The organism is Mycobacterium sp. E2479, assembly GCF_001667925.1.
Classification (GTDB): domain Bacteria; phylum Actinomycetota; class Actinomycetes; order Mycobacteriales; family Mycobacteriaceae; genus Mycobacterium.
Window position 1 is genome coordinate 1 of record NZ_LZJR01000084.1, and the last position, 55,311, is coordinate 55,311.

The window sequence follows — 55,311 nt, forward strand, 5'->3', positions numbered from 1 at the left end:
ACATTCCGACATCGACATCGAGCTGGCGGAGCGCCCGAGCCATGAGACCGTCGCGGCTGTCACCGAGGGGCGCGCGGAGCTTGGAATAATCGCCGACACGGTGGACTCGGGTCGACTGGAGTGCTCGACGCTGCGTCCGGACCGGCTCGTCGTAATCGTGCCGGCCGGCCATCCACTCGCCGACCGCGACCAAGTCGCGTTCAGCGCCTGTCTGGATTACCCCTTCCTGGGATTCACCCAGGGAAATCCGCTGCAGGAACACCTGAGTGGCCAAACCCAGCCTCTCGGCCTTCGCCCCCGCTACCGCGCGCATCTGCCCAATACTGACGCAATCTGTGCCGCGGTGGCAGCCGGAGTCGGCATCGCCGTGGTTCCAGCTTTGGCCGCAGCACAGCGGCAGATTCGAGACCTTCGCACCATCGACCTGACAAACGCGTGGGCGCACCGCAATCTTCTGCTGTGCTATCGCGATCGATCGCAATTATCCAGTGCTGCTGCAGAATTCAGCGCGCATCTGTTCGCAGTCGAATGAGCGACCGCGGCAACGCTTGTCGCAGATCTGCCCGCTAGCATCCGGTTTCAGGTGCGGCAGCGATGCCGCCGGCCCGAACGTTCAGGCGGATGGTGCGTCTTCGCGCATCCGACGCATCAGTCCCTGTTCGCCCCGCGCTTCGGGTAGCGGAATCAATTCGGCGTGTATGGTGCGACCGAATTTGGACCGCATAAGCCGATGTGCCGACGGCACCAATACGCCATGCAAAAAGGGATACTTCTGCCGCAGCAGACGACTGGCTTTCAGATATTCATCCCCCTCCAACAGGCGCACGCTACCCGATTGCGTTGATCCCGTCGGTTTGCCCGACGCTGTGGCTGGGCCGAATTCGACCGTGGGGTTGCGCCGCATTCGGCGCACTTTGACCGCCCGCTCAAAACTCCGAAAGTAGGCCCGGTCTCCGTTTACCACGATGCTGACCGGGCTAGAACCTGGCGTTCCGTCCTTCCGAAAGGTCGTGAGGCTGATGGTCTTTTGCCGCACGAACGGCGCCAACGCCGAATTGGTTGCCGTGCCAACCGCGCCCACAACATAGCCGAGTTGGCGTAACCGCAGCACCAGGGCCAGTGCCAGCGCAACTGACATCGCTCCGAGAACCCAGGCTTGCGAGGCCGAACCACCCTCGTCGAGGTCCACAACGTGGTTCACCGTGTGCACAGTGTTGGCCACAATGAAGCCGGCCAACGCGGTGGCCAACGCATCGGCCCAGATCAGCGCCAGCAGCAGGATGACGCCCAGACCTAGCTGGAACGCGCCGACGTCATGCAAGAAGTGCCGGTGTTCGCCAAATCCGACCGCATCGGCGAATGAAGGCGGGTCGATCAGGCACCAGACCCCGATCCCAGCGGTGGCTACCCCCACACCCGATGTCACCGCGACCACGTACAGCCGCGCTAGCCTATTCCATCGATACATCATGCCGCCCTTCCCACGGAGCCCTGTTTTTTCCTTAGTCGCTTGACGGAATGCGTTGCCGATATGTGACGTCAGCCCCGCAGCCAGTGCGTCCTTGACAGAACTTGCCGGAGACGCAACATACGCTTGGCTGGCGTGCACGGATACGCTCAGCCGTGCAGGGTGGGCCGGTAGATGAGCTCTTGGATATCGCCGTCCAGCGTCCGGCTTTCCATCAGCTCGAGGTCGAAGTCGGCCGCACCCCGAAAGATCGGAGCATCTCCGGTCTGACCGGTGATCACGGGAAAGATCGTCACCTGGACCCGGTCGACCAGGCCGACGGCCATCAGCGCTCGGTTCATCGACAGGCTGCCGTGCGAGCGCAATGGCACCTCGGACTCCGACTTGAGTCGGGCGACGGCATCGACGGCGTCGCCGCTCACGACGGTCGCGTCAGGCCAGTCCAGAGGTCCATCCAGGGTGGTGGACACCACCGTCGCCGGCAGGTGCCGCATCCGCGTGACCCACGGGTCGCGCACGTCGGAATCCTCGGAGCTCTCGGACAGCATTTCTGCGAATAGCCGATATGTGTTGGCGCCGAGAACCATTCGCTGCTTCCCGCCATACACGCCGAGGCGGTGGTCGAGCAGTTCGGGGCCTTGCTTGCCCCAATAACCGCCCCAATCGCCGCCGCTGACGCCGGCGAAGCCGTCGAGGCTGGAAAAGACGTCGAAGGTATAGGTGGCAGTCATTGATGGTCTCCTCGAGTGCGGTGATGGCGTGTTGGGGATACAGACTGGACGCCCTGGGGAAACTAATCGCGTCAATTCAGGTGGTCTCGGTCCGCTGTCGCCAGGCAGGCCCTGGTTTAGGCGGAATGGCGTGTGGGCAATCGCAGGCATGAGTTCGCTACGATCCATCTGGTTTCTCGCTACTGCGGCGGTAACGGCCGGCGCGGGGCTGACCTGCGCCCACGCGCCGAAGACGACCGCCGAGCCGTGTCCCAACGTCGAAGTGGTGTTTGCCCGCGGTACCGCCGAGCCGCCTGGGGTCGGCGGTACCGGGCAGGCGTTCGTCGATGCGCTCAGGTCACGGGTCGGCGGCAAGTCCGTGGGCGTCTATCCGGTTAATTACGAGGCGAGTAGCGACTTCAACGGCGGCCTTGCTTTCGCCCGAACCGTTGTGGACGGCATCAGGGACGCCGGCGCACATATCGAGTCCACGGCGTCGAACTGCCCGAACACCAAAGTGGTGCTTGGCGGATATTCCCAAGGCGCCGCCGTGGCCGGCTTCGTCACTTCGGCTTCCGTGCCCAAGGAAGTGCCGCAGGAGTTCGCGTCCTATGTACCTCAACCGCTGCCGCGAGCGGTCGCGGATCACGTTGCCGCCGTGGTGCTTTTCGGGACGCCTTCCAATGAGTTCCTCCGCGGTGGCGGCGCGCCGCCCATTGTGATCGGCCCCCTGTACGCGAGCAAGACCGATCGGCTGTGCGCCGCCGATGACAACATCTGTGACGGCGCACCTCCGGGGCCGCCTGGGATCGCTCACACTTTGTACGCGGCGAACGGCATGGTCGACCAGGGCGCGGATTTCGCTGCGCAGCGCCTTTAGTGGGCCACACGGCGTGCCGGTCATCGTAGGCTTTGCGCATGCGTTCGGATCGTTATGCCGTCGGGGTGATCACCTGCGTCGTCGCGGCGGGCGTTGCCGCGACCGCATGCAGCAAAAGCACCACCGGACACGCGACTCATGCCACTAGCGGTGCGGGCACCTTCCAAATCACTACGGCAGGGCCGTCGGGGCCGACGTCAGTGGCGCCGACCGGTCAGCCAGTCGGCACGGCGGTAATGAAGGTCAGTGGCGGCGGCGGCCCGGTGACGATCAGTTACCGGATCAACGGAGGCCCTGAGCAGACTGAGGCAAACGTTCCGCTGCCCTGGGAAAAGCATTACTCTGTCTACAACGAACTGGAGTCGCAGGTCACGGCCGACGGCGGGGACGTCCCGCTCATTTGCACGATCATCATGGATGGCGACAAGGTCGTTGCGTTGAAAAGTGAACCGCGGCCCACATGTAACTTCGCCTACTGGGGCTAGTTGCCAACGCGCACGGCGCAGCGACGCCGTCAATGGGTCGATCGTAGGCCGTTGCAGGCGGCGGGAATCGGCGGTGGGCGGACCGCGATATATGTCGAGATACGGTGCGGCGTAGACGTTTCCGCACGGGCTGCACGACGGCGTGGCGCCTGCACACTAAGTCAGTGTGAGGGCGCCGCAGGTCACGCTGGAAAAACCCAGAAGCGAATGTCTTTGTCGTGTGAGGTCATCCGCTAGGACCGACATAGCTGCCCCGAATGCGATGTTGGGATCGGTAGCCAGGTGAAAACGCGAAATTGCGCATGCTTTCGGCGTTAAATACGAGAGCGGAAAGGACAATGCTGTGGATACGACCCGAACGCTGAAGAGAGTAGTCGCCGCGGCGGTGTTGTCGGGCGGCTTCGCCGTGCCCGGAATGTGGTTCGCCGTAGGTAGCGCCGAAGCCCAGCCCGGCCCGACGCCTTGGACGCATGGCTTTGCACCAGAAGACGGGCCGGTACCCCCCGGCGCAAGCGGGCCATACACCTGTTGCCCGGAGGATCAAAAGAGCGGGCTTCACCCCCAGACCGGTCGCGGATGTCCGGGGACGGACGTCAACTGGGACGCGAGTCAGTGCCACACCTGGTACGGCGTCTACTGGGGGCATGGGAACGTGGCCCCCGGAATCTGGGAGGGTGGCCCGCCGCCGCCGGAGGCATTGCAGAAGCCGTGGTGCGGGTTTCCGTTCATGTGTTCAGGAACCCCATAACCTAACGGCCGGGCGGCGAAAGGCCTTCATCCCAACGGAATTGGTGGAACGCGCCACACGCTGAAAGGGTCTCCCCCGCACCGAGAGCCGTATTTGTATCAGCCTGCGGGCGGACGACATTCGTTTGCGCCAGGATCCCACCACCAACCGTTGTCGCAAGCGAGGGGCTGCGGCCCGACACCGAGGGGTCGGCACACATTGGCCGTCGGATCCCACCATTGGCCCGGGTCGCATGCCAACGGTTGCGGACCGACCCCGAGCGGTCGGCAGACCTTGCCGGACGGGTCCCACCACTGCCCCGGATCGCAGTCGGCCTTACTCACGGCCGGCGTCGTGATCGCCACGGTCGCCATCGACGCGAACGCCATCATGACGATGACGACAAGGTGGCGAATGAATGCCCTCATTAGAGCCTCCCGTCGTGACTGTTCATTAATCGAACCGAGCCGGGCCATAGGGGTCAACAGCAAATCGGGGTTCGGGCAATGACCACCATGCCGATTAGTTTCGAGCGGTCGAGCAGTCAGACCTTCCAAACGGACCAATCGAGAGCAAAGGTGGAATCATGTCCTCCCAAATCACGGCCTTGCCACCGGTCGTCGATCAGCAATCCTGGCGGGCCGCGCTAGACGATCTGCGCAAACGCGAGAAGGCCGCCACCCGCGAATTGGATGCGATCGCCGCCCAGCGGCGGCGATTGCCGATGGTCGAATTGGGCGATTACACCCTGGTCGGGCCCGACGGTCCGATTCGTCTGCCCGACGTCTTCGACGGCCGATCGCAACTGATCGTCTACCACCACATGTGGTCCGACGGCGCGGAGTGGCAGTGCGGCGGTTGCACCGGATTCACATCGCAATTCACTCGACTGGAATTCCTCGACAACTACGATGTCCGGTTCGTCATCGTCACCAACGGACCGATCGAGGAAGCCCTCGCCTACAAACATAAGGTCGGCAATCGGATGGACTGGTATTCGTCATCGCAGAGCACGTTCGCCACCGACATGGACGCGCCGCCGGGCGGTGGTTTCGGGGTCAACGTATTCCTGCGCGACGGCGAGACGGTGTACCGCACCTGGCATACGAACGGGCGGGGCACCGAGCAACTCAGTCACTCGTTTGGGCTGATCGACATCCTGCCGTGGGGCCGCCAAGAGGAGTGGCTCGATTCGCCAGAAGGCTGGCCCTCGCGGTCCACCTACTCGGGGTGGCTCGACTCCCCCGGTATCGCCGCGGCTTACGGACCAACGACGAGTGAGGTCAACCCATGAGCGCCAACGCCGAACGCTACGTCGTCACCCGCACCATCGCCGCCACCCCGGCCGAGATTTTCGCCGTCCTCGCCGACCCATCCCGCCACCGGAACATCGAGCCAACCGATTGGGTCCGCGACTCGGTGGAGGCCGCTCCGATCACCGGCGCGGGCCAGACCTTCGCGATGAACATGTACCTGACTCAAGCGGGCGGCGACTACATCACGCACAACCTGGTTTATGTGTTCGAGCAGGATCGCACCATCGGCTGGATGCCGGGAGTGCTCGACGACGCGGGCAACCACTCCGCGGGCGGCTGGTTCTGGCGCTACGACCTGGCCCCGAAAGGTGATCGCACCGACGTCACCCTCACGTACGACTGGAGCGGCACGCCGCAGACGTTTCGGGACCGCGTCGGCGAGATGCCTATCTTCGGCGAGGATTACCTCGTCGCGTCGCTGGCCGAGCTGCAGCGCTCGCTCGCGAGCTGACCAGTCATTCCGAACCAGCCACCAACCCATCAAATCCTTTGCGGCTCACAGATATAAGTGACGGCCGCAGTCCTTGACCCAAGGTGAACTGGCCGCTCGCCTTTCGGCATTTCGGATTCTTCACCTTCGACACGGGCGCGGACAAAGCGCACAATTGCCGAATGGAGGTATGTCTTTTCATCGCCGTGGCTCAATCCGCTCGCCGGCATCGCGCCCCGAGAGCACCGCGGCCGAACTGATGGGTACCGAGCCGCGGCGCGCACTGAGCGGCCTCTCAGACATACGCGCGTTCTTTCACACCAACAAGGTGCCGCTCTTTTTCATCTCGCCGACCCCGTTCAACCTGCTCGGGGTCGATCGATGGATACGAAACTTCTTCTACCTGACCTACTTTGACTCTTTCGAGGGCACCCATTCGCGCGTGTTCGTTCCCCGGCGCCGCGACCGCCGTGATTTTGAGTCCATGGACGAAGTGTGCAGCCACCTCCTGTCCGATCCCGAGACGCTCGAGTTCATCGCGGGTAAAGGTCCAGGTGGCAAGTGCTGCTTTGTGATGCTGAACGAGGAAATTCAGGCCCTCGCGCGGTCGGCAGGGCTCAAGGTCATGCATCCGCCGATCGAGCTGCGCCAGCGCCTGGGCTCCAAAATCGTGATGACGCGCCTGGCCAACGAGGCGGGTATACCGAGCGTGCCACACGCGATCGGGCGGGCCGGTTCTTATGAAGAACTGCTGACGCTCGCAGAAAGCGCCGGATTGGGAGACGACCTGGTCATCTCGGTCGCCTATGGCAACGCCGGCAGCGGGACGTTCTTTGTGCACGGTCAGCGCGACTGGGACGAGTATGCCGGTGACCTGACCTCGCAGCAAGAAGTCAAAGTGATGAAGCGCATCCGCAACGTGGAAGTGTGCCTCGAGGGTGCCGTGACCCGCCACGGCACCGTGGTCGGCCCCGCGATGACGAGTCTGGTCGGTTATTCGGAGCTGACGCCGAGCCGGGGCAGCTGGTGTGGCAATGACATCTGGCGCGAGGTGCTGCCGCCCGCCCAGACCCACGCCGCGCGAGAAATGGTGGGAAAGTTGGGCGACGTCATGCGCCGCGAGGGTTACCTCGGCTACTTCGAGGTGGACCTTCTGCATGACCTCGACTCCAACGAGCTCTACCTGGGCGAGGTGAACCCGCGGCTGAGCGGCGCCAGCCCGATGACGAACCTGACCACCGAGGCCTACGCCGACATGCCGCTGTTCCTTTTTCACCTGCTCGAGTACATGGACGTGGAGTACGAGCTCGACATCGACGAGATCAACTCGCGCTGGGAGTGCGGCTACGGCGAGGACGAGGTCTGGGGCCAAGTGATCATCACGGAGACCTCGCCGGACGTCGAGCTGTTCACCGCGACGCCACGCACCGGGGTATGGCGTATCGACGACGACGGCCGGGTGTCCTTTTCGCGGACCGCCAACGACTGGGCCACGCTGCTCGACGGCTCCGAGGCCTTTTACATGCGTGTCGCGGCGCCTGGGGACTTACGTTCCGAGGGTGCGCAACTCGGCGTGCTGGTTACTCGCTCACACCTGCAAACCGACGATTATCAGCTCAGCGAGCGCTGCCAGCGCTGGGTCAAGGGCATGAAGGCGAAGTTCACCTCAACGCCCCTGACGCCGGCCGCGCCGATCGTCTCACGGCTCGTCGCGCGCGCGTGAGCGCCCCGGCAGGTCTGTCCCTGGACAACTGGCTCTCGACGCCCTACGCGCACTGGTCATTCCAGCACGTCGACGACGTGGTGCCGACGGTCGTGATCTCGCGCGGGACCGGGCCGGTTGCGGCGTTGCCTCCAGCCACTTCTCCCCTGGCCGAGATACCTCTGGTCAACTCCGGCGAGATCGCTACCACCGTTCGCGAGGTGATGGTTACCACCGCCACCGACGGTTGGGCCATCGCCCACCGGGGGTCGATGGTGGCCGAGGAGTACCTCGGCGGTTTTGGGCCCCGAACCCGCCATCTGCTGTTTTCGGTGAGCAAGTCGCTGGTGGCGACCGTCGTCGGGGCGTTGCATGGGGTCGGCGCGATCGCGCTCGATGCGCCGGTGACGGATTACGTTCCCGCACTGGCGAACTGCGGCTACGCAGGTGCGACGGTGCGCCATCTGCTGGATATGAGATCTGGCATTGACTTTTCGGAAAATTATGAAGATCCGGCCGCGGAGATACATCTTCTCGATCAGGCGATGGGGTGGGCGCCCAGGAGCAGTCCGGGCGCTCCCGCCACGCTGCAAGAGTTCCTGTTGAACTTACGGCAGAAGTCCGCTCACGGTGGCCCGTTCGAATATCGCTCGTGTGAAACCGATGTGCTGGGCTGGATCTGCGAGGTCGCCGGCGGCCGACGGATGCCCGAGTTGATGTCACAACTGTTGTGGAGCCGCATCGGGGCCCGATGCGACGCCACGATCGGTGTAGACGCTTGCGGCACGGGGTTTTTCAACGGCGGCGTCAGTGCTTGTCTCACCGACATGCTCCGATTCGGCTCCCTGTTATTGCGCGACGGTGTCTCATTGACCGGCCAACAAGTGGTGCCGGCGGCGTGGATCGCGGACACCCTCGGCGGCGGGCCCGACTCACGTCAGGCGTTCGCCGCCAGCCCCGATGACAACGAAATGCCCGGCGGGATGTATCGCAACCAGATGTGGTTCCCTTATCCCGGCGATGACGTCGTGCTGTGCCAGGGCATGTGCGGTCAGATGATCTACGTCAATCGCAGCGTGGAGCTGGTCGCCGCCAAATTATCCACCCAAATGAACTCCCACGAGCCGCACATGCTTGACACGTTGCGCGCTTTCGATGCGGTGGCACGCGAATTGGCTTAGATCACTTGATAGCTCGCCGGCACACGCTGAGCATTTCGACGGGCCGCTCTTATGAACACTGGCTATCGTGATGCTGCCTTGCTTTGTTTGGAAGGGAATCAAATGTCCTCACCCCGACCGCTGGCCACCATCACTGCCCCGATAATGGTTGCCGCCGCAGTTGCGAGCGGCCGCGGCATTGCGGCTGCGACCCCCCAAGATGACGCGTACCTCGCGCAATTGCACGCTGTCGGCCTAACATGGCCACCAAAGACGGAAGAGGCGCTGATCGCGGAGGCGCACGACGTGTGCTACGACCTCACCTGGGGTTGGACGCCGCAACAATCGCCGACGACCTGCACGCCCGTTTGGACACGAAGGGCGTGACATTGCTAGACGTGGGAAGCCTCGTGAACGCCGCCCACTCGATTTATTGTCCCGGCAACGTGTGCGACGCCCCTAGCCTTTGCACCTAACTGTCAGGGCCACGGGAAACCGGGTGCCGGCGGCGGCACTTTCCGGTCCGCTACCAGATCACAACTGCACCACTCGGTGCAGGCCTACCGGTAGGCAACGCCAGGACTGGCTGTAGCGTGTCGGCCGTGGAGTCCCGGATGTACTGTTCCCTCGCGCTTGCGGCTTCGGTCGCAACCACCGCCCTGACGCTCGCCGGCGCGGGCACGGCCACCGCGGCCGGCTCATGCCCCACCGCAGCACCGCAGAACGGCGGAACACCCGACTGGACTCTGAGCGGCACCACCGGCAGCGTCGCGGTCACCGGGTCAACGGATACGACCGCTCCGCTGGTGAACATCACCGCACCGTTCAGCGTGAGCCAGACCCAGGTGCACACGCTGCACGCCGGAGAAGGACCGGTGGTCTCGAGCACCGCCAGGGTCTCCGTCTGCTACATGGGCGTCAACGGCCGTGACGGGTCCATCTTCGACAGCAGCTATCAGCGCGGCGAACCGGTCGACTTTCGGCTTACCGGAGTTGTGCCCGGCTTCCAGAAGGCCATCGCCGGGCAAAAAGTCGGATCTACGGTTGCCGTCGCGATGGTCCCCGCGGATGGCTACCCCGAAGGTCAGCCCAGCGCCGGGATCCGGCCCGGCGACTCGCTCGTCTTTGCGATCAAGATCCTCAACGCGACGGGATAGCGCCCGCTAAATCGCCTGTGCCCCAGGTCAATCACTCAAGGGGGCGAACATGAGCGTGGGGTCTATCCCGAGTTGTCGAGCGACGTGAGTGGTGTCCCAATATTCACGCCAGTGCGTGATCGCACCGTCGCGGACCTCGAAGAGTGCTGTGACGTAGAACGTTACGGCGACGCCGTTCATCTCGTTCACGTCGACCCGCTCGACGACGACGGTGTCGTCGTCGGACACGATCGTGCGGATCTCACTGCCCTCGATCATGCCCGTCGACAGGGTGTTGTGCTTTTCGAGTTCGGCTCTCGCGGCGTCTCGTCCGCGCACCACCGGGGAGAGCGGCACGTGGAGTTGCCAGACGAAGTCGTCGGCCATGAGTGCGGTCATGGCGTCGATGTCCATGCGCTGGCCGTAAGCGGCATGTATGAAATCGACGACGAGCTTTTCGTTGTCGTTCTTGGTCGCAACACTTTTCGCCATCTCGCCGTCCTTGGTGATTGCAGTTCGCTACCTTTCGGACTGTGGATGGCCGCGACCGAATTCGGCGCTGATATACGAATCGCTTAACGAGGGTTCAGGGACGGCGCAACGTGATGATGGTGACGTCGTCGTCGGTATGGTCCGATGCCATCACCGTCCAGATCCGGGTCGCCGCCGAGTCCCCTGCCTGACCAAGGGTTTCGGCCAGAAGATCGAGTCCATCGTCGATGGACCCACCCCGGCGTTCCACCAAGCCGTCGGAGAACAGGACCATGCCGTGCCCGGGTTCGATACTGAAGGTGCTGGGTACATATCTGACACCCTTGACGCCGATCGGCGGCGACAGCTTGATCGGTGCCGGGATCGCTGTCGAGTTCGTCAGGTACGGCATCAAATGGCCCGCCGAGGCCGCCTCCACCTGGCCTGAGCGAAGATCGACCCGCGCTGCGATGACGGTGGCGAACGCGCCGCGCAGCATGTGCACACAGAAGTCGTTGAGCTGCTCCAGGGCTTCAGCCGGTGTGGCGCCGGCGAACAACTGAGCACGCAGCGCGTTGCGTAGCGCCGCCATGGTGCCGGCCGCGGCGATGCCATGCCCGGCGACGTCGCCGATCAACACGATCAGCCGGCCGTCGCGGAGCTCGAACGCGTCATACCAGTCGCCGCCGACATTGTCCCCCGCGGCGGGCTCGTAATGGGCTGACAGCTCCCAGCTTTCGAGGTCCGGGATCGACTCGGGCAGCAGGCTGCGCTGTAGCGTCTCAGCCAAGCGCAATGCTCCGCGCGTCCGGCGGTACAGCGACTCGACCAGGTGGCGCCGCAACAACCCCGCGGATTCGATCTCGCTCGACGACCACGGTTCACTGCGTCGATGGACGATCTCGCGCCACCGGTCAAACGATTTGCGCGGACTGAGCCGAAGGTGGTCGCCCTCACTGACGGCGATCGCCTTGTTGTACGGGTCGCCGCCCCAGTCCACCGAACGCAGCACCTCCCGCCGGAACCAAACGGCGAATTGCCCGTCAGGCAGGTTGAGCACGAGCGCGCCGGCGGCCAGCTGCGGGTCGAGCTCGAGCTCGGGCAACGCCCGGGACAGGCACTCGCTGCTTGCGATGTCGTCGTCCATGTCACGCGCCCAGTCGGCGACGGCGGAGACGACTTCCGGCGGCGGAACCGAGCCGCGTAGACGGGTGTCGCCCCCGATGTTGATGACCACGCCGTCGGCGGGCACGAGGTCGAGCAGGTCGGGCGCGCCGAGCAGCGCCTGCGACAGCGGCTCGGCGTCATCGAGCGTGGCGGCGGTGAGCTTGCCCAGTATGGCCTGGGCGGCCAACCGCTTATGCAGTTGTTCGTCCTCGAATCGGTCGACCAGTCGCAACGACAGGGTCGCGCCGAGGAACTCGGCCGCCGCCCGGGTGCCGAAGGGTGGCAGGTGTGGACCGGCGTAGTGGTGGCAGGCGATCAGTCCCCACAGCCGTCCCTGCCGCAGCAACGAGATCGACATCGATGCGTGCACGCCCATGTTCTGCAGGTACTCGATGTGGATGGGCGAAACGCTGCGCAGCGTGGCATACGTCAGGTCCAGCGGCGTAGTGCTCACCGGGTCGATGCTCGGGATCAGCGGTGCTGGCGTGTAGTCGACGTCGGAAATCAGCCGAATCCAATTCTTCTCGTACAGCGCGCGCGCCTGGGCCGGGATGTCGGTCGAGGGGTAGTGCAGGCCGAGGAAGGAGTTGAGGTCGTCGCGCTTGGACTCGGCAACGACCTCGCCGTTGTATTCCTCGTCGTAGCGGTACACCATCACCCGGTCGAAGCCGGTCAGGTCCCGGACGGCGCGCGCGGCGGTGGCATACAGCTCGGTCAGCGTGGCCGCCCGGTTCAATTCCTCCACCGCACCGCGGACCGCCTGATAGGTGTTCGGAAATGAGAACGGCCGTACCCCATAAGCGATCTCGAGCTCGACCAACACGACGCCGCCCGGCTCACGGTGCAGGATCGCGTCGAAGGCGCGCGACTCGCCGGCGACCTCGATGGTGAACTCGAAAGGGTTGTTCTGGCGCAGACTGCCGAAGGTCGCAGCGGCCTGCTCGACGCGGGCGGCCTGCTCGGAACCGATGAGTGCGGACAGATGCCGGCCCAGGACGGCCTCCACGGGACGCCCGAGCAGGTCGGTGACGTTGGCGCTGACCTGACGCACCTCGAACGCGGGCTCGCGTACCACCGCGAGCACACCACGCGGCTGGATGCTGCCGGGGATGTGGATCGGCTCACGCGCACAGTTGTCCAGGTCGATGGGGGTGCCTACCGGCACGAGATCGTCGATCGGCTGATGCGTGGGCACCGATGGGCGAACGAGCCGCTCGTCGCTGGTCACGCGAGCGGCTTCATCGGATTGGTGAGGGTTAGCAGCCAGACCTCCAAGCTATCAATGCGTGTCGCCCCGTTGGCCGGCACTGTGGCCCGCGCGCTCACAATAATTTCTCCCGACAGCAACACTCGGGCTTTCGGCTCTGCCTGCATCCGCTGCAGCAACCGCCCGCCGCGATCATCAATGTAATGTGAGCAGGTCATGCGCTCGATCGCCGTTCCAACAAGCCGCCGTCTGTCGGTCGCGATGAAAGAGGGCTCGGCGGCCGAACACGATGCCGCCGAGCAGAGCCCATTCATGTCCGAACTGCTCGCCGGCCGGATTGGCGCGGCGGGCTACGCCGCCTACTTGCTGCGGTTGCGGATCGTGTACGCCGCCCTGGAGGAAGCCGTGCGGGCGCGCCGTGACGATGCCATGGTCGCCGCTGTGTATGACCCCGCGTTGGAGCGACTGACGGCTATCGACGCCGACCTCGAATACTGGCAGCCCCGGGGTGCCGAACGGGAAGTCGACTCCCCCGCCGCGGCGGCCTATGCCGAGCGGCTGCGCGCTTCCACGTGGGGCGGCGCGCTGGTGGCCCACCACTACACCCGTTATCTCGGCGACCTGTCCGGAGGGCGGGGCATCGGCAAAATCCTGGACCGCACGTTTGCCCTGCGCGGTGTCGGCCTTTCCTTCTACGAATTCCCCGTGCGGCCCAAACCGTACAAGGACGCGTACCGGGCTCGCCTCGACGCCCTGAGCGCCGACGCCGTGGAGATCGATCGCATCGTCTGCGAGGTGAAATTCGCCTTCGGCCTCAACCAGGCCCTCTTCGATGAATTGGCCGACGACCTTGTGGACCGTCAGCGCTGAACCACGCCCGCGAGGCCCCCAACGGACGTGTCAGACTTGGTTGAATCCGCCGTCGGCGGTCACCGTGGATCCGGTGGTGAAGCTGGACAGATCACTGGCCAAAAATACTGCGGCATTGGCGATCTCGATCGGGTCGGCGAAGCGGCCCAGCGGGATCGTGGCGATGCGACCGGCGCGGAACTCTTCGATCGACGCTTGGGGATCGGTTTGCGCTGCCAGCGTGTCGCTTCCGGGAGTGGCCGTGGAACCGGCCACGAGGACGTTGACCCGGATGTTGCGGTCGGCGAGCTCGTTGGCCCAGGCGCGGGCCAATGATCGGACGGCCGCCTTGGTGGCGGCGTAGATACTCAGTCCCTGGCGTCCACGGTCGGCGGTGGTGGAGCCGGTGAGGATAATCGAGGCGCCATCGTTGAGCAGCGGCAGCGCTTTCTGCACGGTGTGGACGACTCCCTTGACGTTGGTGGTCAGCAGCGCGTCGAGGTCCTCGTCGGTGATCTGACCCAGCCGCGCCACCCTCGTCGATCCGGCGTTGGCCATCACGATGTCGAGGCCCTTGCCCGCAGCCGCGACCTCCGAGTACAGCCGATCGAGATCACCCGGCACTCCGACGTCGCCACCTACGGCTGCGGCGCGCGGCCCTAATTGCGTTGCCGCGTCATCGAGTTCGGGCCTGCGTCGACCGGTGATGAACACCCGGTCGACGCCTTCGGCGAGAAACCGCTGCGCGGTGGCCAGCCCGATGCCCGAGTTGGCGCCGGTGATGACCGCGATCTTATGGTCGAGCAATCCCATTCAGTTCTCCTGAGGTCGGCGCGCCGCGCTGTGTCCGCTCATCCAAGCCCGATTAGTTTAATTGCACGCCAAACCATTTGGTCGGCTTCGCGTCTGTCAGATCAGGCATCCGTTGGGGAATCTGCCTCTGATGAGCACGACTCGATGGGGCCGAGCTGCAAGCGATCATGCGCTGCCACCCGCGTGGCCGCCTCAACCGCGGCATCAAACCCGCCCGCCGCCAACACTTCGGCAATTCCGCGCATAACTTGCGTTGCCGCCATCGCCTCCACCGTCAGCCGTGGTGAGAGCCGGTGACAACGGGCAGCCTCAACCGACCCGTTCCTCCCGAACTAATGTCTGCAGCATGATCGCCGCTTTGATCCTGCCGCCGTGGTCAGTGCGCAGTCCGCTGCGGGCAGCAGCGGAACCCGCACACTAGAGCCGGTACACAAGCGTGGCCCTGGCACTGGCGCTTGCCGGACTGGCGTTTCTCGACTCGCTGAATGTGCTCAACCTGGGCGTGGTCTCAGCCGTCATCTTCGACAGCCGGCTGGGTCGTCGGTCACCGATTCCCGGCGCCCTGAGCTACATCGCGGGTGTGTTTGCGGTGACGACCACCTTTGGCGTGTGCACCGTGCTGGGCATCAGCTTCATCACCGACGTGCTCGACTTTCGTCTGACACCGGCGATTCGCTTCCGAGGCGAACTGCTGCTGGGGATCGTGCTGATCGGTTTGGCTTACTTCCCGCTCACCGCGCAATCATCGGCGCCGGGTTGGGCGCTGGCGGCGATGCGGCAACGTCCGTGGCTGCTGGGGTTTCTGGGGCTGGCGGTGGGCAGTGGCCAAGCCCCGACGGCTGTGCCCTACCTCACCGGATTGGCGATGCTCGCCGCGCTGCGCCCTCGACCGCCGTTCTGGCCATCGGTCATCATCGCCTACTGGGTTATCGCTCTCTCGCCGCCGCTGTTGATACTGGCCCTCTCGATGAGAAAGACCATGCCAGCCAAGCGGATTCAGCGTGCGATTGTGCGTGCGCTCACTCGCTACGGCCCGATGTCGGTGCGGCTGTTGTTCCTGGTTTTCGGAATCGGGCTCATTGCCGATGCGCTCGTCAATCACAGCGCGCTCTGGTGACGGGCCGTGACTTCTCATGTCTTGCACAGCGAGCTGGATTACGTTGTCGCTGTGATCGATCGTCAAGAACGCGCGATGTCCTTCGGTTCGATCGCCGAGGACTACGACGGGCTTCGGCCGCACCCTCCGCGCCAGGCCGTGGACTGGTTGTTGCCGTCCGAGTGTGAGGTGGCCGTCGACGTGGGCGCGGGCACCGGACTGTTCACCCGCACGCTCGTCGGCCGGGCGGCGCAAGTCGTCGCCGTCGAGCCGGATGCGCGGATGCGCGCTGTGCTGGCCGAGCGCTCTCCGGAGGTGCGCGTCGTGGCGGGCACCGGTGAGGCGATCCCCCTCCCCGACCATTCTGCCGATGCGCTGTTCGTCTCGTCGGCATGGCATTGGATGGATCCCGAACGGGCCGTTCCGGAGATCGGTCGCGTGTTGCGCGACGGCGGGCGGTTCGGGCTGATCTGGACGAGTCGCGACCGCGACGTGGACTGGGTTCGCGACCTCGACCGGCTCCCCGGTGACGACACGACCGAGGCGGATGCGCCGGATCGCTTCCGCCGCCGGCACCAGGACGTCGTCCTCCCCGATCCGCACATCTTCCACGACGTCGCCCGTGAGACGTTCGCATTCGTGCGGACTATGGCCATCGAAGATGTCGTCGCGATGGTCGGCACGTACAGCCGGCTGATCATCGCCTCGTCGGATGACCGCGCGCGGCGGCTCGACCACGCCCGAGCCCTCCTGGCCGAGCGTTTCCCGGGCGCCGACGCGATCGACGTCCCCATGCAGTCCCGATGCTGGCGCGCCGACCGGATCGCCCGCGACAGGTAAGCACTGGCGCCCGATTCTTCCGAATGTCGAAGACAGCAAGGGGTTAAGCGCGTAACTTCTGCCGCACCACTCTATGCCGTTCGGCGGCTACAAGCAGTTCGGCTGGGGCCACGAGTCCGGCAACGCCGGTATCGAGACCAGACGACGATCGTCTGGGCGCAGATCTAACAGCCTCAGGCCTGGGGTCCCTCCGGCGGCCAGTGCGTCCCGGGCGACGCTTCGCCCGGTCTCTCGTGATCGCCGCGGGACAGCGGCACCCACCGCTCGCTGGGTGCGGGCTGCTCTGATGACGGAAAGTCGCGCAGACTGCCGGTCGGCTGGGCGTCCCACTTGGCGAACGTCAACGGCGTCTGCAGCCAGGCGTGCAGCAGGTGGTAGGCCGCTTCCAGCGAATCGATGTGGGTGCGCTCCCAGCCATGGCTGCCGTCGAGGCCGAAGCCGACCAAGGCGGCGCGGGTGTTGGCCCCGGCCTCGATGGCCGCCGCTGCGTCGGACCGATAGTAGCGAAAAACGTCGCGGGCGAACGGTATTCCCCGCTCCTGTGCGAGCCGGCAGAGCTTCCGCGTCAAGTGATAGTCGAACGGGCCGTGCATGTCGGCCATCGGGATTGTCACGCCGTCCTCGAGGGAGTGCTGGCCGGGCGCACACACCGCGTTGTCCACCGAGACCAACTCGGCGACATCCGCGGGCAGGCCGTGGCTTGCTCCGTGGCCGACCTCTTCGGTGATGGTGACCAGGATCGTGGTGCGGTGCGGCAACACCACCTTGTTCTCGGAGAAGTTCTTGGCCAGCGCGAGCGCGATCGCGACACCCGCCTTCCCGTCCAGGTGACGGGAGACGATGAAACCGTCGGCGGTGAGCTCGGGGCTCGTGATCAACGCCACGAAGTCACCGATCTGCAGGCCGAGCCGAACAAGGTCTTCCCGCGTGGACACCTTGCGGTCGATGCGGACCTCGACGTGCTCCCAGTTCGTGGGTTGCGTATCGATCTCGTCACCGAACGCGTGCCCACTGGCCTTGAGCGGCATGACCGTTCCGGTGATGAACTCGTCGGGGTCGTCGATGAAAATGCGCACCCGGGCGCCCGCGGCGAACCGTGCCGAAAAGGTGCCCACCGGAACCAGTTCGAGGCGGCCGTTGTCCTTGAGCTCGCGGACCATGCAGCCGATGGTGTCGGAGTGAACCACCACGGCCCGGTCGATGGTCGCGGACTCACCCGGGAGTTCGGCGGTCAGCGCGCCGCGCCGGGTCAGCGTGAACGGCACCCCGAAGTCGTCGAAGATGTCGCCGATCAGCTGCATCACCGCATCCGTGCGTCCCGACGGGCTCGGAGTCTGCAGGAGCGCGAGCAGCGTGTCGATCATCCACGCGCGGTCGGCCTCGGCCATGGCCACGGTCTGGCCCACGTCATCTCCTCTCGAGTCGTCGGAACGCGTTCAACCTACCGTGTGGCGGGCACCGGACTCCCGTTGCGGGCTGCCGTCACGCACCCGTAGCGACGCACCCGGCATGTGCACCGCCCCTAGGAGCCGGATTGCATCTCAGCGATCAGCTCCGCCAGGGTGAGGATGCGCTGGGCGTCGCGGACGTGCAGGCTCTCGATCATGCGGCCATCCACCGTGATCACGCTGGCTCCGGCGGCCTGCGCCTGCTCGTAGGCCGAGACGATCTTGCGGGCGTCGTCCAGCTCCCTGCGTGATGGGCCGAACAGCTCGTTGGCGGGGGCGATCTGCGACGGGTGGATCAGGGTCTTGCCGTCGAATCCCATCTCGCGGCCCTGCTGGGCCTCGGCCCGGAATGCGCCCACGTCGGTGATGTCGTTGAACACCCCGTCCAAGATGACCTTTCCGGCCGCCCTCGCCCCCAACAAAGCCAGGCCTAGGGCGGGCACCGCGGGTGCGCGCCCGGAGACGTGCAGGCCGTGCAGCTCGTTCACGAGGTCGTTGGTGCCCACCACCAACCCGGCCAGGCGATCGCTGGCTGACGCGACCTCCTCGGCCCGCAGGAAGGCCCGGGGTGTCTCGATCATCACCCACAGCTGCAGCGACTTCGGCGCTCCCAACGTGTCGAGCGCGTCGGCCAGCGCTTGAACCTGTTGACCCGTCTCGACTTTCGGCACCAGCACGCCGTCGGCCGTCGACGCGGCCACGGCGGCCAGGTCGTCGTCGTGCCAATCGGTGTCCAACCCGTTAATACGCACCACCACCTCGCGCGGCCGGTAGCCCTCCGACGAGATCGCATCGCACACCGTCGTCCTCGACTCGGCTTTCGCGTCGGGTCCCACCGCATCCTCGAGGTCGAATATCAGCACGTCCGCCGGAAGCGATCTGCCTTTCTGCAGCGCGCGGGGCTTGTTGCCGGGCAGGTACAGGGCGGATCGGCGCGGGCGCAGGGTCGGTGCCATGGCGTGATTCACTTTCGGCGTCGTCGTCCAGCGGTGCAAGAGTCAAATGCCTGCGCGGCAGGTGCGTGGTGCGCGCGGCATAGCCAGAAAGTACCCTTCGGTACCGGTGGTGCAGTCGGCAGTGGTCAGCGGCGTCGAAGGCGAATTGGCCCACGCGACGGGTGGATTGCGGAAGGGGAAGCGAATGTCATCATATGGCTCGGCGCGTAGCGAGGGCGACAGCTGGGACTTGGCCTCCAGCGTCGGGGCGACCGCGACGATGGTGGCGGCCTCCCGGGCACTGGCGTCCCGCGAGCCGGATCCGCTACTTGACGACCGGTTCGCCGAGCCGTTGGTGCGTGCGGTCGGGCACCCCTTCTTCACCCGCATGCTGGACGACCAGATCCCGCTTGACACCGACGACATGCCGATGACGCTGCAGCAGCGGCGCGAGCAGATGACGGTGCGGACCAGATTTTTCGACGACTTCTTCGGCGCCGCCACCGCCGCCGGTATCCGGCAGGCCGTCATCTTGGCCGCCGGGCTCGACGCGCGGGCATATCGGTTGCCTTGGCCCACAGGCACCGTGGTCTTCGAGGTCGATCAGCCAGACGTCATCGCCTTCAAGACCGGCACACTCGTCCAGATCGGCGCCGAACCGACCGCCGAGCGCCGGACCGTCGCTATCGATCTTCGCGACGATTGGCCAACAGCCCTGCGCGACAGCGGCTTTGACCCCAACTCCCCCACCGCCTGGATCGCCGAAGGCTTGCTGCCCTATCTACCGCCCGAAGCCCAGGACCGATTGTTGGACAACATCACCGCGCTCAGCGCCCCGGGCAGCCGGCTGGCAACCGAGAACATCACCGACATGAGCGTCTTCACAGACGAACGGGCCCGGGCGATGCGCAGCACCTGGCGCAAGCACGGACTGGACATCGACGTCGCCGAGTTGGTTTGGCTCGGCGAGCGCCGCCCCGCCGCTGAGCACCTGGGCGCCACGGGTTGGAACGTCACCCGCCATCCCACCGAACAGGTCTATGCCGACTATGGATTCGTGCTGCCCGACAACGAAATCCTCAAGGAATTCCGTCACGCGATCAGTTACCTCAGCGCCGAATTGAGCTGAGGCCGGCTGGTAGCGCTTCGGCTACTGCCTGGCTTCGCGCCACTCCCGCTCGAACGGCAGCCGCCACGCGTTGGGGGCGATCAATTGGTGAATTGCATTCGGGCCCCACGTGCCCGGCTGATACATCTTGGCGGGCGGCGGGTCGGTAAGCAGATCTTCCGAGCGCTCCCACAATGATTCGATGCCCTCCGCGGTATTGAACAGCGTGTGGTCGCCCCGCATTGCATCGAGAATCAGCCGTTCGTAGGCCTCCAGCACGTCCACAACCGTCTCGATCTCCTGTGAAGAAAACTGCATGGACAGCTTGTCCAGCTTCATGCCGGGACCGGGCCGCTTGCCATAAAAGGACAGCGACACCTTCGAGTTGTCGGCGAGGTCGAACGTGAGGTGATCGGGCCCCTGGGTGCCCACCCCGGATCCGGGCGGGAACATGGTTCGCGGGGCTTCCTTGAACGCGATCGAGATGATGCGGATGCCCTCGGCCATCTTCTTGCCGGTGCGCAAGTAGATGGGCACGCCGGCCCATCGCCAGTTGTCGATGCCGACCTTGAGGGCGATGAACGTCTCAGTGTCGGAATCTTCTGCCACGCCGTCCTCGTCGCGGTAGCCGTTGTACTGGCCGCGAACCACGTTGCCCGGCTTGACCGGCAGCATCGAACGGAACACCTTGTTCTTTTCCTCGCTGATGGCGAACGGCTCGAGCGCCGTCGGCGGCTCCATCACCACGAACGCCATCACCTGGAACAGGTGGGTCACCACCATGTCCTTGTAGGCGCCGGTCTCTTCGTAAAAGTTCGCCCGCTGATCCAGGCCCTTGGCTTCGGGGATGTCGATTTGAATGTGGTCGATGAAGTTGCGGTTCCAGATCGGCTCGAATAGGCCGTTGGCGAAGCGGAACGCCAAGATGTTCTGCGCGGCTTCCTTGCCCAGGAAGTGGTCGATGCGGAAAATCTGGGATTCTTCGAAGGTTTCGTGCACAAAGTCGTTGAGCGCCACCGCACTGGCCAGATCGGTGCCAAACGGTTTCTCCATCACCACGCGCGAACGCTCGACCAGCTTGGCGTCGCGGAGCATGGTGATCACGGCACGCGCCGCTTTCGGCGGCACCGACAGGTAGTGCAGTCGCCGAACGTGGGACCCCAGGTTGTCCTCCGCCCGCGCAACCGCCTCGGCCAGTGCCTCGGGTCCGGCTCCCTGCGGCACGTAGGTGACGATCTTGGCGAAGTTCGACCATTGTTCGGGCGTTAGCTTGTGCGTGCCGAAGGAATCGATCGCCTCCTTCGCGAGTTCGCGGAATTCGTCCTGACTCAGGTCTTCCAGCGACGTGGCGACGATCTGAATATCGGGTGCCAATTCGGACTGGTCCAGGTAGGCCAGACCGGGGAGCAATTTTCGTTTCGCCAGGTCGCCCGTTGCACCGAAAAGGACGATGACGTGCGGATCGAGCGGGTCGGAGTGCTGGCGCCGCGGGCGACCGCCGGCAGCGGGGTAAGCAATGGTCTGAGGTTTCTCGGTAGCCACTCTTGCGATACTTCCATCGCCGCGGCGTTGTGTCTTGTGTCTTGTCGGCTCGGGGGCTGGTTAACGATGGCGTGATCGGGTATGGATAGCGGCGGGTTCCCGGCGCCGGAGCCCTACCCCACCCAGGCCTATGGAAAGCGATATGACCAAACCCGACAAAGACCCGCTGAGCCGCACTCAGGAGCTGGAAAACATCGTTGATGAGCTCGAGGAGAAGGTTACCGAGGAAAGCGAAGCCGAAGGTGTACCCGGCAATCGCAGCGACCGGGAACAAGCGGCTGCCCACGGCACCACCAGCGAGCCGCCGGACTAGCGGGGCACAGGCCAGCCCGTCATCGTGAACATCGTCATCCGGCCGGTAGGTCGATGGCGTGTGCCCTCAGCGTCGTCAACGTCTCGACCGTCGGCCATTCGTCCGCCCGGTAGCAGCTTTGCGGGCGCAGCACCGGCCTTAGCAAGGGTCGGGCGTCGGCCCAGTCCATGGGCGGAGTCGGCGGTTGGTCGGTTGCCATGTCCAGGTACTTCCTGCTCTCGAACGGCTCACGCACGTTACACCGTGCGTGAGCCGAAACAAGTCACCGTTTTCCCTGCGGGAATCGTCCGTCCGCAGCGGCGGGCGGACCGAACCAGGTTTCGAGGGCGTCGCGTAGCGCCCGGTCGGTTTCGGCGCCGACCCAGGCGACGTATCCGTCCGGCCGGATCAACACTGCGGGCGGCTCGCTCACCGCGCCCAGCACCGGAAGTACGCACTGAGCAACATGTGTCGCGTGGACTACCCGGACCCGGTCCGCCCAGGATCCGATGTCGATGTCGTCGGCACCTCCGAAATTCACCAGCAGCGGGCGGGCGTCTCGCAGCAGGTCGAACACGCGCAGCGGCCCGTCGGCGGTGACCACATCCAGGTCGGGCATCCGGCGGCCGACCAGCGGGTGCTCTCCGCCCAGGTCGTACCGGACGTCCAAACCGGACATCATCGCGGCGAAGCGTGCGCGCGGTTCGTCCATGCCGAGAAGGTCGGCCACGGTATCGCGCAGTGCCTTGGTGCGTTCGTCGGGGCGAAGGAGCGCCATCTGCGCCAGCGCGTTGCGCAACACGCGTTGGGCAACCGGGTGGCGTTCGGCGTGGTAGCTGTCCAGGAGGCTGGCGGGTGATGTCCCGCTGACCACCTGGCCCAGCTTCCAGCCCAGATTCACCGCATCCTGCACACCGGTGTTGAGGCCCTGGCCGCCCACCGGGTGGTGGATGTGTGCGGCGTCGCCGGCCAGCAAGACTCGCCCCCGGCGATAGGTGGCGGCCTGCCGCGCCGCATCGGTGAAGCGCGAAAGCCAAGTGGGGCTGTGGATCCCATAGTCGGTGCCGTACACGGCCACCAGTGCCTCGCTCAAGTCGCGCAGCGTGGGTTCGGTCGCCGGTCCAAGGTCGGCCTCGGTGACCATGACCCGAACCGGCCCACATTCCTGCGCGGTGGACAGGGCATGGACGCCGAGCGCGTCGTGGCGGACGCCCCATTGCGGAGATTGCCCGGTTCCGAAATTAATCTCGACCTCGGCGAGCAGATAGCTCGTCGTCGCTTCCCATCCCGGAAACTCGATGCCGGCCGCTTTGCGGATGACGCTGCGTCCTCCGTCGCACCCGACGAGGTACTGCCCGCGTATCATCCGGCCATCGGAGAGGCCGACGTCGACGCCGTTGCCGTCCTGGGTGAAGGTCGTTACCGTTCGGCCGCGGTAGATCGGCACGCCGAGCTCGTCGACCCAGTCGGACAGGATGCGTTCGATCTCGTTCTGCCACAGCGCGAGTCCGTACGGATGCCGGGTGGGAAAGTCACTGATGTCCAGTCGGATCTGGGCGAAACCAGCGACCTGCGCGACCTGGCCACGGGACAGAAACCGGTCGGCGATGCCGCGCTGATCGAGAACTTCGATGGTGCGCGAATGCAGACCGCCGGCCCGTGCCCCGATCAGATCCTGGCTGGGGCGCCGCTCGACGATGGCGGCGTCGACCCCAGCCAAAGCCAATTCGCCCGCCAGCATCAACCCAGTCGGGCCGCCCCCCGCGATGAGCACCGCATGCTCCATGCCGCCGGGCGACTGCTGCGATGACCACGAAACCGCCACTTCGCCACCCCAATTCGCTCGAATTCCGCTCAAGCACAGCGATTTTGCATCATCACCCGGGCCTTGCGGCAAGCCCCCACATCCGCTATAGGTTGAAAGTGGCGGGGAAAGAAATCACCAACGGTCGCGCACCGTGGCGATCCCGCGGTAGATGCGATGCTCGCTGACCGGGTTTCCCCAGCGATCACCACCACCTGATGCGCTCGTATCGCCGCGGCGAGTTCCTGCCGCCGTTCGCTGCCGGGCAGGTCGGAGTAAGTGATCGTCGGCAGGGCGGCTTGCCGGGTAGCGATCACCGCCCGCGCCGCGGCGATCTGGTCGCCCAGCTGCCGCAATGTCTCGGGCGGGGCGCCGCGCAGGTTCTTCAGGCACCGCCGATCCGGGCGGCATCGCGCAGCGTCACTCCATCGAGCTGTTTGCGCAACTGCGCAGCCGATGGTTCGGCCACCCCGCACAAAATAGGCACCCGCGTGGCCGTAACCTCAGCGCGTCGATCGCCGGGCCGGGTTGGTGGCAGCCGAATGCGGGTATCACCGGGCGAGTGCATGAATTGTTTGCCGGCTTTGCGGGGGAAGTGATCGGCGATGGTCGGTTGGCTGGAGAGGCTGCAGCGACGGAATCGAGCCGTCGGCGTGATCGTCGGGGTGGTCTACAAGTACAACGACGATCAGGGCGGTTACCTCGCCGCCCTCATCACCTACTACGGACTGGTGTCCCTGTTTCCGCTACTGCTGCTGTTGACCACCGGCCTGGGCGTGGTGCTGGCCGGCCGGCCCGATTTGCAGGCACAGGTGCTGCACAGCACTTTGAGTCAGTTCCCGGTACTCGGTGACCAGCTGCACCACCCCCAGGGGCTCAGCGGCGGAACGGTGGGCGTCGTCGTGGGCCTCCTCGGCGCGCTCTACGGCGGTCTAGGTGTGGGACAGGCGCTGCAGAACGCGATGGACACGGTGTGGGCGGTGCCGAAGCACAAGCGCCCCAACCCGATTCGATCCCGTTTGCGGAGCCTGCTGTTGCTGTTGGTACTCGGGTCGGCCGCCATCGCGGCCACTGTATTGGCCGCGGCGGGCCACGCCACCGGAGCGCTCGGCATCGTCAGCAAGATCGGCCTCGCGCTGGCCGCGGTGGCCATCAACGCAATGATCTGCCTGGTGGCTTTTCGCGTGACGACCGCGCGCGCACTGACATACCGCGAAGTACTGCCGGGAGCGGTTGCCGCAGCGTTCATTTGGCAGATGCTGCAGTGGTTCGGGGCCGGCTACGTGGCGCACACCGTGAAAAGGGCCAGCGCCACCAACAGTGTGTTCGCGCTGGTGTTGGGCGCGCTGGCCTTTCTGTTCTTGGCGTCGGTGGCGCTGGTGATGTGCGCCGAGGTCAATGTCGTGTTGGTGGAGCGGCTCTACCCGCGTGCGCTGCTGGGCGCCTTCAGCGACGACGCGGATCTGACGATTGCGGATCGGCGCACCTACACCAAGAAGGTCAAAGCGGAGCGGGTCAAAGCGTTCGAGCGGGTACATGTGCATTTTGACGATGTCAAACGCCTGCCCGCGAAAGCCGTTGGGCGATCTGGATTTCTCCATGATTTCCGCCGTCCGCGCACACCATGACATCAGGTTTGTTACCGGCTTATCGCCGGCACGTGGGCGCGGCGCAATAGTCTGCAGTCATGAGTCTGGTCACCTATGAGCTGCACGACCATGTTGCCACCATCACCCTGAACCGCCCCGAGGCGCGCAACGCCATCAACGGCGCGCTTCGCCAAGACCTCAACGCCGCCTGGGATCGCTTCCGCGACGACCTGGACGCGTGGGTCGGGATCCTGACGGCCAACGGCAGCGTCTTCTGTGCCGGCGGCGACCTCAAGGACGGCGAAGGCTCGGTCGGCACCTTCGGCGGCACCTTCTGGGAAAAGCCGACCATCAACTCGTTCGAATCCGGCATGGAATTGTTCAAACCGACCATCGCCGCCGTGCATGGTCCCTGTATCGGCTACGGCGTGACCGGGGTGCTGTTCTGCGATTTCGTCATCGCCAGCACCGAGGCCACGTTTTGCTTCCCCGAGGTGTCGATCGGGGTCCCCACCATCGTCGGGGCCATTCGCCTCCCGAGCCGGGTGGGCTGGGCCAACGCCATGGAGTTGCTCTTGACCGGCAAGCCCATGAGCGCCGAGCGGGCCAAGGAAATCGGGCTGGTCTGGAAGCTGGTCGAGCCCGACCAACTGCAGGCCGAAGCCCAAGCGTGGGCCCGCACCCTCACCGAGGCCGCTCCCCTGGCCCAACGAGCGACCAAGGAGGTGGCGTGGCGAACCGCGGACATGGGCTGGATCGAGTCGGTCCGCTTCGGCGAGACCATGCGCAAAGTCGCCGGGGCGACAGAGGACGTCGCGGAGGGGCTTCGCGCGTGGGCCGAGAAGCGCAAGCCCCAGTGGCGCGGCCGCTAGCCGTCAGAACGCGTAGCGCAGCCGGCAGGATGGCAGCTTGACCGCGAGCAGGTCGGTCAGGTCCTGCACCCAGCGCCTCTTCCACGGGCTCTTGTAGCGCACGTTCCACTGGCCGCTTTGGCTGCGCTTGGGTTGCTGCAAGTCCGGCCGCCACAACAACTCCTCGCCCTTCGGGTGCCAGCCGAGATTGACGTCGTGCAGGCCTTGGTTGTGTGTCAGGAAGATGACCTCGGCGGCGAGTTGCCTGCGAGTTCGTTCGCTGGTGTTGTCGGCCACCTGTTGCAACAGCTGGGCCCAGTCGTCCAACCAGCCCTCGTAGACAATGACCGGGCTGAGGTTCAGATGGACTTCGTAGCCGGCCTCGACGAAATCGTCGATGGCCGCGATGCGGTCGGCGACCTTGGCGGTGCGGATGTCGACCAGACGCGACGCCTCCGTCGGCATCAAGCTGAACCGGACCCGCGTCCCGCCCTTTGGGTTGTAGGTCAGCAGGTCGCGGTTGACGAGCTTGGTCGCGAAGCTGGCTTTGGCATTGGGGATCCGTGCGAACAGCTCGACGAGGTCGCGCACGTTGTCGGACACCATCGCATCGACCGAACAATCGCTGTTCTCACCGATGTCGTAGACCCAGTCGACCGGGTCGCACTGGTTGGGCGCGGGCTTGACCCCGTGGCGGGCGGCGTGGCGTTCGAGATACCCGGTGATCTTCTCGATGTTGGCGAACACCGTGATGGGGTTGGCGTAGCCCTTACGGCGCGGCACATAGCAGTAAGAGCAGGCCATCGCGCAGCCGTTGGCCGTCGACGGCGCGATCCAATCGCTGGATCGCTCGTTGCGCCGTGCCGACAGGCTCTTCTTCTCACCCAGGACGAGCACTTCTCGTTTGATACGAACCCAGTCCTCGACGTTGCCCTCGTTGCCGTACAGGCCCGGAATGGCCTGGTGTGAGGCGACCTGGATGCGCTCGGCGTCGGGGAATCGGTTCAGCACCTGACGCGCGCGGAAAAACCGGTCGATGTCGGGCTCGTGGTAGATCCGCTTGATGTCGAGGAGCCGATCCGCGAGGTCAGCCGGCACTCGGTGCGGATGGGTGTCTTTTTCGAGCGTGGGCGGCATGTCGTTTCAACGCCTGCGCGCGGGGCGTGGTTCCAACCGAAGTGGCGAACGAGCGGCGCCGTGGCCTTCACTGGTGGGGTGGTCGAGCGATTGCGTGCCGAACTCGGGCGGGTGTCCAGCGGTGGCGGGCGCGGCGCCGACGATGCCGGGATCGCCCTCGGGGACGGGCCGCTGAGACAGCGGCTCGAGTCGTCGATCCGAGCCCTGGCCGAGCATCGGGGCCCGCGGAGCAGTATCTGCCCGTCGGATGCGGCCCGTGCGGTGGGCGGCGATAATTGGCGCGGGCTGATGGACGAGGCGCGGGAGGCCGCCCGGCGGCTCGCCAGATCGGGAGACGTGAAGATCACGCAACGGGGCAAGGTCGTCGACCCCGACGGCGAATGGTCCGGCCCCATCCGCATCCGAACCGCGCGGCCTTGAACTAGTCTGTTGCGCAACGATATTCGTCTGCTCGAACGTTTCTCCCCGCCCTTGCACCAACCGCCGGGACCCCCTTGGCCGACGATATGACAGGATCTCGGCATGAGTGCACGCAGATTTGCTCGCGGGTTCGGTATGGCGGTTGTGACGACGTGGGCGCTGGCCAGTGCACCCTTGGGCACCCCCACCGCCGTTGCCGATGGGTGCTCGGACGTCTCGGTAGTCTTCGCCCGCGGCACCCATCAGGAGCCTGGCCTCGGCAACATTGGACAGGCGTTCGTCGACTCGCTCACGTCGCAGCTCGGTGGTAAGTCCGTCGACGTCTACGCGGTGAACTACCCCGCCAACGACGACTACCACAACAGCGCCAACGCCGGGTCCGCCGACGCGAGCGCACACATTCAAGACGTCGTGGCCAACTGCCCGAACTCGAGGATCGTGCTCGGCGGCTACTCCCAGGGCTCGACGGTGATCGACCTGGCCACCAACGCGATGCCGCCCTCGGTCGCCGATCATGTCGCCGCCGTCGCCCTGTTCGGCGAGCCGACCAGCCAGTTCTCCAGCATGCTGTGGGGCGGCCAACCGCTACCGACGATCAACCCGGCTTATGGCTCCAAGGTCACCAGCCTGTGTGCACCTGACGACCCGATCTGCTCAGGCGGCGGCAACATCATTGCGCACGTCTCCTACATCGAGGACGGGATGACAGCCCAGGCCGCGACGTTCGCGGCCAACAAGGTCAACCAGGCTGCGCCGCGCGTCTGACAGCCAGCGTCAGTCGTTCGCCCCCTGCTCTTGCCGTTGCCGCTTCTCGGCGGCTTGAGTGCGGTCTTCCACCTGGCGCCCGGCTGACTCGACCGTCTGCCTCCGCTGGGAAGCGGTCTCGTCGGCGCGCTGCTTCGCCGCGGCGCTTTGCTGCAGCGCGGACTGTGCCGCTTCGCGCTTGCGTCACTCGGCGCCGATGCGTGTCTCTTTGACTTCCTGTTGGGTCACCGCTTGCGCTTCCTCGCGTACCTGGATGGCCTCGTCCCGGGCGCTTTTGAGCTTGGCGTCGGCCTGCGCCTTCCTGACCGCGGCCTAAGCGTCGGCCTGCGCGGCGGACCCGCGCCCGTGCGGCATTTTTTTTGCCGTCCCTGATCGACTTGGTGCTCAGCGGAAGAATCAACCCCGGCAAGGTGTTTGACGTGCACCTGCCCCTGGAGCGGGTCGCCGAGGCTTACCGGGCCATGGATGAGCGACGCGCCATCAAGGCCTTCCTGCAGCGCGGGGGGGCCGGTCACCGCGCCGGACGCTCCCCTGTTTCTTCGGCTAACGTCGACCGTATGGCCAAAGTCTCCGGCAACGACCTGATCGACGACGTCACCCCTGGCGACATCATCGCGGTGGACCGCGGCTCGGGTGAACGGCCCTACAAAGTAGTCTTCAAGGACGCCAGCGACACGGGGTATCTCATCACATTCGAAACCGACGCCGGTGAAACCTTTCAACTCGATCTGGCGGCAGGCACCAGGGTGAAACGGTCGCTCGAGGCGAAGTGGGAATCTGCGCAGAGTCCCACGCCGAACTCGGAGAGCTAACGGCGCCGCTAAAACGGCGTCGAGCCGAAACCCGTTGGTAGGCAGCACTTTCGACGATGCACACGTACGTCGCCTAGAAAACTTTCTCGAACACCGGGGGTTGACGGTCCCGATACGCGGATGGCGTCGCGAATCTCCGTCGCACCTGCCGTTTGGGTGGCGTGTGGGTGGGTACCGCCACACTCCGGAGGGAGCTCGCGCATCCGGTGGCGATGCGGCCGAATGCTTCCGCCGTCGTCCGGACGAAAGGGCTGGTGTCCACCATGACCGCGCAACCCCCCGATCCTGACCCCACCCAAACTCCTGGGCTGGAGGCGGGAGGGGGCGCCGCACCGGGCACCACCCCGCCGGCTGCGCCCCAAACGTCCGGTGTGTCTGAACCGCAACCACCGAATACCCGGCGGTTCGCTCCAAGTTCCGCGCTCACCGTCATCGCGGTGTGCATTTTCGCCGTTGCGTTCCTCGCGGTGGCGGTGCTACTGGTGATGAAGATAGTCGGGGTGGGCGGCTAACATGCGAAACCATTTACGGCACTTGGCGATTATGCAACTCAGTAGTGGGCATAGCAACATACATGATCGACGATGCCGCGCAGGCGCCGGGAGAAGGACCAGTCGCAGTGGGTGACCGGCGACGAGCCCATGACCGGGCCGCAGCGCAGCTACCTGAACACCCTGGCGCAAGAAGCGGGCCGAGACATCCCGGAAAATCTGACGAAGGCCCAGGCGTCCAGCCTGATCGACGAGCTGCAACAACTAACCGGGCGTGGTGACTCATGACGATCGGAGCCGAGGATGCGCGGCGGTTGCTCGACAGCCCGGACACGAACGCAACGCTCGTGGTGGTCCAGGGACGTGCCACGGTCGTCTCGCCGGCTGATTTGGAATCCCTTGAATATCGAAGGACTCTACAGATTGCGACTCGCCAGGAATTGGTGCAGCGAATCGGACACGCGGAGCTATCCGACCGGGAGTTGACCGAGCAGGCCGAAGAACTCGACACGGCGGTGCGCAACCTGGGTGGATGATCGATACCAGAAGCGTTGCCGCGCAGGCGTTACGGCGCGATGGTTACTTGGTCACCGACCTGGATGACGCCTTTGCTCACCACCGCGAGGTAGGCACCCGCGCACGGCTGGGCGTTATGACCGCCCGTCTTCAACCGGTTTTCGGCCGCCGGTATTTTCAGTGCCTGCGGAGCTCGCGGCAATGTCCCGTGCTCGAGGGTGGGGACCACGCAGCGTGAAGTCGCGGTGAGCACGCGTAGCCGAGTCTCCCCAATGACGAGTTCGCCGCCCACCCAGTCATTTTCAGTGTATGGCCGGTAGTCCGCCGGCGTTGTGATCACCAGATTCGGCCGGTACCGCAGCGCCTCCACGCCGATGTGCTCCAGGGTGGCCGTCGTGATCGCATGCAAAGGCGCTTCGTCGGTGAACGAGTCGCCCGGGGTGGCCGCGGCGATCCGCAGAATTCGGCCCTCCACCTGGGCGTCGAGGCCGTATTCCAGCAATTTCTCCGGATCGGGACGCACCAGTGTGGCGCCCTCGGGGCGTTGAGTGACCAACCGGACCCGCCGTCCGGTCAGTTGCGAGATCAGCTCATCGACACCGGGATCATCGGCCGCGACGTCGGTTCCGTCGGGCATGCTGATGCGCACACCCTGAGCGCCAGCATGCGCGGTGCACGTCAGGAGATTGCGCCACAGTCGGGGATTTTTGGCGCTGGCCACGTGCCCGGTCTCACCGTCGACAAGCGCGAGCCGCCGGTCGCCGTCGGCGCCGCGCTCGTCGACCAGCAGTCGATCGAGGGTCTCGCCGAGCATCGACTTCACCGGATAGCGAAGCAACGCCTGCACCCGCATCGGCACGGCATCAGAAGTATGGGCGATCGGGTTGTCCATGGGGCGCCTTCACTGAGTATTTCTACATTCTGCGCCCAACTGACGAACGGACCACGTCCGGGCACGGATCAGCTTGGCAGCAGGCGCTTTTTCTGCTCTTCGAATTCTTGTTGCGTCAGAATCCCCGCATCGCGCAGCGACGCCAGCTCCCGCAGCTCGGCCGCGATACTGGTGATCGGCCCACCCGCGGCAACCGGCGGAGGGGCCGCCGGCTCTTTCGTCGGCTCCTTCGGCGCTTTGCGCGTGGCCTTCTCGGGCTCGCCGGCCCGGGCACGCTCGCGACCGAGGGCGCCACCCGTGCCGGCCATCGCGCGCCCGGCCATGCTCGCCACGGCCATCTCGCCGAACAAACTTCCCGAGCCGGTGGGAGCCGCGGCCGCGGCCGCGGCGGCGGCCTCGGCACCGGCCCCAGCGCTGGTGGCCGGCAGCGCCAAGGCGGCCGGGCGGATCGCCGGGGCGGCCGCTGTCCATCCTGGCGGCACCGATAAGCCACCGACGGTGTTCGCCTGGCCCAGCCCTGCAGACATCAGCGATCCGAATCCGCCCGCCGGGTTTGTGATGACCGGGAATGGCGAGGGCGGCACCGCGCCCATCCCGGGCCACGACTGCACTCCGGCCCAACCGCTGACGATGTCGTCTGTGTGGAAACCGGTTAGCGTGCCGGCCACGTCGAAGGGAAGAGCGATCAACGTACCCGGCGTGTCGATGCTTAGCCCGGCCACGCTGGCCGGCGCGTCGAGAAAGAACGTGGTGAGATCGCTCCCCAGCCCCAGCAAGTCCGTCACTGACGTCGGATCGGCGGCGGCAGCCGGACCCGCCGCCGCACTGCTCAACAAGTTGGGCACCGCGGAGAAAGACTGCTGGGTCACGGCGTTGCGTGTGCTCCCGGCGGCGGTAGCGGTGGCCTGGGCCACCGATTCGGATTGACCGGCGTCGGAGCTCGTCGTCTGGTCGGGCTGGGCGAACGGCGTCAACCGGGTCGCCGACGCCGTCGAACCGGCGTAGCCGAACATGGCCGCGCTGTCTCGCGCCCACATCTCGGCGTACTCACTCTCCGTGGTCGCTATCGCGGGTGTGTTCTGCCCGAGGACGTTGGTGGCGACGAGCGTCGCCAGCAGGGTGCGGTTGGCTGCGACCACCGGTGGCGGCACCGTCTCGGCGAACGCGGTCTCGTAGGCGAAGGCCGCTGCTCTGGCCTGGTTGGCGGTTTCTTCGGCCTGGGCGCCGGTGGTCCTCATCCACGCCAAGTAAGGGGTGATCGCTGCGACCATGGAGGCGGATGACGGGCCAACCCACGGACCGGACGTCAAGGCCGTGATTTCGGCCTGATATGAGTTCGCGGTCGATTGCAACGCGGCGGCCAGTTCGTCCCAGGCCATCGCGGCGGCCAGCATCGGTCCCGACCCCGGACCGGCGTACATCCGCGCGGAGTTGACCTCCGGCGGTAGTACTGCGAAGTCCATGCCGTTCTCCTCCGATCGCTTTCAGGGCCGCGAGGGCATCGACGATCCCGATGCACGTCGTATGGGGGTAGCCAACCGAGCAGCAAACAAATCGAATCCCCTCCGGTGCTGCCAGTGCCGCGAACGAAGACGGCCAATCAGTCCGTCCCTAGTGCTAAGGGCCGATCTCACGCGTTTGCAGGTGCTCCCACGTCAACCAATACAGCGAAATTGTTGCTGTGGGTTAACGATAGGTTACCTGCACGTGACGCCCCAAACTCGCAAGGGTTCGGCGCGTACTGCGCAAATCCCTCTCAGCCCGCGCTCGACGGCGCGCAAAACGTCTGGTTCGCCTAACCCTGCCCGGCATTCACTCGCCTGACGCCTCCAAAGGCCCAGTTCAAGCGGGTCGGCAAACGTCCCGCGGGTCTGGCGGCGCCGGGTTCTGCTTGGATTTGTGACGTCCCCACGAGAGGTCTGCTGAATGAAACTAGTGCTGGTCGCCTACGGCGGCCGCGGCGACGTCGAACCGTGCGCTGCCCTTGGTCGCGAGCTGATGCACCGAGGCCACGAGGTGCGCCTGGCGGTCCCGCCCAACATGACCGGCTTCGTCGAGTCGACAGGCCTTGCTGCCAGCGGGTACGGCCCGGATACGCAAAGTGGAATGAACGCGGCGCAGGAATTGCTCGGTTCACTCCAATATGGGACCCGCGGGCTGTCCCACGTGGTCGAGCGCGTTACGCGGATCTGGATGGACAAAAGCGCGACGCTGATGTTGCTGGCCTCTAGTGCCGATCTGGTGGTGGCGCACATGAACGATCAGGCCCTGGCCACCAATATCGCCGAACATCACGGCATTCCGCTCGCCGCGTTGCACGTGTTCCCGGCGCGGATCATGCCATCGAGCCCGCTGTATTCGGGCATGACCAAGGATGCCGAAGTCGTCCAACGCCGTGCGCTCGGCTTGCCCGAGGTAACCGAATTGGCGGCCGGGCCGCCGGGCGAGCTTTTGGAAATCCAGACTTACGACGAGCTGTGCCTGCCCGGGCCCGCCGCCGAATGGCTGGAACCGGGCCACCAGCGTCCTTTCGTCGGTTCGTTGACCCTGGAATTGCCGACGGGCAATGACGACGAGATCTTGTCCTGGATCGCGGACGGAACGCCACCTATTTACTTCGGGTTTGGCAGCACGCCCGTCAGTTCTCCCGCCGAGACCGTCGCGGTGATCAGCGCGGCCTGCGGGCAATTGGGTGAGCGCGCATTGATCTGCAGCGGCGCGAACGACTTCACCGGCGTCCCGCGGTTCGATCACGTCAAGATGGTAAGGGCGATGAATTACGCGGCCGTCTTCCCGGCCTGCCGGGCCGTGGTCCATCACGGTGGCTCGGGCACCACGGCCGCAGGCCTGCGCGCCGGGGTCCCCACACTCATCCTGTGGACGGTATGGGACCAGCCGATGTGGGCAACTGCCGTCGAACAACTGCAAGTCGGCGCCGGGCGTGCCTTTTCCGACAGCACCCTGGACTCGCTGGTCGCCGACCTACGCACGGTCCTCGCCCCGCAATGCGCTGCTCGGGCCCGTGAAGTGGCCGCCCAGATGAGCAAACCCGCCGAAAGTGTTGCCCGCGCCGCCGATCTACTCGAAGAGTTCGCTCGCCCGGCACGTTCGGTTTGATCGGCACTGCCCGTCTGCGCATCGGTGGTGCAAAGCCCGCTGGTCGTGTAGAAGGTTCTGGTGCAGGATCCGCCGAATCGGTCATTCGATCCGTCGATGCTGCGCGAAGCGATGATCAGGCGGCTGTATCGCCGGTTGTCGGCCGAGGGCCAGATCAGGGTGCCGGCCGTGCCGGGGCTGATCGACGAGTACGTCTTGTTGTGCGGCAACGTCTGCGCCACCCTGGGCGTCTGGTACACCCCCGAACAGTCCGCACACCTGCGCGCCGCGCTGGAAGTCGAGTTGGCCAAGGCCTTCAAAGCCTCCCCTCGTTCGGACGTGCTCATCTCGTACCAGGCTCCCTTCGGGGAGGGCGTGAATTTCCGCGTGCAGGCCGAGTGGCGCACCGTCGAGGCCGACTACCAACAGTGGATGGCCATCCGCCCGCCGCCGCTGTTCGGCACAGAGGCGGACGCACGGGTGTTGGCCCTGGCCGCCGAGGCGGACGATCCGTCCACCTATCGGGTGCTCGATGTGGGTGCGGGAACCGGGCGTAACGCGCTGGCCCTGGCGCGGCGTGGACATCCGGTCGATGCGGTCGAGATCACCGCAAAGTTCGCCGAGGCGATCGTTTCCGAAGCCGCCGCTGAATCGTTGCGCGTGAACGTCATTCAAAGGGACGTCTTCACCGCGATGGAGGACGTGCGCGAGGCGTACCAGTTGATGGTGCTTTCTGAGGTGGTGTCCGACTTCCGGACGACACACGAGTTGCGCGGCATGTTCGAACTAGCCGCCGACTGCCTGGCGCCCGGCGGGCGTCTGGTCTTCAACACTTTCCTGGCCCGTGACGGCTATGTTCCCGACGACGTCGCGGTGCAGCTGAGTCAGCAGTGCAACAGCATGATCTTCACTCGCGACGAGATGGCCGCCGCGGCGGGCGGATTGCCACTGGAGCTGATCGCCGACGACGCCGCCTACGAGTACGAAAAGACGCGGTTACCGTCGGAGGCGTGGCCGCCGACGGGCTGGTTCGAGGGTTGGGCCGGCGGCCTCGACGTGTTCGACGTCGAGCGTGACGATTCCCCAATTGAGTTGCGCTGGCTCGTGTTTCGGAAAGCCGGCTGAGTATCGGTGCTAGGCGGTCAGGTCGCGGGTGGCCGGCCCTTCCAAAAGGGTGCCGTCGGGCGCGAAGCGCGACCCGTGCAGCGGACATTCCCACGCGTTGTCGGCATCGTTCCAGTTCACGATTCCGCCCAGGTGCGGGCATACCGGTGAGACACGGTGCTCGGTCCCGTCGACGCGGCAGCGGGCCTCCAGATGCCACGGCGGACCACTGACCACGCCGCCCTCGCCGTCGACGGGGCTGCGGCGGTGAGTGCGTATTGCCGGGGTGATCCAGCCCTTCGTCAGGTTGAAGCCGACCTCGAGGTTGGCCTGCAACGCTGTCGTCAGTCCCGTCAGCTCGTGCGGACTCCAGCTGGCGAACGCGCGGGCCCAATCCATCCGCCCGCCCAGGATGCGGCTCGACAGCGCCAACGCCGCAGCGGGACCGTTGGTCATCCCCCATTTATTGAAACCCGTTGCGACAAAGATGCTTTCGGTGTTCGGCAGAATCGGGCCCACGTAGGGCAGATGGTCGATGGGCGTGTAGTCCTGCGCCGACCAGAAGTGGGTCTGCACGGCACCCGGGTAGTGCTTGCGCGTCCACGTCGACAGCTCGTTCAGCGCTTGGGACGGACTCTTCTCACGGCCCACGGTGTGGCCCGCCCCGCCCACGATCAGCCGCTCCCCGTCGGCGACCGGCGCGTAGCGCACCGAACGCGTCGGCGAGTCGGTGGAGATCATCATGGGCCGGGTGATGTTGCCCGGAACCTTGAAGGCCAAGCAGTAGGAGCGGCTGGGTTTCACCCGTGCGAAATAGCCGCCGCGATCCAGGATCGGGATGCCCGTGGCAAGCACCAGCTGGCCGGCCTGAAGTTGGACATCCTGCTGGGCGGCGTCGTTGACATGCACGCGCACCTTGCTGCCGCGCCAGGAGACCCGTCGCACCCGGGTGTGCTCGACCAGCCGCCCTCCACGGCCCAGCAGCTCGACGACCAACGAGTCGAGGAATGGCATCGGATCGAACTGCGCTTGATCGGCGAGCCGCACACCGCCGTGGTAGGCGAACGGCACGTCGGCGTCGTCGTCCCAAACAGCCGGCAGGCCGACCGCTTGACAGGCCGCGAGTTCGGCTCGCGCGGACGGGACTCCGCGCACGGACTGGGCGTATGTGTAGGCGTCTTCGCGCTGCACCGCCACGCCGTTGGCGGCGCAGTGGTCGAGCACCCACTGCTGTCCTTCACGATTGCCGTCGACGTATGCGCGCGCCAGATCCTTGCCGTGTCGCGGCAGCACCTTGGAGAGCTGGCTGCCCTGCAGCAGGCTGATTTTGGCGGTGGTGTTTCCGGTCGCGCACGCCCCCACCGTGCGCGCCTCCAGCACCAACACGTCCTTACCCGCGCGGGCCAGCAGGACCGCCGTCATCAGGCCGGTGATACCGGCGCCTACGACGATGACATCGGCGGTCGAGGAGCCCTGGTCCAGCTGGCTGGCAGTCCAGGGTTGTTGGGTTCGTTCCGTCATCCACAAAGAAGTCACGGCTTTGCTGATACCCCGGCCCGGACCACGGAAACGCGCCCGCAGCCTCACGCCCGTTTCAACCGTGCCTTTGCCTGCTTCACTGAATCCGCTGCGGCCCGGCTCAGTTGCCGGGCCTCGTCGTAGTCTTTTTCGGCGCCGCTGAGGTCCCGTTCGGCCGCCCGCAGGGCCCGCGCCGCATCGTCACGGCGCTTTCGGGCGGCATCTCGTTGGCCTTGCCGCTGCGCCAACACCTCGTCGGCCTCGGTTTTGGCCCGCGCCGCGGTGTCGACGGCCGCGCTCAGTTTCTCGCGCCGCTGCTGCGCCCTATCGTCCGTCGCCTGCCTCGTCGCGGGTCGTTTCCGCGCGCGGGTGCTCTGCCGCTTCGCCGGTCCGCTGGAAGCTGTCACCGATTCTGGCGGCGCATCGCCGAAGGCGCCAAAACCCGACCACTGCTCGGGCCTGGTCAACCGGCCCAAACGCGCCCCGATTTGTGGGTCGGCGACGGCGGCCTGCAGCGTGCTGGTCACGTCTTCGCGCACGCTCGCCGACGGTTGCCTCAGGTCGGCCGCCTCGAGCGCCTTGCGGGTGAGCTCGTCGATGAGTTTGTGTTGCTCGGCCGATAGCTCTCGGATGCGCGCGCCATCCATCGCCGCGTGAGCGGCGCGCAATCGCGCACCGAGGTCTGTCAGCCGCTCGTGGGTGTCGGCATGCCGGAGTACCAGCCGGTTGATGACCCATGCCGCCGTAGCCGGTTTGGTGGTGGCGGAAATCCGTTTGGCGGCTGCGTCATCGCCGCGCTGCCTGGCCGCGGCGGCCAAGCTGGCGCGTTGCGCGGTGAACTCCTTCGGCGGCACCTCGTAGAGGCTGTCAAGTTCCTCATCGGCCATGTAGCCATGATCTCTCGCGGTCTATCGGTCGCGGCTTCGACTGCCGAAGCCGAAGCGCCCGGCGGTTTAAGAACCGCACGTCGCGGGATATCTCATCTACAACATTTGCAATGTGCGAGCGGCAGGAAGTAGGGATTCGGCAGCTTGATGACGTCCAAGAACAGTGATCAGCTCGTCGGCCGGATCCTCCGGACTACCCGCCCTCGTCAGGTCTTGCTCGCGGTGTGCGCGATCGTCGCCACGGTCGGCGCGATATACGTTGTGTCCCCCTCGCACTGTCCGGGCCATGGCTGTGGTCAGCGCAGCGCTCCCGCGAAAGTCGCTGGCCCGGCTCAAATAGCGATCACTCCCGGTCCCGACGCCCATGATGTCGACCCCCTCACCCCTGTCATGGTCAAAGCCGAGAAAGGGACGTTGACGGGCGTCGACATGGTCAACGAGAGCGGCAAACCGGTCGAGGGTGTCATGACCCCGGACAACACCGCGTGGAAGCCCACCGTCCCGCTGGGCTACGGGCGCACCTACACGTTGACGGTCACCAGCAACGGTGTCAGTGGCGTTGCGGCCAAGCAGGTTTCGTCGTTCTCCACGCTGAAGCCGTCAAACCAGACCAAGGTGTCGTTCACCACGACGTCTGAGTCCACGTTGCGCGACGGCGGCACCTACGGTGTCGGAACGGTGATCGTGGCGCACTTCGACGAGAAGATCGCCGATCGTGCCGCCGCCGAACGGCAGCTGTCGGTGACCACCAACCCGAAAGTCGAGGGCTCGTGGTATTGGGTCGACGATCAGAACGCGCATTGGCGGCCCGAGCGCTACTACGCGCCGGGTACGAACGTGACCGCAGAGGCCAAGATCTACGGAATAGCCTTGGGCGACGGTCTGTTCGGGCAAGATGACACCAAGGTGTCCTTCCGCGTCGGCGATGCACACGTATCGATCGCAGATGACGCCACCCACCAGGTCAGCGTCTTCGACAACGGAGCCCTGGTGCGCACGATGCCCACGAGTATGGGAATGGGCGGCACCGAGAACGTCGGCGGGAAAACCATCTCCCTCTGGACCCCCTCAGGGGTCTACACCGTGCTCGACAAGGGCAACCCCGTCATCATGGACTCCTCGACATTCGGGCTGCCCAAGAACTCCAGGCTCGGCTACCGCGAGACCATCAACTGGGCCACCAAGATCAGCAGCGACGGCATATATCTGCACGAACTCGAGGCGACGGTATGGGCCCAGGGGCACCGCGACACATCGCATGGTTGCTTGAACCTCAATGCCGACAACGCGAAGTGGTTCTACGATTTTTCGGTGCCTGGCGACGTCGTCGAGGTCCGCAACAGCGGCGGGCCGCCACTGACCTTGGCGCAGAATGGCGACTGGACCCTCAGCTGGGACCAGTGGCGAAGAGGCAGCGCGCTGAAGCCCACCTGAGCTCGCGTGTCCCGGCTCATTCGCCCCCACGGTTGTGCGCCACTTCACAACAAAGTCTTGACTGGTTCCAGATAAGTGCGCCATATTGGTGGCGTGTCATCGACGGCCGATTACGCGGACAGGTTGAGGATGGCCGATCTGCGGGTGACCCGGCCCAGGGTTGCCGTGCTCGAAGCCGTCGCCGCCAATCCGCACGCCGACACCGAGACGATCTTCTCGGCCGTGCGGGTCGGCCTGCCAGACGTTTCGCGCCAAGCCGTGTATGACGTGCTCAATGCGCTGACCACCGCGGGTCTGGTTCGGCGCATCCAGCCGTTGGGCATGGTCGCCCGTTACGAATCGCGCGTCGGTGACAACCATCACCACGTCGTGTGCCGGTCCTGCGGGATCATCGCCGACGTCGACTGTGCCGTCGGTGACGCGCCCTGCCTCACCCCGTCCGACGACAACAACGTTCTAGATGGCTTCGTTCTCGACGAGGCCGAGGTCATCTACTGGGGCCTGTGCCCCGACTGTTCGACTGCAGGTTCCTAATCGCAGCCCAACCAACCCTCCATCTGGAAAGGAATGCTGTGTCCTCCGATATCTCCCAAGGCCGTCCGCCGCACGACGACAGCAAGACGGCTAGTGCCAGCGAAAGCGAAAACCCGGCGATCCCATCGCCGGAGCCGAAAGGGCATGCGCCCCTTACCAACCGCGACTGGTGGCCCGACCAGATCGACATATCGACGCTGCACCCGAACAATCCTCAGGCGAGCCCGTTCGGCCAAGACTTCGACTACGCCGAGGAGTTCGCCAAGCTCGACGTCGAGGCGCTCAAGCGCGACCTGTTCTCGGTGATGACCACCTCACAGGACTGGTGGCCCGCCGACTACGGCCATTACGGCGGCCTGTTCATCCGCATGAGCTGGCACGCCGCTGGTACCTACCGCATCTTCGATGGTCGCGGCGGTGGCGGGCAGGGCCTGCAGCGCTTCGCCCCGCTCAACAGCTGGCCGGACAACGCGAGCCTGGACAAGGCACGCCGGTTGCTCTGGCCGGTCAAGAAGAAATACGGCAACAAGATCTCCTGGGCGGACCTGATCATCTTCGCCGGCAACTGTGCCCTGGAGTCGATGGGGTTCAAGACGTTTGGGTTCGGCTTCGGCCGTGAGGACGTGTGGGCGCCCGAGGAGATCCTTTGGGGTGAGGAGGACACCTGGTTGGGCACCGACAAGCGCTACTCCGGTGAGCGCGACCTCGCCCAGCCCTATGGTGCGACCACCATGGGTCTGATCTACGTCAACCCCGAAGGACCCGAAGGCAAACCGGATCCTGTCGCTGCCGCGATCGACATCCGCGAGACTTTCGGCCGGATGGCGATGAATGACGAGGAAACGGCCGCGCTCATCGTCGGGGGCCACAGCTTCGGCAAGACCCACGGCGCCGGCGACGCCGAGCTGGTGGGTCCCGAGCCGGAGGCCGCGCCGATCGAACAGCAGGGGCTTGGGTGGAAGAGCTCGTATGGCACCGGCAAAGGCAAGGACGCGATCACCAGCGGCCTGGAGGTCGTCTGGACGCCGACGCCGACGAAGTGGGACAACACGTTCCTGGAGACGCTGTACGGCTACGAGTGGGAGCTGACCAAGAGCCCGGCCGGGGCCTGGCAGTACACCGCCAAAGACGGCGCCGGTGCGGGCACCATCCCGGATCCGTTCGACGGGCCGGGGCGTGCTCCGACGATGCTGGTAACCGACATCTCGTTGCGCGAGTCGCCGATCTACCACGACATCACGCGGCGCTGGCTGGACCACCCCGAGGAGCTGGCCGATGCCTTCGCCAAGGCCTGGTACAAGCTGCTGCACCGCGACATGGGCCCCATCACCCGCTACCTCGGGCCGTGGGTTGCCGAACCGCAGCTGTGGCAGGACCCCGTCCCGGCCGTCGACCACGAACTGGTCGATGAGAACGACATCGCCGCGCTGAAGAGCAAGGTGCTCGGATCGGGGCTGTCCGTCCCGCAGTTGGTCAAGACGGCATGGTCGGCGGCATCCAGCTACCGGCGCACTGACAAACGAGGTGGGGCGAACGGGGCGCGGGTGCGTCTCGAGCCGCAGCGCAGCTGGGAGGTCAACGAGCCTTCCGAGCTGGACAAGGTGCTGCCCGTGCTGGAGAAGATCCAGCAGGACTTCAACGCCTCGGCTTCCGGCGGCAAGAAGATCTCGCTGGCCGACCTGATCGTGCTGGCCGGCTCGGCGGCGGTCGAGAAGGCGGCCAAGGACGCCGGCTACGAGATCTCGGTGCACTTTGCGCCCGGCCGAACCGACGCCACGCAGGAGAACACCGACGTGGAGTCGTTCGCGGTGCTCGAACCGCGGGCCGATGGGTTCCGCAACTACATCCGTCCCGGCGAGAAGGCACCGCTCGAGCAGTTGCTGCAGGAGCGGGCCTACCTGCTGGGGGTGTCGGGCCCGGAGATGACCGTGCTGGTGGGTGGTCTGCGCGCCCTCGGAGCTAACCACGGCGGCAGCAAGCACGGCGTGTTCACCGACCGGCCGGGCGCGTTGACCAACGACTTCTTCGTCAACCTGCTCGACATGGGCACCGAGTGGAAGGCGTCGGAGACGGCCGAGAACGTCTACGAGGGCCACGACCGGGCCTCCGGCGCGGTGAAGTGGACCGCGACCGCGAACGACCTTGTCTTCGGGTCGAACTCGGTGCTGCGCGCATTGGCCGAGGTCTATGCCCAGGACGATGCGCACGGCAAGTTCGTCGAGGACTTCGTCGCGGCGTGGGTCAAGGTGATGAACGCCGACCGGTTCGACCTCAAATGACGTTCGGATAGGAAGCGGCGTCCCGCGGGCCATCGGCTCGCGGGGCGCCGTCTTGTTTGGACCGCTCGTCGTTGCTCGACACATAAACCACGCATTTGACAATGCCCCGCAAGCGGGCGCACTGGTTTATGTCTCGGTGCAGCGGAGAGGGCTTCGCGCCCGGGTCAGCGGTCGAGATCCCATTGCCCGAAGTCGGCGGCGAGGACATCGTCGACATCGACATTGATGCCGCCTAGTAGCGGTCCCGGATTTCCCGCGCTGTTGACTATTGTCTGGTAGAGCACCGCCGCGGGTTTGCGATCGCCGTGCGACCAGGACCTCGTCTGCCACACCCACCGGTGTCCGGCGCTGGTGGAGGGCCCGACGACGCCGTCTCTGATCGCCCACCCGCACACCTGGGCATCCCCGTAGATGCCGGTGCGGCCCACGCCCAACACAGAGTTGATCCCCCGGAACCATTGCACTGCAAGGCTATTCCACGTATTGGCGTCGATGTCGTCGTCGACGCTGAAAAAGATGGGAGCCGAGTTGGGGCCTCCCGCCGCGGAGTGCAGCTGCATGGCGGTACGAGCGTCGGCCACGCCGCCGTCATAGCCGCGCGTGAGGTCCGAGGGATCCGGCCAGCCGGGCTTGCCGTATTGGAAGTTGCTGACGATGTGCAGCCCGGCCGCGCGCAGCGCGTCGGCGTAGTCCTTTGTCAGCGGTTTGGCCTCGAAGTTGGCGCCCGGCCGTGACTGCGATACGTAATTCACCACGCCGTCATAGCCGGCCGACTTGATCTCGTCGGGGGCGATCCTGCGTTCGGCGAAATCGATCAGCTTCAGGCCGGCGGCCGACGCTTTGGGGATCCCGGGAATCGGGGCCAGCGCACCCAGGCTCAGCAGGCCCGGCGCCAAGGCATAGGCGCCGGTGTACTTGAGGACGTCGCGCCGAGAAGGCGATCGCTGATCACCGCGTCCACCCCGTCCGGCCGCATCCCGCACCGCGCGATGGTAACAAAAGCCCGTGGCTCCTTCGGCCGATCCTTGCCGGTTATCTCCGGTAACGCCGGGCGCCGCGCATCGGAATCGCCGGTCGAGAAGTCAGCGGCCACCGGCCAGTGGCATGATCTTCGCGTGTCGGACATTCGGGCAATCGCTTCTGCGTGGAGCGGCGGATTTCCGGCTCGTTGCGCTCGATTAGGTGATCGAACTATAGTCTGGACACATGTCCAATTTGCTGTCACGGAGTTCGGGAGCCCGTTGACCGCGATGGATTCGGCGCCATTCCGCGGTCAATTTCCAGCAAAGAAGAGTTGAGTATGCGAATTGCCCTGCTGTCCTACCGTAGTAAGACCCATTGCGGCGGACAGGGCGTCTACGTGCGCCATCTCAGCCACGGCTTGGTGGAACTCGGCCACGACGTTGAGGTGTTCTCCGGACAGCCGTATCCCGATCTGCTCGATCCGCGAGTCCGGCTCACCGAGGTGCCCAGCCTTGATCTCTATCGGGAACCGGACCCATTCCGGGTACCGCGGCCCAGCGAAATTCGAGACTCCATCGACCTCTTGGAACTGCTCACCACCTGGACCGCGGGCTTTCCCGAACCACGGACGTTCACGATGCGGACGGCGCGGTTACTCGCCCAGCGGACAACGGATTTCGACGTCGTCCACGACAACCAGAGCCTGGGCGCCGGACTGCTCAGTATCGCCGAGGCAGGACTTCCCGTCGTGGCCACCGTGCACCACCCGATCACCCGCGATCGGGTGTTGGACCTGGCCGCCGCGCGATGGTGGCGAAAGCCGTTGGTGCGCCGTTGGTATGGGTTCTTGGAGATGCAGCAAGAGGTGGCCCGGCACATCCCCGACCTGTTGACGGTGTCGTCATCGTCGGCGTCGGACATCATCGCCGACTTCGGCGTCGCACCGGAGCAACTTCATGTGGTGCCGCTGGGGGTCAACACCGAGCTGTTCAAACCGGGAACCGGCCCACGCGAGCCCGGCCGCATCATCGCGATCGCCAGCGCCGATACACCGCTGAAGGGCGTCCGCACCCTGCTGCAAGCGGTCGCGCGACTGCGCACCGTCCGGGACCTGGAGTTGCGGTTGGTCGCCAAGGTCGAACCGAATGGCCCGACCCACAAGCTCATCGCCGAACTCGGGATCTCCGACATCGTCCACATCACCAGCGGGCTGTCCGACGCCGAGCTGGCCGCCTTGTTCGCCTCCGCCGAGGTCGCCTGCATTCCCTCGCTCTACGAAGGGTTTTCGCTGCCTGCGGTGGAAGCCATGGCCAGCGGCACCCCCATCGTCGCCAGCCGGGTCGGCGCGCTGCCGGAAGTCCTTGGGACGGACGGTGCTTGCGCCGAGCTGGTGCCGCCCGCGGATGTGGATGCGCTGACCAGCGCGCTCGGTGAGCTCCTGGACTCTCCGGAAAAGCGCCGCAGCCTTGGCAAGGCGGGCCGCACCCGTGCCGTCAACGTCTTCAGCTGGGAAGCCGTGGCGGCTCAGACCGTGCGGGTCTACGAGCGTGCGATCGCACGCAACGCGCAGAGCGGAGCGCCATGCTGACAGTCGATTTCGACCGGCTCGGGGTTGGGCCTTCGACCAAGGTCATCGACGTCGGATGCGGGGCCGGCCGGCATGCGTTCGAAGCGTATCGTCGCGGCGCCGACGTCGTCGCCTTCGACCGCGATGAGGCCGAATTGCGTTCGGTGGACACGATCCTGCGCGCGATGGCCGAAACGGGCGAGGCGCCCGCCGAGGCGTCAGCCAAGGTCGTTGTCGGTGACGCGCTGAAGTTGCCCTACGCCGACCAGACGTTCGACTGCGTCATCGCGTCGGAGATCCTGGAGCACATTCCCCACGACGACGCGGCGATCGCCGAGCTCATCAGGGTGCTCAAAGTGGGTGGCACGCTCGCGGTCAGCGTGCCGCGGTGGCTGCCCGAGCAGCTGTGCTGGTTGCTATCCGACGAGTACCACAGCAACGAGGGCGGCCACGTCCGCATCTACCGGGCAAGCGAATTGCGCGGCAAGATCCTGGGCGGCGGAATGAAACTGACCCACACCCATCACGCCCACGCACTGCACTCTCCCTTTTGGTGGCTCAAATGCGCTGTAGGCGTGCAGAACACCGACCACCGTGCGGTGACCACCTACCACAGGCTGCTGGTGTGGGACCTGATGCAGCGGCCAAAGATCACCAAGCTGGCGGAGTCGCTGCTCAACCCGCTGGTGGGGAAAAGCATAGCCATGTACTTCGTCAAACCCCAGGAGGCGAAAAGCCGAGGCACTGAGAGGTATTCAGTTGCATCGGTCTAACCCGCCCGGCGTTCCGGGGGTCCTGACTCACGACCAATGCCGACAGACCGCGCTCTCCATCGCCGCCGCACAGGAACCATCGGGTGCCATCCCCTGGTTCGAAGGCGGGCACACCGATCCCTGGGACCACATCGAGTGCGCGATGGCACTCACCACTGCGGGACTGCTGGAGCCGGCGCGGGCGGCGTTCGATTGGAGCCGCCACACCCAGCGACCCGATGGCTCCTGGCCCATCCAGTTTCGCGCGGGCGTCATCGAAGACGCCAACAGCGACAGTAACTTCTGCGCCTACATCGGCGCCGGCGTGTGGCACCATGTGCTGGTTACCGGCGATGAGTCGTTTGCGGCGGAGATGTGGCAGGTGGTGCACAAGGCGATCGACTTCGTCATCGACATGCAAGTCGGCTATGGCGAGATCGGTTGGGCGCGAAGTGAAGCCGGTGTGTTGCCGGAAGCGCTGGTGACCGGGTGCTCGAGCATCTTTCACAGCATACGGTGTGCGCTCGCCCTGGCAGCTTTGGTCGACGACCCGCAGCCGGAGTGGGAATTGGCGCTGGGCCGCCTGGGGCACGCCCTCTCCGCGCACCCCGAGGCGTTCACCGAAAAGGACCGCTACTCGATGGACTGGTACTACCCCATTCTCGGCAGCGCCCTGCGCGGTCCGGCGGCGTCCACGCGCATCAAACAACGTTGGGATGCCTTCGTGGTCGACGGTTTGGGTATCCGGTGTGTCGACGATCGTCCGTGGGTGACCGGCGCCGAAACTTGCGAGCTGGTGATGGCGCTGGACGCCATCGGGCACCACGCAGATGCTCACCGGCAGTTCGCCGCGATGCAGCATCTTCGCGAAGACGACGGATCATATTGGACGGGACTGGTTTTCGCTGACGGTAAGCGCTGGCCTGAGGAGCGCACCACTTGGACGGGCGCGGCGATGATCCTGGCGGCGGACGCCCTGTCGAACACCACCGCTGGCGCGGGAATCTTCCGATGCCACGACCTGCCATTGGGCCTGCAAACCGATTTCGATTGCGAATGCGTCGCCACCGGCTCGGGCCGCTGACCCTCGCTAGATCTGTCCCCCCGGCCGGCCGCTGACACGTTCGAGCAGCCTCAGCGATCCGGTCGCTGATACCTCCTGGAACTGTCCGGAATCGAGTGCGCGACAGTAGATGTAATACGGTGGCCGCCCGCCGTCCTTCGGGTCCGGAAACACGTCGTGGATGGCCAGCGCCCCACCGGTGTCGACCCACTTGGCCCAGCCATCGAAGTCCTGGTTGGCGGCCGCTTCGCTGTGGCCGCCATCGATGAACAGGAACTGCAGCGGCGCGCGCCACGCCCGCGCCACGAGCGGTGACTTGCCGACGATCGCGACGACATGGTCGCCCAATTGGGCGGTATCGAGTGCACGACGAAACGTGGGCAGCGTGTCGAACAACCCGGTGACCTCATCCACCATCGACGCGTCGTGATATTCCCACCCGGGCTGGTGCTCCTCGGAACCGTGGTGGTGGTCGATCGTGAAGAGCACGCCGCCGGTTTGTTGCGCCGCCGCGCCCAGCAGCAGGGTGGATTTGCCGCAGTACGTGCCGATCTCGACGCCGACTCCGCCGCCGAGATACCGCAGGGCGGCGTCGTACAGCGCCCGCCCTTCGTCGGACGGCATGAAACCTTGTACCTGTTCGGCCAGCGCGAACAAGCGCTCGGGAGCAGTCGCGTCGACGTGGCTCATCAGCCGAACCTATCGCCTCGCTCGACGCCGCCGGCACGGTGGTCGGCGTTCGCGCTCAGCGATCACCCGCCATCGGTATACCGGCTGGCCAGCGCGGGGAGCGGGTTCGTTTTACCATCATCGTGTGCGCGCCTTGCTTATCCGCAAATTTGCTGGTGTCGGCCTCGCCGCGGTCATGGCCGCGGCCGCCTTGATGCTGCCCGCCGCGGCGTTCCCCCCGGGGACGCCGGGGGCGGTACCTTCCGCGGCGGCGGCGAACTGCCCGCCGATACAGATCGTGTTCGCCCGCGGCCGTAACGAATCGCCCGGGCCGGGTGTGCTGGGTAACGCGTTCATCAGCGATGTGCGCAGCAAGGTGAACAGGACAGTCGGCGTCTACGCCGTGCGATACCCGGCCGATACCGAGGTCGCCCAGGGCGCCAACGACATGAGCCACCACGTCCAGGACATGGTCAACAACTGCCCTGACACCCGCCTGGTGCTGGGCGGCTACTCGCTGGGCGCGGCGGTCACCGACGTCGTCCTGGCAGCGCCCATCGGCGCGTTCGGATTCGACAGCCCGCTACCGCCCGGCGTCGATCAGCACATCGCCGCCGTCGCATTGTTCGGCAACGGAAGCCAATGGGTGGGTCCGATCACCAACTTCAACCCGACCTACAACGACCGGACCATCGACTTGTGCCATGGCGCCGATCCCATCTGCAACCCCGCCGACCCGAACACCTGGAAGCAGAATTGGCCACAACACCTCGCGGGCGCCTACATCGACGCTGGCATGGCCAACCAGGCGGCGGACTTCGTCGCCAGCAGGCTCTGACCCACGTCGCCGCGGTCGCGCTACTTGGCTGGCGCACGGGCGGTGCTTCCCTCCGGCCAATAGGTAAGCCTGCAAACGGCTAGCGCATGCGCTAGCGAGTTCGCTGGGCGGAAAATGGTCGGCGGCCGGTCACTGCAGCGAACACGGCGCCGCAGCGGGAGATCTTACGATCGAAGCAATCTGCATTGTCATCGTGCCGCCAGCCGAGAGGAGTCGTAATGCCGCGTCTGAAGCCGATCCCGCGGGATGAGGTCAGCGACGAATTCACGCGAAAGATGTACGACTTCATGTTCGGCGATCGTGATCCGGTGGCCGACCCGGGCACTATCGGTGGTACTCCCGGCAACTGGTGGACAGTGATGGCGCACTCGCCCGCCGCCCTGCGCCATGCCGTGCGTGGCTTCCGCCTCTACCGCGAAGAGGTCTCCATCCGGGCCGATCACCGCGAGTTGGGCCAGATCCGGGCGGGCTGGGTGGTCGGCAGCCAGTTCGTCTTCTCGCAACACTGCAAGGCGTGCCGGTCGGCGGGATTATCCGAGGAGAAAATAGCGGCCATACCGTCCTGGGAGACCGCCGACTGTTTCGATCGCACCGAACGGCTGTTGCTGGCCTACGCGGATTGCCTTGCGGGCCAACATGGTCGGGTGCCCGAGCAGTTGTTCAATCAGTTGCGGGAAATCTTCACCGATACCGAGATCCTCGAATTCACCTACACCACCACCATGTACGTGATGCATGCAATCATGTCCCGAGCATTACGGCTGGAATTCGACGACGTCGACGACCCGATCGTCGAGGTTGACGATCCCGACGGCGGCGGTGTCCTCGACATCGGCGCCGCGACGTCCGGGCGGGACTGACGTCGGCGAGACGGACGGCGACTCGGAGCCGCCGCCTGTGGTCCGGCCTGAGCTGCGCGTGCACACAGACGCGATGCCCTTGGACGTCGGCGGCTGCGCACTAAAGTTACTCGGCAAGCGGTAGCACCGGAAAAATGTACTGAATCAGAACTCACCCGGCCCTCGCGGCCGGCAGGTGATTGGCGGCGCTACGGTTTATCGGCGCCTGGTGTGATAGAGATCAGCACAAATTCCGCCGGCCAATTCAGGCCGGAGTATTGGTGCCCGAGTACGACTTGAAGTCGCGGACCATCGCAGTGACCGGGTTGCCCGATGCGGCGGCGCGCTGGCGGGCACGGAAAGAGGGATGGCGACGAACTGCGTCATTGCGCTCGCGCTCACGTCGCTGAGCTGCTTTCCACAGCGGATGGGACTGAAGGAAAATAACCGTGCCTTCTGATTTGTTCGCCACGATCGTCACTCCTCTCAGACCACCCGCAAAGCTACAACAGTGGTTATCGGATCGTGATTCCAGAATGCCCGTCGAATCCTGAGACCAAACCACCTGCCAAGATGAGAATTGGCCGTGAATTTGCGAGCGTAATCCGTTGCCACTGCCGTGCTGTCGTCCGTGCTTGTCCGACCGCGATCTGAACGATAGCGGCAGCCGCCGACAAATCGCCGTTTTAACCATCTGCACGGTTGGCTGCTAGGGTTCCTTGCTTATGCCGGAGATCGATCGCCGCCGCATGATTTTGACAACCGGGATAGGCGTGCTGGCAGCCGCGCTGCCAACCCCGACAGCCTGGGCCTACCCGTCCCGACAGGATGAGCCTGCCGGGCGGATACCGCCGCCCGCGGCGCCCAGCGGCCAGTCCGGTCACTACATCTTCGCCGATGAATTCGACGGTCCGGCCGGCTCGGCCCCCGATGCTTCCAAGTGGGCGGTCGCAAAAGCCCGCGAGACGATCAAGGATCCGACGTATTGGGAGCTGCCCGAGCACATCGGGCAGTACCGCGACGATCGCCGCAATGTGTTCGTCGATGGCAATTCCAACCTCGTCCTGCGCGCCGCCAAGGATGGGCCCACCTATTTCAGCGGCAAGGTGCAGAGCCTGTGGCGCGGCGGCGTAGGCCATACCTGGGAATCCCGGATCAAGCTGAACTGCCTCACCGCCGGCGCATGGCCTGCTTACTGGCTGGGCAACGACGACCAGGGTGAGATCGACGTCATGGAGTGGTACGGCAACGGCAACTGGCCGTCGGCCACCACCGTGCACGCCAAAGCCAACGGTGGCGAGTGGAAGACCCACAACATCGCGGTGGACAGCGCCTGGCACACCTGGCGCTGCCAGTGGGATGAGGCGGGTATCCGCTTCTGGAAGGACTACTCCGACGGTGCACAGCCGTACTTCGACGTGCCGGCGAGTTCGCTGCCGGATTGGCCGTTCAACGGAGCGGGCTACACGGTGTATCCCGTGTTCAACCTCGCGGTGGCCGGTTCCGGTGGCGGCGACCCCGGGGCAGGAAGTTACCCCGCCGACATGCTCATCGACTGGATACGCGTCTGGTAGGTGAGCGCGCGAGCGTCTAGGGGGTAAGCAGAGCAACCGCAGACGTGGGTATGCCGCCCGGACGGCGCAAATCCACGGGCAGCCAGGCAAGTGGGCGCATCCAGATGGGTAAGCGGTGGAGCCGGTTGGCGGCAACCAATAGCGATTCCACGTCGGCCGCTCGCCAGCCCAGGTCTTCGAAGAAGGCCAGCCCGTTGTCGGGTGCGAACTTGAATGGCGCGTTTTCTGAGATTCCGGCGACGTTCTTGTTGATCCTCTTCTTCAGGCCCGGAAAGGCGAAATCGAGCATCCACCACGCGACCTCGGGACGTTTGATCGCGTCCGAAAGCGCCGCGACGTCGGAGGGCTCCAGGTACATCGACAGCCCCTCGGTCAGCACGAAGGCCTTTGTCGCGCCGTCAAGCGCTTCGTTGAGGAAGGCGTCTCGGGCGTGCTGGTCGGCGAGGTCGACCGCTTTGCGAGTTAGCCGGCAGCGCGGGGTCTGATCGGCAAGTACTTCCGTCTTCTCCGCGAGCAGCTTGGGTAGGTCGGCCTCGAACCAGGTGAGATCGGACGGAAGGTCCAGGCGATACGGCCGGGCATCCAGGCCGGCGGCCAGATTCAGAACGCGGTCACAGCCGTGCGCGAGCGCGTCGGCGATCGCGTCGTCGATTTTCTTGGTGCGTGCGACCAGCCACCAACCACTGCGATCCGTCCACGGAACTTTTTCGACGATCGCTCGGCCCTGTTCACCGGCGAGGCGTTCCGCGAGTGGGTCACGGAACAGCGCGTCGGGCCGGGCCGACTCGGTCGCGCGGTGTAGCGCCGTCCACCGAGCCGTATCGGAAACATGGGTGATCGTGTGCCCTGGGCTAGACATACGTTGGGTTATAGCAGCACCGCCGCCGCCTTACTGACCGGCCCTGCCTCCCGCGAACCAGGCCTCCGCCACGGTGCGGGTCGCAGGCGGTGGAAGGACGGCATCCGGTGCGCCCAGGCGGCCGACTTTGACAGTCCACACCGGCGATGAGCGGTCGATGCAGGTTCCCGCGCCCTGGCTGGGCAGCCACAACACGGCCGGGTCGCTCCCGCCGCCGCGGCCGCATCCGTAGACGCCGACATACCCGTCGGCACGCCCGCCCCACGCGCCGCCGTTGCGCAGCAGGCAGCGCGTCCCGTCGTCAAGGGCGAGCGCGAACGGGTCCGGCTCGGCGGTCGCGTGCACGGGCGGAAGCTGGCGATCTAAGAGCACCCGGTGCATCTGCAGGTCCCACGGATTGTCCACGCACAGAAGGGATCCCGGCGTCGAGGGCCAGCAGGTGCCGGCTCCGGCCGCGCTCGGCGAACAGTAGTAGACGTTGTCGGCAACCGCCGACGGCGACGGTTCCGAGCAGTCGCTGGCCTGCGCTACGGTGCCCGGCCCGGATGCCACTTTGTAGCCGTTGATCGCTTCGCCGCCGGGCCCGACGGCCATTACGGTAATCACGTCGGTGGCCGGTGGATTGGCGAACGCGGTTCCGCGCTGCAGGAAAGCGGCCACCGCGATCATGGGAATCAATACGAGAACATGCCGCGACGTCTTCATCGAGCGCACCTCCGGTCGAGCGGGCCCCCTTTGTGCAGGGTAGAACGCCCGCGCGTGCTGGGGGTACGGTGCGCTAATTGACCGGACGAAACCGTCGCTTCCTGCTTCGCGGAACGACCTACCGGACGCATCGGCCAGGGCACTTTCGAACTGAGTTAGGGAGGCGATCCCCGATCTCGGCGACGGCGAGGCGCTCGTGCGCGTCGACCGGATTTCGCTCGACCCCACCAACCGCATGTGGATCATGCTGTTCGACGGCAAGAACGTCGGCCCGCTGGTGGTCAAGATCTACTGACGCTCAACCGAATTCGAGTAGCGCATAGATCCCGCGGTAGGGCTTCAGCGGCGGGAACCGCCACAGCGCGGGGTACAGCGTTCCGAAGAACACGCCCCGCCCCGGAGGCATCGGCACATCGTGCACGGCGCGGATTCCGGGCGTGGTGTGCGCCCACTTCGCCAATTGCCGCACCGAGAGGCTGAACGGCATCGGCGGCACCCGGTAGCGCTTGGACGAACGCAGCCCCCTTCGCGCGATGCGCTTGACGATCGTCGGCGGTAGGTCGAAAAACATCTGGCCGCCGGGAAAGGCTTCGGCGCACCGGGCGATCAGTCCCAGCGCCTCGTGGGGCTGCAGGTACATCAACAGGCCTTCGGCGGTGATGAACATACCGTTGCCGGCGTCGACCTTGTCGATCCAGCCGTAGTCGAGGGCAGATTGTGCGAGATGGGTGATGCGCCCGGAACGCGGCAGCAGGTGCTGCCGAATTTTGACGACCGGAGGCAAGTCGACCGAGACCCAGGTGAATTCCGGGTCGGGCAGTGCGCGGTCCAGTCGCCAAAAGGACGTCTGGAAGCCTTCGGCGAGCGCGACGACGGTTGCCCGGGGGTGCGCGGTGAGGTAGTCGATCGCGCATCGGTCCACGGCCAGCGAGCGCAGCGCCATCTCCTGGCCCTTGCGTCCGAACTTTTCGAAGTCGAAGTCGATGGACTCGACGAGCCTGATCGCCATCGGGTCGTCGATGATCGGGTCCGGGTGCCCGGCCTGGTATGCCCTTCCGTAGAGGGTGAGCAGCGCCGTTTCCGACACACCGGTCAGCTGCCCGGCATCCACGCGCGGGTCCTCTCGAGGATTCATCTCGCCAAACGTAGCCCGGCCGTGCCGGCTAGTCGGGCACGGACGCCGGATCGACGGCGACGCTGATCTCGTTGCGGCGCCGCATCGGTACCGTCCACGGTGGGTCGTAGAACCAGGCTTCGGGATCTCCGCACGGTTGAATCCCCCTGTCCCGCAATATGTTCAACAGCTGGCCCGTGCGAGCGGTGACGGCCTTGGGGCTGCGGTCGCCGCTGAATCGCAGCACCGCCACGGTCGCGGCCGACACAGTGACCAGACGGACTCGGTCATCGTTGGGCGCAGGAAGGGTCTCCATCGTCCACTCGGCGGGCATGAAAAACCGGATTGCCCAACCGCTCTCGGCACCGGCGGATTGGGCGACGGGTGCGGTCATCGCTATCCGCTCGCCGCCCCGGCTGGACTGCTGGCTGACCGGTGCCGTCATCGAGATTGATTGATCGCGCCGATTACCGCCGAAAATGTATCCCGCCAATCGCCGGAACCCTTCGTTGCGGGCGCGGTTCTCGTCGGCGTCGACAACCGTCTCGGCGGCGATCCGCGGACCGTAGCGGCGGATCTCGACGGTGTCGGTGAGGCGACGGCAGGTGTACTCGGGCTCCTCGGTGCCCACCCGGATGCCGCCCACCGCCAGGACGGACTCGGCAACCTGCTCGGCGAACCTGATCGGATTCATGATGGGCCCCTTCCTCGAGTCAAGCGGCCGGACGCGGCCCACCAACGGCAGCGGGGGTACACGCCAGAGCGGATACCCGCAAGATGCTGCGGTCCAAGGCCCGCGACGGGATCGGTCATGTGAATTGACCCACCCGCGTCCTAGTGCCGCAAGGGAGGCCATTCCCTGATATCGGTGTCACCCGACCCTTGTCTTCCGCTGCGAAACCGGGGTTGCGCAATCTGTCGTCGCGCCGCGGTGTTGGGATCGGTAGCCGGTTCGCGCGCCTGTACTTAGCCAACAACGACGCCAGCGTGGCGGCGCCCCACGAAAGGAAGACAGCAATGAACATCGTGCCGACCAGCATCCAAGAACAGATCAACCGCGTCGATAGGCAACGAAGCCGGTACATCGGGATCAGCACCGGCCTGCTTGCGGTCTGCAGCTTTTCCGGCTGATCTGGATCCTCTACATCGGGATGACGTTCGGCTGGTTATTCGGCGCGATGGATTGACCCTAGGCCGCACCGAGAAAGCTCACAGCTGAGCCCAGACCGACTTCGTCTTGAGGTAGATCTCGAGGCCCTCTTTGCCGAACTCGTGGCCCCAACCGGACTGCTTGTAGCCGCCGAACGGCACATCGTGGTCGAAGACCAGCTGGCAGTTGACCTGGACGCTGCCGGCCTGCAGTCGCCTCATGATCCGGTGGGCCCGGCCGAGGTTCTCCGTCCACGCCGTGGCCGCCAGGCCGTAGCTGGTGTCGTTGGCCAGGGCCACGGCCTCGTCCTCGTCGTCGAACGGCAGGATGGTGACCACCGGCCCGAAGATCTCCTGCTGGTACAGCCGCATGCTGGTGTCGACGTTGGTGAGCACCGTCGGGTGCACGAAGTAGCCCTTGCGGTCCAGGCGGTGGCCGCCGGTGACCACCTCGACACCGTCCTTCTTGCCCTCGTCGATGAAGCCCATGACCCGGGTCAGCTGCTTCTCGCTGATCAGCGGCCCACTGACGCAGCCCTCCTCGCTGGGGGCGCCCAGCTTGAACGAATTCGCCATCATCGCAATGCCTTCCACGACCCGGTCGTAGACGCCTCGCTGGGCGAAGATGCGCGACCCGCACACGCAGCCCTGGCCGGAATGCACGAAGATGCCCAGCGACGCCATCATGATGGCGTTGTCCAGGTTGGCGTCGTCGAAGATCAGCACCGGGGATTTCCCGCCGAGTTCCAACGTGACCTTCTTCAGGTTGTCCGCCGATGCCCGGACGATCTCCTTGCCCACCTCGGTCGAGCCGGTGAAGGCGACCTTCTGGACATCGGGGTGCGCGGTGATCGCGGCGCCCGCGGTGTGGCCGTAACCGGTCAGCAGGTTGACGACGCCCTCGGGCACGCCGGCCTCGTGGACGAGCCTGTCCAACAGCAGCGCCGAAAGCGGCGTCTCCTCGGCCGGCTTGACGAGCAGGCTGCCGCCGGCGGCCAGGGCCGGCGCGAGCTTGGCGCTGGCGTTGAAGATCGGGCCGTTCCACGGAAAGATCAGGCCCACCACGCCGTACGGCTCTTTGAGGGTGTAGGCGTGCATGTTGACGTACTTGTCGGTCGCGATTCCGTCGGTCTTCACGTCGTACGCAACACCATTGATCTTCGAACACCAACCGGCGTAGTAACGGAAGAACTCCGAACAGGTCGACATCTGTAATTGGGCCTGCAGCAACGGCATTCCCGTGTTGAGTGAGTCGAGCTGAGCGAACTCCTCGGCGTGTTCGTCGATCAGCTCCCCGATTCGCCACAA

At 65.5% G+C, this 55,311-nt stretch carries 57 protein-coding genes and 3 pseudogenes (1 of these 60 only partly in view); 34 read left to right on the forward strand and 26 right to left on the reverse strand.

Annotated features, from left to right (window positions below; all coding sequences use genetic code 11):
- Positions 1-532: LysR substrate-binding domain-containing protein (locus A5686_RS11510; RefSeq protein ID WP_231986354.1), on the forward strand; the 532-nt coding region annotated here is incomplete at its 5' end.
- Between the two features lie 81 nt (positions 533-613).
- Here A5686_RS11510 and A5686_RS11515 read toward each other — a convergent pair.
- Positions 614-1,471 carry a PPOX class F420-dependent oxidoreductase gene (locus A5686_RS11515; protein ID WP_067934171.1) on the reverse strand — a complete coding sequence of 286 codons (858 nt, stop codon included), beginning with the start codon at positions 1,469-1,471 and terminating at the stop codon, positions 614-616.
- Between the two features lie 146 nt (positions 1,472-1,617).
- The gene (locus A5686_RS11520; protein WP_067934173.1) at positions 1,618-2,199 is read right to left on the reverse strand and encodes a dihydrofolate reductase family protein; all 582 of its coding nucleotides are present in this window, start codon (positions 2,197-2,199) and stop codon (positions 1,618-1,620) included.
- Positions 2,200-2,347: 148 nt separating this feature from the next.
- On the opposite strand from A5686_RS11520, the gene A5686_RS11525 reads away from it, so the two are divergent.
- Together A5686_RS11525 and A5686_RS11530 are read left to right on the forward strand one after the other, a co-directional pair.
- Positions 2,348-3,058 carry a cutinase family protein gene (locus A5686_RS11525; RefSeq protein WP_067934175.1) on the forward strand — a complete coding sequence of 237 codons (711 nt, stop codon included), beginning with the start codon at positions 2,348-2,350 and terminating at the stop codon, positions 3,056-3,058.
- Between the two features lie 38 nt (positions 3,059-3,096).
- Entirely contained in the window at positions 3,097-3,543 is a 447-nt protein-coding gene (locus A5686_RS11530) for a hypothetical protein (protein WP_067934177.1), read from the forward strand.
- A gap of 846 nt (positions 3,544-4,389) precedes the next feature.
- Here the strand turns inward: A5686_RS11530 and A5686_RS11535 are convergent.
- Positions 4,390-4,698, reverse strand: a complete 309-nt coding sequence (locus A5686_RS11535; protein ID WP_067934179.1) for a hypothetical protein — start codon at positions 4,696-4,698, stop codon at positions 4,390-4,392.
- A gap of 158 nt (positions 4,699-4,856) precedes the next feature.
- Here A5686_RS11535 and A5686_RS11540 point away from each other — a divergent pair, with 158 nt between their 5' ends.
- The 6 genes and pseudogenes from A5686_RS11540 to A5686_RS11560 all read left to right on the forward strand — a co-directional run bounded on the left by A5686_RS11540 (position 4,857) and on the right by A5686_RS11560 (position 10,035).
- Positions 4,857-5,564, forward strand: coding sequence for a DUF899 family protein (locus tag A5686_RS11540; protein WP_067934180.1), 708 nt, complete (start codon positions 4,857-4,859; stop codon positions 5,562-5,564).
- Entirely contained in the window at positions 5,561-6,037 is a 477-nt protein-coding gene (locus A5686_RS11545; RefSeq protein WP_067934181.1) for an SRPBCC family protein, read from the forward strand. The genes A5686_RS11540 and A5686_RS11545 overlap by 4 nt, the downstream gene beginning before the upstream one ends.
- A gap of 238 nt (positions 6,038-6,275) precedes the next feature.
- Positions 6,276-7,739 (forward strand): biotin carboxylase, encoded by a 1,464-nt coding sequence (locus A5686_RS11550; RefSeq protein WP_067934367.1) that lies wholly within the window; start codon positions 6,276-6,278, stop codon positions 7,737-7,739.
- Entirely contained in the window at positions 7,736-8,899 is a 1,164-nt protein-coding gene (locus A5686_RS11555) for a serine hydrolase (protein WP_067934183.1), read from the forward strand. Before A5686_RS11550 ends, A5686_RS11555 begins: the two co-directional genes overlap by 4 nt.
- Positions 8,900-9,043: 144 nt before the next feature.
- Positions 9,044-9,354: pseudogene (locus A5686_RS26580) on the forward strand (DUF732 domain-containing protein).
- A gap of 138 nt (positions 9,355-9,492) precedes the next feature.
- Positions 9,493-10,035 (forward strand): FKBP-type peptidyl-prolyl cis-trans isomerase, encoded by a 543-nt coding sequence (locus tag A5686_RS11560; RefSeq protein WP_369829699.1) that lies wholly within the window; start codon positions 9,493-9,495, stop codon positions 10,033-10,035.
- Positions 10,036-10,062: 27 nt separating this feature from the next.
- Here A5686_RS11560 and A5686_RS11565 read toward each other — a convergent pair whose 3' ends face one another.
- From A5686_RS11565 to A5686_RS27600, 3 genes are all read right to left on the reverse strand, one after another.
- A complete protein-coding gene (locus tag A5686_RS11565; RefSeq protein WP_067934186.1) occupies positions 10,063-10,506 on the reverse strand; it encodes a limonene-1,2-epoxide hydrolase family protein in 444 nt (147 codons plus the stop codon).
- A 94-nt stretch (positions 10,507-10,600) separates the two neighbouring features.
- Positions 10,601-12,880 (reverse strand): SpoIIE family protein phosphatase, encoded by a 2,280-nt coding sequence (locus A5686_RS11570; protein WP_197520553.1) that lies wholly within the window; start codon positions 12,878-12,880, stop codon positions 10,601-10,603.
- On the reverse strand, positions 12,877-13,173 hold the full coding sequence (locus A5686_RS27600; RefSeq protein ID WP_197520559.1) for a hypothetical protein: 297 nt from the start codon (positions 13,171-13,173) through the stop codon (positions 12,877-12,879). The genes A5686_RS11570 and A5686_RS27600 overlap by 4 nt, the downstream gene beginning before the upstream one ends.
- On the opposite strand from A5686_RS27600, the gene A5686_RS11580 reads away from it, so the two are divergent.
- Complete coding sequence (locus tag A5686_RS11580) at positions 13,076-13,729, forward strand: heme oxygenase (biliverdin-producing) (protein WP_067934190.1); 654 nt, start codon at positions 13,076-13,078, stop codon at positions 13,727-13,729. The genes A5686_RS27600 and A5686_RS11580 overlap by 98 nt on opposite strands.
- Positions 13,730-13,759: 30 nt before the next feature.
- Here A5686_RS11580 and A5686_RS11585 read toward each other — a convergent pair whose 3' ends face one another.
- Positions 13,760-14,521, reverse strand: a complete 762-nt coding sequence (locus A5686_RS11585) for an SDR family NAD(P)-dependent oxidoreductase (protein WP_067934191.1) — start codon at positions 14,519-14,521, stop codon at positions 13,760-13,762.
- 436 nt (positions 14,522-14,957) lie between these two features.
- Here A5686_RS11585 and A5686_RS11590 point away from each other — a divergent pair, with 436 nt between their 5' ends.
- Together A5686_RS11590 and A5686_RS11595 are read left to right on the forward strand one after the other, a co-directional pair.
- Entirely contained in the window at positions 14,958-15,638 is a 681-nt protein-coding gene (locus A5686_RS11590) for a hypothetical protein (RefSeq protein WP_067934193.1), read from the forward strand.
- 75 nt (positions 15,639-15,713) lie between these two features.
- A complete protein-coding gene (locus tag A5686_RS11595; RefSeq protein ID WP_369829700.1) occupies positions 15,714-16,457 on the forward strand; it encodes a class I SAM-dependent methyltransferase in 744 nt (247 codons plus the stop codon).
- 173 nt (positions 16,458-16,630) lie between these two features.
- Here A5686_RS11595 and A5686_RS11600 read toward each other — a convergent pair whose 3' ends face one another.
- Together A5686_RS11600 and A5686_RS11605 are read right to left on the reverse strand one after the other, a co-directional pair.
- Positions 16,631-17,863, reverse strand: coding sequence for an osmoprotectant NAGGN system M42 family peptidase (locus A5686_RS11600; RefSeq protein WP_067934195.1), 1,233 nt, complete (start codon positions 17,861-17,863; stop codon positions 16,631-16,633).
- Between the two features lie 116 nt (positions 17,864-17,979).
- On the reverse strand, positions 17,980-18,861 hold the full coding sequence (locus A5686_RS11605) for a CoA ester lyase (protein ID WP_067934372.1): 882 nt from the start codon (positions 18,859-18,861) through the stop codon (positions 17,980-17,982).
- 184 nt (positions 18,862-19,045) lie between these two features.
- Here A5686_RS11605 and A5686_RS11610 point away from each other — a divergent pair, with 184 nt between their 5' ends.
- Positions 19,046-19,969: a class I SAM-dependent methyltransferase gene (locus tag A5686_RS11610; protein WP_067934374.1), complete on the forward strand. Its 924-nt coding sequence runs from the start codon at positions 19,046-19,048 to the stop codon at positions 19,967-19,969.
- Positions 19,970-19,990: 21 nt separating this feature from the next.
- Here A5686_RS11610 and zwf read toward each other — a convergent pair whose 3' ends face one another.
- Positions 19,991-21,490 carry a glucose-6-phosphate dehydrogenase gene (zwf, locus tag A5686_RS11615; RefSeq protein WP_067934196.1) on the reverse strand — a complete coding sequence of 500 codons (1,500 nt, stop codon included), beginning with the start codon at positions 21,488-21,490 and terminating at the stop codon, positions 19,991-19,993.
- A gap of 130 nt (positions 21,491-21,620) precedes the next feature.
- Here zwf and A5686_RS11620 point away from each other — a divergent pair, with 130 nt between their 5' ends.
- Positions 21,621-21,803: a hypothetical protein gene (locus A5686_RS11620; protein WP_067934198.1), complete on the forward strand. Its 183-nt coding sequence runs from the start codon at positions 21,621-21,623 to the stop codon at positions 21,801-21,803.
- 34 nt (positions 21,804-21,837) lie between these two features.
- Here the strand turns inward: A5686_RS11620 and A5686_RS11625 are convergent, their stop codons facing one another.
- The 3 genes and pseudogenes from A5686_RS11625 to A5686_RS27955 form a co-directional block, all read right to left on the reverse strand.
- Positions 21,838-22,038, reverse strand: coding sequence for a hypothetical protein (locus tag A5686_RS11625; protein WP_067934200.1), 201 nt, complete (start codon positions 22,036-22,038; stop codon positions 21,838-21,840).
- A gap of 27 nt (positions 22,039-22,065) precedes the next feature.
- Positions 22,066-23,568, reverse strand: a complete 1,503-nt coding sequence (locus tag A5686_RS11630) for an FAD-dependent monooxygenase (protein ID WP_067934376.1) — start codon at positions 23,566-23,568, stop codon at positions 22,066-22,068.
- Between the two features lie 209 nt (positions 23,569-23,777).
- Positions 23,778-24,055: pseudogene (locus A5686_RS27955) on the reverse strand (hypothetical protein); the annotation flags it as partial.
- A 136-nt stretch (positions 24,056-24,191) separates the two neighbouring features.
- Between A5686_RS27955 and A5686_RS11635 the strand changes: the two are divergent.
- Positions 24,192-25,214 (forward strand): YihY/virulence factor BrkB family protein, encoded by a 1,023-nt coding sequence (locus A5686_RS11635; RefSeq protein WP_067934202.1) that lies wholly within the window; start codon positions 24,192-24,194, stop codon positions 25,212-25,214.
- Positions 25,215-25,273: 59 nt separating this feature from the next.
- A complete protein-coding gene (locus A5686_RS11640) occupies positions 25,274-26,047 on the forward strand; it encodes an enoyl-CoA hydratase/isomerase family protein (RefSeq protein ID WP_067934204.1) in 774 nt (257 codons plus the stop codon).
- A gap of 3 nt (positions 26,048-26,050) precedes the next feature.
- Here A5686_RS11640 and A5686_RS11645 read toward each other — a convergent pair whose 3' ends face one another.
- On the reverse strand, positions 26,051-27,163 hold the full coding sequence (locus tag A5686_RS11645; RefSeq protein ID WP_067934206.1) for a spore photoproduct lyase family protein: 1,113 nt from the start codon (positions 27,161-27,163) through the stop codon (positions 26,051-26,053).
- 60 nt (positions 27,164-27,223) lie between these two features.
- Between A5686_RS11645 and A5686_RS27200 the strand changes: the two genes are divergently transcribed.
- From A5686_RS27200 to A5686_RS11675, 7 genes and pseudogenes are all read left to right on the forward strand, one after another.
- The gene (locus A5686_RS27200; protein ID WP_231986355.1) at positions 27,224-27,583 is read left to right on the forward strand and encodes a DUF3253 domain-containing protein; all 360 of its coding nucleotides are present in this window, start codon (positions 27,224-27,226) and stop codon (positions 27,581-27,583) included.
- Positions 27,584-27,685: 102 nt separating this feature from the next.
- Positions 27,686-28,348 (forward strand): cutinase family protein, encoded by a 663-nt coding sequence (locus A5686_RS11655; RefSeq protein ID WP_067934208.1) that lies wholly within the window; start codon positions 27,686-27,688, stop codon positions 28,346-28,348.
- Between the two features lie 318 nt (positions 28,349-28,666).
- A pseudogene (locus A5686_RS26595) lies at positions 28,667-28,845 on the forward strand (IMP dehydrogenase); the annotation flags it as partial.
- A gap of 60 nt (positions 28,846-28,905) precedes the next feature.
- Complete coding sequence (locus tag A5686_RS11665; RefSeq protein ID WP_067934380.1) at positions 28,906-29,160, forward strand: hypothetical protein; 255 nt, start codon at positions 28,906-28,908, stop codon at positions 29,158-29,160.
- Between the two features lie 263 nt (positions 29,161-29,423).
- Complete coding sequence (locus A5686_RS26600) at positions 29,424-29,672, forward strand: DUF6480 family protein (protein WP_082947608.1); 249 nt, start codon at positions 29,424-29,426, stop codon at positions 29,670-29,672.
- A gap of 72 nt (positions 29,673-29,744) precedes the next feature.
- On the forward strand, positions 29,745-29,939 hold the full coding sequence (locus tag A5686_RS11670) for a DUF3072 domain-containing protein (RefSeq protein ID WP_067934212.1): 195 nt from the start codon (positions 29,745-29,747) through the stop codon (positions 29,937-29,939).
- Positions 29,936-30,187, forward strand: coding sequence for a hypothetical protein (locus A5686_RS11675; protein ID WP_067934214.1), 252 nt, complete (start codon positions 29,936-29,938; stop codon positions 30,185-30,187). The genes A5686_RS11670 and A5686_RS11675 overlap by 4 nt, the downstream gene beginning before the upstream one ends.
- A 29-nt stretch (positions 30,188-30,216) precedes the next feature.
- On the opposite strand, the gene A5686_RS11680 is transcribed toward A5686_RS11675, so the two are convergent.
- Both A5686_RS11680 and A5686_RS11685 read right to left on the reverse strand, forming a co-directional pair.
- Positions 30,217-31,059 carry an MOSC domain-containing protein gene (locus tag A5686_RS11680; protein ID WP_067934216.1) on the reverse strand — a complete coding sequence of 281 codons (843 nt, stop codon included), beginning with the start codon at positions 31,057-31,059 and terminating at the stop codon, positions 30,217-30,219.
- A 68-nt stretch (positions 31,060-31,127) separates the two neighbouring features.
- Positions 31,128-32,522, reverse strand: coding sequence for a PPE domain-containing protein (locus A5686_RS11685; RefSeq protein ID WP_067934217.1), 1,395 nt, complete (start codon positions 32,520-32,522; stop codon positions 31,128-31,130).
- Positions 32,523-32,985: 463 nt separating this feature from the next.
- Here A5686_RS11685 and A5686_RS11690 point away from each other — a divergent pair, with 463 nt between their 5' ends.
- The gene (locus A5686_RS11690; RefSeq protein ID WP_067934218.1) at positions 32,986-34,176 is read left to right on the forward strand and encodes a glycosyltransferase; all 1,191 of its coding nucleotides are present in this window, start codon (positions 32,986-32,988) and stop codon (positions 34,174-34,176) included.
- A gap of 60 nt (positions 34,177-34,236) precedes the next feature.
- The gene (locus A5686_RS11695) at positions 34,237-35,280 is read left to right on the forward strand and encodes a bifunctional 2-polyprenyl-6-hydroxyphenol methylase/3-demethylubiquinol 3-O-methyltransferase UbiG (RefSeq protein WP_067934220.1); all 1,044 of its coding nucleotides are present in this window, start codon (positions 34,237-34,239) and stop codon (positions 35,278-35,280) included.
- A 9-nt stretch (positions 35,281-35,289) separates the two neighbouring features.
- On the opposite strand, the gene A5686_RS11700 is transcribed toward A5686_RS11695, so the two are convergent.
- Together A5686_RS11700 and A5686_RS11705 are read right to left on the reverse strand one after the other, a co-directional pair.
- On the reverse strand, positions 35,290-36,780 hold the full coding sequence (locus A5686_RS11700) for an FAD-dependent oxidoreductase (RefSeq protein ID WP_067934222.1): 1,491 nt from the start codon (positions 36,778-36,780) through the stop codon (positions 35,290-35,292).
- Between the two features lie 62 nt (positions 36,781-36,842).
- Positions 36,843-37,664 carry a hypothetical protein gene (locus A5686_RS11705; protein ID WP_067934224.1) on the reverse strand — a complete coding sequence of 274 codons (822 nt, stop codon included), beginning with the start codon at positions 37,662-37,664 and terminating at the stop codon, positions 36,843-36,845.
- A 147-nt stretch (positions 37,665-37,811) separates the two neighbouring features.
- Here A5686_RS11705 and A5686_RS11710 point away from each other — a divergent pair, with 147 nt between their 5' ends.
- The 3 genes from A5686_RS11710 (at position 37,812) to katG (ending at position 41,911) form a co-directional block, all read left to right on the forward strand.
- Positions 37,812-39,098 carry an Ig-like domain-containing protein gene (locus tag A5686_RS11710; protein ID WP_067934225.1) on the forward strand — a complete coding sequence of 429 codons (1,287 nt, stop codon included), beginning with the start codon at positions 37,812-37,814 and terminating at the stop codon, positions 39,096-39,098.
- 93 nt (positions 39,099-39,191) lie between these two features.
- A complete protein-coding gene (locus A5686_RS11715) occupies positions 39,192-39,632 on the forward strand; it encodes a Fur family transcriptional regulator (RefSeq protein ID WP_082947601.1) in 441 nt (146 codons plus the stop codon).
- 38 nt (positions 39,633-39,670) lie between these two features.
- Positions 39,671-41,911, forward strand: a complete 2,241-nt coding sequence (gene katG / locus A5686_RS11720) for a catalase/peroxidase HPI (protein WP_067934229.1) — start codon at positions 39,671-39,673, stop codon at positions 41,909-41,911.
- Between the two features lie 164 nt (positions 41,912-42,075).
- Here the strand turns inward: katG and A5686_RS11725 are convergent, their stop codons facing one another.
- Positions 42,076-42,894, reverse strand: coding sequence for a DUF1906 domain-containing protein (locus A5686_RS11725; RefSeq protein WP_067934230.1), 819 nt, complete (start codon positions 42,892-42,894; stop codon positions 42,076-42,078).
- A 317-nt stretch (positions 42,895-43,211) separates the two neighbouring features.
- On the opposite strand from A5686_RS11725, the gene A5686_RS11730 reads away from it, so the two are divergent.
- From A5686_RS11730 to A5686_RS11740, 3 genes are read left to right on the forward strand one after another with little or no spacing between them, the layout of a single operon-like run.
- Complete coding sequence (locus tag A5686_RS11730) at positions 43,212-44,462, forward strand: glycosyltransferase family 4 protein (protein ID WP_067934232.1); 1,251 nt, start codon at positions 43,212-43,214, stop codon at positions 44,460-44,462.
- A complete protein-coding gene (locus tag A5686_RS11735) occupies positions 44,456-45,214 on the forward strand; it encodes a class I SAM-dependent methyltransferase (RefSeq protein WP_067934234.1) in 759 nt (252 codons plus the stop codon). Before A5686_RS11730 ends, A5686_RS11735 begins: the two co-directional genes overlap by 7 nt.
- Complete coding sequence (locus A5686_RS11740) at positions 45,201-46,277, forward strand: prenyltransferase (RefSeq protein WP_067934235.1); 1,077 nt, start codon at positions 45,201-45,203, stop codon at positions 46,275-46,277. Before A5686_RS11735 ends, A5686_RS11740 begins: the two co-directional genes overlap by 14 nt.
- 6 nt (positions 46,278-46,283) lie before the next feature.
- On the opposite strand, the gene A5686_RS11745 is transcribed toward A5686_RS11740, so the two are convergent.
- Positions 46,284-46,946: a class I SAM-dependent methyltransferase gene (locus tag A5686_RS11745; RefSeq protein ID WP_067934237.1), complete on the reverse strand. Its 663-nt coding sequence runs from the start codon at positions 46,944-46,946 to the stop codon at positions 46,284-46,286.
- 124 nt (positions 46,947-47,070) lie between these two features.
- Between A5686_RS11745 and A5686_RS11750 the strand changes: the two genes are divergently transcribed.
- Together A5686_RS11750 and A5686_RS11755 are read left to right on the forward strand one after the other, a co-directional pair.
- Positions 47,071-47,763 (forward strand): cutinase family protein, encoded by a 693-nt coding sequence (locus tag A5686_RS11750; protein ID WP_067934239.1) that lies wholly within the window; start codon positions 47,071-47,073, stop codon positions 47,761-47,763.
- 218 nt (positions 47,764-47,981) lie between these two features.
- Positions 47,982-48,623 carry a carboxymuconolactone decarboxylase family protein gene (locus tag A5686_RS11755; RefSeq protein ID WP_067934241.1) on the forward strand — a complete coding sequence of 214 codons (642 nt, stop codon included), beginning with the start codon at positions 47,982-47,984 and terminating at the stop codon, positions 48,621-48,623.
- A gap of 244 nt (positions 48,624-48,867) precedes the next feature.
- Here A5686_RS11755 and A5686_RS26605 read toward each other — a convergent pair whose 3' ends face one another.
- Complete coding sequence (locus tag A5686_RS26605; RefSeq protein WP_156750043.1) at positions 48,868-49,074, reverse strand: hypothetical protein; 207 nt, start codon at positions 49,072-49,074, stop codon at positions 48,868-48,870.
- A gap of 253 nt (positions 49,075-49,327) precedes the next feature.
- Between A5686_RS26605 and A5686_RS11760 the strand changes: the two genes are divergently transcribed.
- The gene (locus A5686_RS11760; protein ID WP_067934242.1) at positions 49,328-50,176 is read left to right on the forward strand and encodes a family 16 glycosylhydrolase; all 849 of its coding nucleotides are present in this window, start codon (positions 49,328-49,330) and stop codon (positions 50,174-50,176) included.
- A gap of 16 nt (positions 50,177-50,192) precedes the next feature.
- Here the strand turns inward: A5686_RS11760 and A5686_RS11765 are convergent, their stop codons facing one another.
- The 5 genes from A5686_RS11765 to A5686_RS11785 form a co-directional block, all read right to left on the reverse strand.
- Positions 50,193-51,035 carry an SAM-dependent methyltransferase gene (locus A5686_RS11765; RefSeq protein ID WP_067934244.1) on the reverse strand — a complete coding sequence of 281 codons (843 nt, stop codon included), beginning with the start codon at positions 51,033-51,035 and terminating at the stop codon, positions 50,193-50,195.
- Between the two features lie 30 nt (positions 51,036-51,065).
- Complete coding sequence (locus A5686_RS11770; RefSeq protein WP_067934246.1) at positions 51,066-51,740, reverse strand: hypothetical protein; 675 nt, start codon at positions 51,738-51,740, stop codon at positions 51,066-51,068.
- Positions 51,741-52,038: 298 nt separating this feature from the next.
- The gene (locus A5686_RS11775; protein ID WP_067934247.1) at positions 52,039-52,875 is read right to left on the reverse strand and encodes a class I SAM-dependent methyltransferase; all 837 of its coding nucleotides are present in this window, start codon (positions 52,873-52,875) and stop codon (positions 52,039-52,041) included.
- A gap of 28 nt (positions 52,876-52,903) precedes the next feature.
- Positions 52,904-53,548, reverse strand: coding sequence for a heme-binding protein (locus tag A5686_RS11780; protein WP_082947603.1), 645 nt, complete (start codon positions 53,546-53,548; stop codon positions 52,904-52,906).
- A gap of 515 nt (positions 53,549-54,063) precedes the next feature.
- Positions 54,064-55,311, reverse strand: the 3' portion of a protein-coding gene (locus A5686_RS11785) for an aldehyde dehydrogenase (RefSeq protein WP_067934249.1). 207 nt of this gene lie beyond the right edge of the window; only the last 1,248 of its 1,455 coding nucleotides appear in the window; its start codon lies beyond the right edge, outside the window; its stop codon occupies positions 54,064-54,066.

What these genes read in the sequence shown, in the direction of transcription:
- A5686_RS11515 (WP_067934171.1), bottom strand. Translation starts at nt 1,471, where the DNA reads ATGATGTATCGATGGAATAGGCTAGCGCGGCTGTACGTGGTCGCGGTG.
- A5686_RS11520 (WP_067934173.1), bottom strand. Translation starts at nt 2,199, where the DNA reads ATGACTGCCACCTATACCTTCGACGTCTTTTCCAGCCTCGACGGCTTC.
- A5686_RS11525 (WP_067934175.1), top strand. Translation starts at nt 2,348, where the DNA reads ATGAGTTCGCTACGATCCATCTGGTTTCTCGCTACTGCGGCGGTAACG.
- A5686_RS11530 (WP_067934177.1), top strand. Translation starts at nt 3,097, where the DNA reads ATGCGTTCGGATCGTTATGCCGTCGGGGTGATCACCTGCGTCGTCGCG.
- A5686_RS11535 (WP_067934179.1), bottom strand. Translation starts at nt 4,698, where the DNA reads ATGAGGGCATTCATTCGCCACCTTGTCGTCATCGTCATGATGGCGTTC.
- A5686_RS11540 (WP_067934180.1), top strand. Translation starts at nt 4,857, where the DNA reads ATGTCCTCCCAAATCACGGCCTTGCCACCGGTCGTCGATCAGCAATCC.
- A5686_RS11545 (WP_067934181.1), top strand. Translation starts at nt 5,561, where the DNA reads ATGAGCGCCAACGCCGAACGCTACGTCGTCACCCGCACCATCGCCGCC.
- A5686_RS11550 (WP_067934367.1), top strand. Translation starts at nt 6,276, where the DNA reads ATGGGTACCGAGCCGCGGCGCGCACTGAGCGGCCTCTCAGACATACGC.
- A5686_RS11560 (WP_369829699.1), top strand. Translation starts at nt 9,493, where the DNA reads ATGTACTGTTCCCTCGCGCTTGCGGCTTCGGTCGCAACCACCGCCCTG.
- A5686_RS11565 (WP_067934186.1), bottom strand. Translation starts at nt 10,506, where the DNA reads ATGGCGAAAAGTGTTGCGACCAAGAACGACAACGAAAAGCTCGTCGTC.
- A5686_RS11580 (WP_067934190.1), top strand. Translation starts at nt 13,076, where the DNA reads ATGCGCTCGATCGCCGTTCCAACAAGCCGCCGTCTGTCGGTCGCGATG.
- A5686_RS27600 (WP_197520559.1), bottom strand. Translation starts at nt 13,173, where the DNA reads ATGAATGGGCTCTGCTCGGCGGCATCGTGTTCGGCCGCCGAGCCCTCT.
- A5686_RS11585 (WP_067934191.1), bottom strand. Translation starts at nt 14,521, where the DNA reads ATGGGATTGCTCGACCATAAGATCGCGGTCATCACCGGCGCCAACTCG.
- A5686_RS11595 (WP_369829700.1), top strand. Translation starts at nt 15,714, where the DNA reads ATGTCCTTCGGTTCGATCGCCGAGGACTACGACGGGCTTCGGCCGCAC.
- A5686_RS11605 (WP_067934372.1), bottom strand. Translation starts at nt 18,861, where the DNA reads ATGGCACCGACCCTGCGCCCGCGCCGATCCGCCCTGTACCTGCCCGGC.
- A5686_RS11610 (WP_067934374.1), top strand. Translation starts at nt 19,046, where the DNA reads ATGTCATCATATGGCTCGGCGCGTAGCGAGGGCGACAGCTGGGACTTG.
- A5686_RS11620 (WP_067934198.1), top strand. Translation starts at nt 21,621, where the DNA reads ATGGAAAGCGATATGACCAAACCCGACAAAGACCCGCTGAGCCGCACT.
- A5686_RS11630 (WP_067934376.1), bottom strand. Translation starts at nt 23,568, where the DNA reads ATGGAGCATGCGGTGCTCATCGCGGGGGGCGGCCCGACTGGGTTGATG.
- A5686_RS11635 (WP_067934202.1), top strand. Translation starts at nt 24,192, where the DNA reads ATGGTCGGTTGGCTGGAGAGGCTGCAGCGACGGAATCGAGCCGTCGGC.
- A5686_RS11640 (WP_067934204.1), top strand. Translation starts at nt 25,274, where the DNA reads ATGAGTCTGGTCACCTATGAGCTGCACGACCATGTTGCCACCATCACC.
- A5686_RS11645 (WP_067934206.1), bottom strand. Translation starts at nt 27,163, where the DNA reads ATGCCGCCCACGCTCGAAAAAGACACCCATCCGCACCGAGTGCCGGCT.
- A5686_RS11655 (WP_067934208.1), top strand. Translation starts at nt 27,686, where the DNA reads ATGAGTGCACGCAGATTTGCTCGCGGGTTCGGTATGGCGGTTGTGACG.
- A5686_RS11665 (WP_067934380.1), top strand. Translation starts at nt 28,906, where the DNA reads ATGGCCAAAGTCTCCGGCAACGACCTGATCGACGACGTCACCCCTGGC.
- A5686_RS26600 (WP_082947608.1), top strand. Translation starts at nt 29,424, where the DNA reads ATGACCGCGCAACCCCCCGATCCTGACCCCACCCAAACTCCTGGGCTG.
- A5686_RS11670 (WP_067934212.1), top strand. Translation starts at nt 29,745, where the DNA reads ATGCCGCGCAGGCGCCGGGAGAAGGACCAGTCGCAGTGGGTGACCGGC.
- A5686_RS11675 (WP_067934214.1), top strand. Translation starts at nt 29,936, where the DNA reads ATGACGATCGGAGCCGAGGATGCGCGGCGGTTGCTCGACAGCCCGGAC.
- A5686_RS11680 (WP_067934216.1), bottom strand. Translation starts at nt 31,059, where the DNA reads ATGGACAACCCGATCGCCCATACTTCTGATGCCGTGCCGATGCGGGTG.
- A5686_RS11685 (WP_067934217.1), bottom strand. Translation starts at nt 32,522, where the DNA reads ATGGACTTCGCAGTACTACCGCCGGAGGTCAACTCCGCGCGGATGTAC.
- A5686_RS11690 (WP_067934218.1), top strand. Translation starts at nt 32,986, where the DNA reads ATGAAACTAGTGCTGGTCGCCTACGGCGGCCGCGGCGACGTCGAACCG.
- A5686_RS11700 (WP_067934222.1), bottom strand. Translation starts at nt 36,780, where the DNA reads ATGACGGAACGAACCCAACAACCCTGGACTGCCAGCCAGCTGGACCAG.
- A5686_RS11705 (WP_067934224.1), bottom strand. Translation starts at nt 37,664, where the DNA reads ATGGCCGATGAGGAACTTGACAGCCTCTACGAGGTGCCGCCGAAGGAG.
- A5686_RS11710 (WP_067934225.1), top strand. Translation starts at nt 37,812, where the DNA reads ATGACGTCCAAGAACAGTGATCAGCTCGTCGGCCGGATCCTCCGGACT.
- A5686_RS11730 (WP_067934232.1), top strand. Translation starts at nt 43,212, where the DNA reads ATGCGAATTGCCCTGCTGTCCTACCGTAGTAAGACCCATTGCGGCGGA.
- A5686_RS11735 (WP_067934234.1), top strand. Translation starts at nt 44,456, where the DNA reads ATGCTGACAGTCGATTTCGACCGGCTCGGGGTTGGGCCTTCGACCAAG.
- A5686_RS11745 (WP_067934237.1), bottom strand. Translation starts at nt 46,946, where the DNA reads ATGAGCCACGTCGACGCGACTGCTCCCGAGCGCTTGTTCGCGCTGGCC.
- A5686_RS11755 (WP_067934241.1), top strand. Translation starts at nt 47,982, where the DNA reads ATGCCGCGTCTGAAGCCGATCCCGCGGGATGAGGTCAGCGACGAATTC.
- A5686_RS11760 (WP_067934242.1), top strand. Translation starts at nt 49,328, where the DNA reads ATGCCGGAGATCGATCGCCGCCGCATGATTTTGACAACCGGGATAGGC.
- A5686_RS11765 (WP_067934244.1), bottom strand. Translation starts at nt 51,035, where the DNA reads ATGTCTAGCCCAGGGCACACGATCACCCATGTTTCCGATACGGCTCGG.
- A5686_RS11770 (WP_067934246.1), bottom strand. Translation starts at nt 51,740, where the DNA reads ATGAAGACGTCGCGGCATGTTCTCGTATTGATTCCCATGATCGCGGTG.
- A5686_RS11775 (WP_067934247.1), bottom strand. Translation starts at nt 52,875, where the DNA reads ATGAATCCTCGAGAGGACCCGCGCGTGGATGCCGGGCAGCTGACCGGT.
- A5686_RS11780 (WP_082947603.1), bottom strand. Translation starts at nt 53,548, where the DNA reads ATGAATCCGATCAGGTTCGCCGAGCAGGTTGCCGAGTCCGTCCTGGCG.